This window comes from Azospirillum brasilense (genome assembly GCF_003349955.1).
Classification (GTDB): domain Bacteria; phylum Pseudomonadota; class Alphaproteobacteria; order Azospirillales; family Azospirillaceae; genus Azospirillum; species Azospirillum brasilense_B.
The window spans coordinates 56,572-109,345 of the sequence record NZ_QLKQ01000007.1 but is presented as its reverse complement, the minus strand read 5'-3'; the positions used below and the strand labels follow the sequence as shown (position 1 = coordinate 109,345).

Annotated in this window: 64 protein-coding genes and 2 tRNA genes (2 of these 66 running past the window's edge); 45 read left to right on the top strand and 21 right to left on the bottom strand. The window is 68.0% G+C overall.

The window, feature by feature from the left end; translation table 11 throughout:
* The 16 genes from rpsC to DXK32_RS05170 all read left to right on the top strand — a co-directional run.
* Positions 1–103, top strand: the 3' end of a protein-coding gene (rpsC, locus tag DXK32_RS05245) for a 30S ribosomal protein S3 (RefSeq protein ID WP_114857559.1). Its footprint begins 674 nt before the window's first position; 103 of the gene's 777 nt are visible here — the last part of the coding sequence; its start codon lies beyond the left edge, outside the window; the stop codon is at positions 101–103.
* A gap of 15 nt (positions 104–118) precedes the next feature.
* On the top strand, positions 119–550 hold the full coding sequence (rplP, locus tag DXK32_RS05240) for a 50S ribosomal protein L16 (protein ID WP_014241031.1): 432 nt from the start codon (positions 119–121) through the stop codon (positions 548–550).
* A complete protein-coding gene (gene rpmC, locus DXK32_RS05235; protein WP_114857558.1) occupies positions 547–753 on the top strand; it encodes a 50S ribosomal protein L29 in 207 nt (68 codons plus the stop codon). The genes rplP and rpmC overlap by 4 nt, the downstream gene beginning before the upstream one ends.
* 12 nt (positions 754–765) lie before the next feature.
* Positions 766–1,020: a 30S ribosomal protein S17 gene (gene rpsQ, locus DXK32_RS05230; RefSeq protein ID WP_014241029.1), complete on the top strand. Its 255-nt coding sequence runs from the start codon at positions 766–768 to the stop codon at positions 1,018–1,020.
* A gap of 17 nt (positions 1,021–1,037) precedes the next feature.
* Positions 1,038–1,406 carry a 50S ribosomal protein L14 gene (rplN, locus tag DXK32_RS05225; RefSeq protein ID WP_012973215.1) on the top strand — a complete coding sequence of 123 codons (369 nt, stop codon included), beginning with the start codon at positions 1,038–1,040 and terminating at the stop codon, positions 1,404–1,406.
* Entirely contained in the window at positions 1,403–1,723 is a 321-nt protein-coding gene (gene rplX / locus DXK32_RS05220) for a 50S ribosomal protein L24 (protein ID WP_088123921.1), read from the top strand. Before rplN ends, rplX begins: the two co-directional genes overlap by 4 nt.
* 11 nt (positions 1,724–1,734) lie before the next feature.
* Positions 1,735–2,277 carry a 50S ribosomal protein L5 gene (gene rplE / locus DXK32_RS05215; protein ID WP_035675042.1) on the top strand — a complete coding sequence of 181 codons (543 nt, stop codon included), beginning with the start codon at positions 1,735–1,737 and terminating at the stop codon, positions 2,275–2,277.
* 19 nt (positions 2,278–2,296) lie between these two features.
* Positions 2,297–2,602, top strand: a complete 306-nt coding sequence (rpsN, locus tag DXK32_RS05210; RefSeq protein WP_038526805.1) for a 30S ribosomal protein S14 — start codon at positions 2,297–2,299, stop codon at positions 2,600–2,602.
* 13 nt (positions 2,603–2,615) lie between these two features.
* Entirely contained in the window at positions 2,616–3,014 is a 399-nt protein-coding gene (rpsH, locus tag DXK32_RS05205) for a 30S ribosomal protein S8 (protein ID WP_035675041.1), read from the top strand.
* 13 nt (positions 3,015–3,027) lie between these two features.
* Positions 3,028–3,561, top strand: coding sequence for a 50S ribosomal protein L6 (rplF, locus tag DXK32_RS05200; protein WP_114857557.1), 534 nt, complete (start codon positions 3,028–3,030; stop codon positions 3,559–3,561).
* 8 nt (positions 3,562–3,569) lie between these two features.
* Positions 3,570–3,932, top strand: a complete 363-nt coding sequence (rplR, locus tag DXK32_RS05195; RefSeq protein WP_014241024.1) for a 50S ribosomal protein L18 — start codon at positions 3,570–3,572, stop codon at positions 3,930–3,932.
* Positions 3,933–3,944: 12 nt separating this feature from the next.
* Positions 3,945–4,526: a 30S ribosomal protein S5 gene (gene rpsE, locus DXK32_RS05190; RefSeq protein WP_035675037.1), complete on the top strand. Its 582-nt coding sequence runs from the start codon at positions 3,945–3,947 to the stop codon at positions 4,524–4,526.
* A 2-nt stretch (positions 4,527–4,528) separates the two neighbouring features.
* The gene (gene rpmD / locus DXK32_RS05185; RefSeq protein ID WP_014241022.1) at positions 4,529–4,720 is read left to right on the top strand and encodes a 50S ribosomal protein L30; all 192 of its coding nucleotides are present in this window, start codon (positions 4,529–4,531) and stop codon (positions 4,718–4,720) included.
* A 4-nt stretch (positions 4,721–4,724) separates the two neighbouring features.
* Complete coding sequence (rplO, locus tag DXK32_RS05180) at positions 4,725–5,210, top strand: 50S ribosomal protein L15 (protein ID WP_014241021.1); 486 nt, start codon at positions 4,725–4,727, stop codon at positions 5,208–5,210.
* A gap of 118 nt (positions 5,211–5,328) precedes the next feature.
* A complete protein-coding gene (secY, locus tag DXK32_RS05175) occupies positions 5,329–6,669 on the top strand; it encodes a preprotein translocase subunit SecY (RefSeq protein WP_109070627.1) in 1,341 nt (446 codons plus the stop codon).
* Positions 6,669–7,316 carry an adenylate kinase gene (locus DXK32_RS05170; RefSeq protein ID WP_114857556.1) on the top strand — a complete coding sequence of 216 codons (648 nt, stop codon included), beginning with the start codon at positions 6,669–6,671 and terminating at the stop codon, positions 7,314–7,316. The genes secY and DXK32_RS05170 overlap by 1 nt, the downstream gene beginning before the upstream one ends.
* Before the next feature lie 143 nt (positions 7,317–7,459).
* Here DXK32_RS05170 and DXK32_RS05165 read toward each other — a convergent pair whose 3' ends face one another.
* Positions 7,460–8,218, bottom strand: coding sequence for a FadR/GntR family transcriptional regulator (locus DXK32_RS05165; RefSeq protein ID WP_247876988.1), 759 nt, complete (start codon positions 8,216–8,218; stop codon positions 7,460–7,462).
* A gap of 109 nt (positions 8,219–8,327) precedes the next feature.
* Entirely contained in the window at positions 8,328–9,242 is a 915-nt protein-coding gene (locus DXK32_RS05160) for a DMT family transporter (RefSeq protein ID WP_114857554.1), read from the bottom strand.
* Between the two features lie 185 nt (positions 9,243–9,427).
* Between DXK32_RS05160 and DXK32_RS05155 the strand changes: the two genes are divergently transcribed.
* The 5 genes from DXK32_RS05155 (at position 9,428) to DXK32_RS05135 (ending at position 15,721) form a co-directional block, all read left to right on the top strand.
* Positions 9,428–10,300 (top strand): N-formylglutamate amidohydrolase, encoded by an 873-nt coding sequence (locus DXK32_RS05155; RefSeq protein WP_114857553.1) that lies wholly within the window; start codon positions 9,428–9,430, stop codon positions 10,298–10,300.
* A gap of 6 nt (positions 10,301–10,306) precedes the next feature.
* The gene (locus DXK32_RS05150; RefSeq protein WP_114857552.1) at positions 10,307–11,437 is read left to right on the top strand and encodes a carboxylate-amine ligase; all 1,131 of its coding nucleotides are present in this window, start codon (positions 10,307–10,309) and stop codon (positions 11,435–11,437) included.
* 174 nt (positions 11,438–11,611) lie between these two features.
* Positions 11,612–12,922, top strand: coding sequence for an O-acetylhomoserine aminocarboxypropyltransferase (locus DXK32_RS05145; protein ID WP_114857551.1), 1,311 nt, complete (start codon positions 11,612–11,614; stop codon positions 12,920–12,922).
* A gap of 10 nt (positions 12,923–12,932) precedes the next feature.
* Positions 12,933–13,730 (top strand): alpha/beta fold hydrolase, encoded by a 798-nt coding sequence (locus DXK32_RS05140; protein ID WP_114857550.1) that lies wholly within the window; start codon positions 12,933–12,935, stop codon positions 13,728–13,730.
* Between the two features lie 98 nt (positions 13,731–13,828).
* Positions 13,829–15,721, top strand: a complete 1,893-nt coding sequence (locus DXK32_RS05135) for a sensor histidine kinase (RefSeq protein ID WP_247876987.1) — start codon at positions 13,829–13,831, stop codon at positions 15,719–15,721.
* An 83-nt stretch (positions 15,722–15,804) separates the two neighbouring features.
* Here DXK32_RS05135 and DXK32_RS05130 read toward each other — a convergent pair whose 3' ends face one another.
* A complete protein-coding gene (locus tag DXK32_RS05130) occupies positions 15,805–16,266 on the bottom strand; it encodes an Hsp20 family protein (protein ID WP_114857548.1) in 462 nt (153 codons plus the stop codon).
* Positions 16,267–16,545: 279 nt separating this feature from the next.
* On the opposite strand from DXK32_RS05130, the gene DXK32_RS05125 reads away from it, so the two are divergent.
* On the top strand, positions 16,546–16,953 hold the full coding sequence (locus tag DXK32_RS05125) for a DUF1465 family protein (protein ID WP_109070617.1): 408 nt from the start codon (positions 16,546–16,548) through the stop codon (positions 16,951–16,953).
* Positions 16,954–17,066: 113 nt separating this feature from the next.
* Here DXK32_RS05125 and rpmE read toward each other — a convergent pair whose 3' ends face one another.
* Positions 17,067–17,291 (bottom strand): 50S ribosomal protein L31, encoded by a 225-nt coding sequence (gene rpmE / locus DXK32_RS05120; RefSeq protein ID WP_014241009.1) that lies wholly within the window; start codon positions 17,289–17,291, stop codon positions 17,067–17,069.
* A gap of 295 nt (positions 17,292–17,586) precedes the next feature.
* On the opposite strand from rpmE, the gene DXK32_RS05115 reads away from it, so the two are divergent.
* Both DXK32_RS05115 and DXK32_RS05110 read left to right on the top strand, forming a co-directional pair.
* Positions 17,587–19,377 carry an ABC transporter transmembrane domain-containing protein gene (locus DXK32_RS05115; RefSeq protein ID WP_114857547.1) on the top strand — a complete coding sequence of 597 codons (1,791 nt, stop codon included), beginning with the start codon at positions 17,587–17,589 and terminating at the stop codon, positions 19,375–19,377.
* Positions 19,378–19,441: 64 nt separating this feature from the next.
* The gene (locus DXK32_RS05110; RefSeq protein ID WP_114857546.1) at positions 19,442–20,236 is read left to right on the top strand and encodes a DUF2243 domain-containing protein; all 795 of its coding nucleotides are present in this window, start codon (positions 19,442–19,444) and stop codon (positions 20,234–20,236) included.
* A gap of 15 nt (positions 20,237–20,251) precedes the next feature.
* Here the strand turns inward: DXK32_RS05110 and DXK32_RS05105 are convergent, their stop codons facing one another.
* Positions 20,252–21,778, bottom strand: a complete 1,527-nt coding sequence (locus DXK32_RS05105) for a class I SAM-dependent methyltransferase (RefSeq protein WP_114857545.1) — start codon at positions 21,776–21,778, stop codon at positions 20,252–20,254.
* Positions 21,779–22,073: 295 nt separating this feature from the next.
* On the opposite strand from DXK32_RS05105, the gene DXK32_RS05100 reads away from it, so the two are divergent.
* Together DXK32_RS05100 and DXK32_RS05095 are read left to right on the top strand one after the other, a co-directional pair.
* Positions 22,074–22,149 (top strand) — tRNA-Lys (locus DXK32_RS05100).
* Positions 22,150–22,224: 75 nt separating this feature from the next.
* Positions 22,225–22,300: transfer RNA gene (locus DXK32_RS05095), tRNA-Lys, on the top strand.
* A 102-nt stretch (positions 22,301–22,402) separates the two neighbouring features.
* Here DXK32_RS05095 and DXK32_RS05090 read toward each other — a convergent pair.
* The 7 genes from DXK32_RS05090 to DXK32_RS05060 form a co-directional block, all read right to left on the bottom strand.
* On the bottom strand, positions 22,403–22,858 hold the full coding sequence (locus tag DXK32_RS05090) for a MaoC family dehydratase (protein WP_114857544.1): 456 nt from the start codon (positions 22,856–22,858) through the stop codon (positions 22,403–22,405).
* Positions 22,859–23,093: 235 nt separating this feature from the next.
* On the bottom strand, positions 23,094–23,417 hold the full coding sequence (locus DXK32_RS05085; protein ID WP_051657784.1) for a DUF1153 domain-containing protein: 324 nt from the start codon (positions 23,415–23,417) through the stop codon (positions 23,094–23,096).
* A gap of 214 nt (positions 23,418–23,631) precedes the next feature.
* Positions 23,632–24,360: a flagellar hook assembly protein FlgD gene (locus DXK32_RS05080; protein ID WP_114857543.1), complete on the bottom strand. Its 729-nt coding sequence runs from the start codon at positions 24,358–24,360 to the stop codon at positions 23,632–23,634.
* A 40-nt stretch (positions 24,361–24,400) separates the two neighbouring features.
* On the bottom strand, positions 24,401–26,431 hold the full coding sequence (locus DXK32_RS05075; RefSeq protein WP_114857542.1) for a flagellar hook-length control protein FliK: 2,031 nt from the start codon (positions 26,429–26,431) through the stop codon (positions 24,401–24,403).
* A gap of 227 nt (positions 26,432–26,658) precedes the next feature.
* The gene (locus tag DXK32_RS05070) at positions 26,659–27,174 is read right to left on the bottom strand and encodes a flagellar basal-body protein (RefSeq protein WP_114857541.1); all 516 of its coding nucleotides are present in this window, start codon (positions 27,172–27,174) and stop codon (positions 26,659–26,661) included.
* Entirely contained in the window at positions 27,167–27,592 is a 426-nt protein-coding gene (locus DXK32_RS05065; protein ID WP_114857540.1) for a rod-binding protein, read from the bottom strand. Before DXK32_RS05065 ends, DXK32_RS05070 begins: the two co-directional genes overlap by 8 nt.
* A complete protein-coding gene (locus tag DXK32_RS05060; protein ID WP_247876986.1) occupies positions 27,592–28,755 on the bottom strand; it encodes a flagellar basal body P-ring protein FlgI in 1,164 nt (387 codons plus the stop codon). The genes DXK32_RS05065 and DXK32_RS05060 overlap by 1 nt, the downstream gene beginning before the upstream one ends.
* A 252-nt stretch (positions 28,756–29,007) precedes the next feature.
* Between DXK32_RS05060 and DXK32_RS05055 the strand changes: the two genes are divergently transcribed.
* The 4 genes from DXK32_RS05055 (at position 29,008) to DXK32_RS32010 (ending at position 32,531) form a co-directional block, all read left to right on the top strand.
* Complete coding sequence (locus DXK32_RS05055) at positions 29,008–29,424, top strand: flagellar assembly protein FliX (protein WP_014240995.1); 417 nt, start codon at positions 29,008–29,010, stop codon at positions 29,422–29,424.
* Between the two features lie 189 nt (positions 29,425–29,613).
* Entirely contained in the window at positions 29,614–30,033 is a 420-nt protein-coding gene (dksA, locus tag DXK32_RS05050; protein WP_035675009.1) for an RNA polymerase-binding protein DksA, read from the top strand.
* 535 nt (positions 30,034–30,568) lie between these two features.
* Positions 30,569–31,078: a hypothetical protein gene (locus tag DXK32_RS32550; RefSeq protein ID WP_205215649.1), complete on the top strand. Its 510-nt coding sequence runs from the start codon at positions 30,569–30,571 to the stop codon at positions 31,076–31,078.
* A gap of 337 nt (positions 31,079–31,415) precedes the next feature.
* Complete coding sequence (locus tag DXK32_RS32010) at positions 31,416–32,531, top strand: calcium-binding protein (RefSeq protein ID WP_247876985.1); 1,116 nt, start codon at positions 31,416–31,418, stop codon at positions 32,529–32,531.
* Positions 32,532–32,973: 442 nt separating this feature from the next.
* Here DXK32_RS32010 and flgH read toward each other — a convergent pair whose 3' ends face one another.
* From flgH to flgF, 4 genes are read right to left on the bottom strand one after another with little or no spacing between them, the layout of a single operon-like run.
* Entirely contained in the window at positions 32,974–33,759 is a 786-nt protein-coding gene (gene flgH, locus DXK32_RS05035) for a flagellar basal body L-ring protein FlgH (RefSeq protein WP_247876984.1), read from the bottom strand.
* Between the two features lie 12 nt (positions 33,760–33,771).
* The gene (gene flgA, locus DXK32_RS05030; RefSeq protein WP_114857539.1) at positions 33,772–34,551 is read right to left on the bottom strand and encodes a flagellar basal body P-ring formation chaperone FlgA; all 780 of its coding nucleotides are present in this window, start codon (positions 34,549–34,551) and stop codon (positions 33,772–33,774) included.
* Between the two features lie 44 nt (positions 34,552–34,595).
* Complete coding sequence (flgG, locus tag DXK32_RS05025) at positions 34,596–35,381, bottom strand: flagellar basal-body rod protein FlgG (RefSeq protein WP_035675001.1); 786 nt, start codon at positions 35,379–35,381, stop codon at positions 34,596–34,598.
* A gap of 26 nt (positions 35,382–35,407) precedes the next feature.
* The gene (gene flgF / locus DXK32_RS05020) at positions 35,408–36,130 is read right to left on the bottom strand and encodes a flagellar basal-body rod protein FlgF (protein ID WP_114857538.1); all 723 of its coding nucleotides are present in this window, start codon (positions 36,128–36,130) and stop codon (positions 35,408–35,410) included.
* A gap of 486 nt (positions 36,131–36,616) precedes the next feature.
* On the opposite strand from flgF, the gene DXK32_RS05015 reads away from it, so the two are divergent.
* From DXK32_RS05015 to DXK32_RS04970, 10 genes are all read left to right on the top strand, one after another.
* Positions 36,617–37,138, top strand: coding sequence for a flagellar basal body-associated FliL family protein (locus tag DXK32_RS05015; protein ID WP_014240986.1), 522 nt, complete (start codon positions 36,617–36,619; stop codon positions 37,136–37,138).
* Positions 37,139–37,156: 18 nt separating this feature from the next.
* Entirely contained in the window at positions 37,157–38,239 is a 1,083-nt protein-coding gene (gene fliM, locus DXK32_RS05010; RefSeq protein ID WP_014240985.1) for a flagellar motor switch protein FliM, read from the top strand.
* The gene (locus DXK32_RS05005; RefSeq protein ID WP_114857537.1) at positions 38,236–38,928 is read left to right on the top strand and encodes a DUF6468 domain-containing protein; all 693 of its coding nucleotides are present in this window, start codon (positions 38,236–38,238) and stop codon (positions 38,926–38,928) included. The genes fliM and DXK32_RS05005 overlap by 4 nt, the downstream gene beginning before the upstream one ends.
* Positions 38,925–39,872: a MotE family protein gene (locus DXK32_RS05000; protein ID WP_114857536.1), complete on the top strand. Its 948-nt coding sequence runs from the start codon at positions 38,925–38,927 to the stop codon at positions 39,870–39,872. The genes DXK32_RS05005 and DXK32_RS05000 overlap by 4 nt, the downstream gene beginning before the upstream one ends.
* A gap of 202 nt (positions 39,873–40,074) precedes the next feature.
* Positions 40,075–40,413 (top strand): general stress protein, encoded by a 339-nt coding sequence (locus tag DXK32_RS33660; RefSeq protein WP_114857572.1) that lies wholly within the window; start codon positions 40,075–40,077, stop codon positions 40,411–40,413.
* 452 nt (positions 40,414–40,865) lie between these two features.
* Complete coding sequence (locus DXK32_RS04990; protein ID WP_114857535.1) at positions 40,866–41,579, top strand: protein phosphatase CheZ; 714 nt, start codon at positions 40,866–40,868, stop codon at positions 41,577–41,579.
* Positions 41,580–41,583: 4 nt separating this feature from the next.
* Positions 41,584–42,270 (top strand): hypothetical protein, encoded by a 687-nt coding sequence (locus DXK32_RS04985; protein ID WP_247876983.1) that lies wholly within the window; start codon positions 41,584–41,586, stop codon positions 42,268–42,270.
* Positions 42,267–43,004 carry a flagellar motor protein MotB gene (locus DXK32_RS04980; RefSeq protein WP_114857534.1) on the top strand — a complete coding sequence of 246 codons (738 nt, stop codon included), beginning with the start codon at positions 42,267–42,269 and terminating at the stop codon, positions 43,002–43,004. Before DXK32_RS04985 ends, DXK32_RS04980 begins: the two co-directional genes overlap by 4 nt.
* A gap of 35 nt (positions 43,005–43,039) precedes the next feature.
* On the top strand, positions 43,040–46,447 hold the full coding sequence (locus DXK32_RS04975; RefSeq protein ID WP_247876982.1) for a tetratricopeptide repeat protein: 3,408 nt from the start codon (positions 43,040–43,042) through the stop codon (positions 46,445–46,447).
* Positions 46,448–46,527: 80 nt separating this feature from the next.
* Positions 46,528–46,734, top strand: a complete 207-nt coding sequence (locus tag DXK32_RS04970; RefSeq protein ID WP_114857532.1) for a hypothetical protein — start codon at positions 46,528–46,530, stop codon at positions 46,732–46,734.
* An 84-nt stretch (positions 46,735–46,818) separates the two neighbouring features.
* Here the strand turns inward: DXK32_RS04970 and DXK32_RS04965 are convergent, their stop codons facing one another.
* From DXK32_RS04965 to DXK32_RS04945, 5 genes are all read right to left on the bottom strand, one after another.
* On the bottom strand, positions 46,819–48,717 hold the full coding sequence (locus DXK32_RS04965) for a potassium transporter Kup (RefSeq protein ID WP_114857531.1): 1,899 nt from the start codon (positions 48,715–48,717) through the stop codon (positions 46,819–46,821).
* Between the two features lie 203 nt (positions 48,718–48,920).
* Positions 48,921–49,694, bottom strand: a complete 774-nt coding sequence (gene fliP, locus DXK32_RS04960) for a flagellar type III secretion system pore protein FliP (RefSeq protein ID WP_247876981.1) — start codon at positions 49,692–49,694, stop codon at positions 48,921–48,923.
* Positions 49,691–50,026 (bottom strand): FliO/MopB family protein, encoded by a 336-nt coding sequence (locus DXK32_RS04955; protein WP_114857530.1) that lies wholly within the window; start codon positions 50,024–50,026, stop codon positions 49,691–49,693. Before DXK32_RS04955 ends, fliP begins: the two co-directional genes overlap by 4 nt.
* 8 nt (positions 50,027–50,034) lie before the next feature.
* A complete protein-coding gene (locus tag DXK32_RS04950; protein WP_114857529.1) occupies positions 50,035–50,412 on the bottom strand; it encodes a hypothetical protein in 378 nt (125 codons plus the stop codon).
* Positions 50,409–50,735 carry an EscU/YscU/HrcU family type III secretion system export apparatus switch protein gene (locus tag DXK32_RS04945; RefSeq protein ID WP_114857528.1) on the bottom strand — a complete coding sequence of 109 codons (327 nt, stop codon included), beginning with the start codon at positions 50,733–50,735 and terminating at the stop codon, positions 50,409–50,411. The genes DXK32_RS04950 and DXK32_RS04945 overlap by 4 nt, the downstream gene beginning before the upstream one ends.
* A gap of 225 nt (positions 50,736–50,960) precedes the next feature.
* Here DXK32_RS04945 and flgB point away from each other — a divergent pair, with 225 nt between their 5' ends.
* The 5 genes in view from flgB to fliR are tightly spaced (at most 46 nt apart) and all read left to right on the top strand, a layout consistent with a single transcriptional unit that may run on beyond the window.
* Positions 50,961–51,365, top strand: a complete 405-nt coding sequence (gene flgB, locus DXK32_RS04940) for a flagellar basal body rod protein FlgB (protein ID WP_114857527.1) — start codon at positions 50,961–50,963, stop codon at positions 51,363–51,365.
* 33 nt (positions 51,366–51,398) lie between these two features.
* Entirely contained in the window at positions 51,399–51,809 is a 411-nt protein-coding gene (flgC, locus tag DXK32_RS04935; protein ID WP_109070595.1) for a flagellar basal body rod protein FlgC, read from the top strand.
* A 37-nt stretch (positions 51,810–51,846) separates the two neighbouring features.
* The gene (gene fliE / locus DXK32_RS04930; RefSeq protein ID WP_014240969.1) at positions 51,847–52,146 is read left to right on the top strand and encodes a flagellar hook-basal body complex protein FliE; all 300 of its coding nucleotides are present in this window, start codon (positions 51,847–51,849) and stop codon (positions 52,144–52,146) included.
* A gap of 46 nt (positions 52,147–52,192) precedes the next feature.
* A complete protein-coding gene (locus DXK32_RS04925) occupies positions 52,193–52,513 on the top strand; it encodes a flagellar biosynthetic protein FliQ (RefSeq protein WP_114857526.1) in 321 nt (106 codons plus the stop codon).
* Positions 52,510–52,774, top strand: the 5' end (the start) of a protein-coding gene (fliR, locus tag DXK32_RS04920) for a flagellar biosynthetic protein FliR (protein ID WP_114857525.1). 506 nt of this gene lie beyond the right edge of the window; only the first 265 of its 771 coding nucleotides appear in the window; its start codon is at positions 52,510–52,512; its stop codon lies beyond the right edge, outside the window. Before DXK32_RS04925 ends, fliR begins: the two co-directional genes overlap by 4 nt.

Here is a 52,774-nt window from a genome sequence, read left to right as displayed (position 1 = left end):
CGATGGCGAGCCGCGGCGCGAGCGTCGCGAGCGTGGTGACCGTGAGGAGCGTGGGGGCCGTGGTCGCGGCGACCGTGACCGCTCCGAGCGGGCTGACCGCTAGTAAGGGGCACGAGCGATGCTTTCTCCGAAGCGTACCAAGTACCGCAAGGCCCACAAGGGCCGCATCCACGGCAACGCGAAGGGCGGCACCCAGCTGAACTTCGGCTCCTTCGGCCTCAAGGCCCTGGAGCCGGAGCGCATCACGGCCCGCCAGATCGAGGCGGCCCGCCGCGCGATCACCCGCGCCATGAAGCGTCAGGGCCGCGTGTGGATCCGCGTGTTCCCGGACCTGCCGGTCTCCACCAAGCCCGCCGAAGTCCGCATGGGTTCCGGTAAGGGCACGCCCGAGTACTGGGCGGCCCGCGTTCATCCCGGCCGCATCCTGTTTGAGCTGGACGGCGTGCCCGCGGATGTGGCAAAGCAGGCGTTCGCCCTGGCGGCCGCCAAGCTGCCGATCAAGACCAAGCTGGTGACCCGCCTCGGCGGCGGTGAGGAGGTGGCGGCATGAAGCCCGTCGACGTTCGTGCGAAGAGCAGCGAGGAGCTGAACGATCAGCTCCTCCAGCTCAAAAAGGAACAGTTCAACCTGCGTTTCCAGCGGGCCTCCGGCCAGCTGGAGAACACCGCGCGGGTGCGAGTGGTGCGTCGCGACATCGCGCGCATCAAGACGATCCTCGGCGAGCGTTCGCGCTCGGCCGAAGCCGGCAAGTAAGGAGGGCTACCTATGCCTCGCCGCGTTCTGCAGGGCACGGTGGTCAGCGACAAGGGCGACAAGACGGTTATCGTCCTGGTCGAGCGCCGCGTCATGCACCCCGTGTACAAGAAGTTCATTCGTCAGTCGAAGAAGTACGCCGCCCACGACGAGGGCAACCAGTTCAAGGTCGGCGATACCGTTTCGATCATCGAATGCCGCCCGATCTCCAAGCGCAAGCGCTGGACGGTCGTGCTTGAGTCCGCCGCCGTTAGCGGCGCCGCGTAAACGGAAGGGTACAAACCATGATCCAGATGCAAACCAACCTGGAAGTCGCCGACAATAGCGGGGCGCGCCGGGTGCAGTGCATCAAGGTGCTTGGCGGGTCCAAGCGGAAGGTGGCCACCGTCGGCGACGTCATCGTCGTCTCCGTCAAGGAGGCCATTCCGAAGGGTCGCGTCAAGAAGGGCGACGTGCATCGCGCCGTCATCGTCCGCACCGCGAAGGAACTGCGCCGGGAGGACGGGTCCGCGATCCGTTTCGACCGCAATGCCGCCGTGCTGATCAACAAGCAGGGCGAGCCGATCGGCACGCGTATCTTCGGGCCGGTCACTCGTGAGCTTCGCGGCAAGAAGTTCATGAAGATCATCTCGCTGGCGCCGGAGGTGCTGTGATGGCCGCGAAGATCAAGACCAAGGACAAGGTCGTCATCCTTGCCGGCAAGGACAAGGGGAAGACCGGTGAGGTCCTCAAGGTCATCCCGGCGGAAAACCGTGTCGTCGTGCAGGGCGTGAACGTGGTGAAGAAGCACCAGCGTCCGAGCGCCACCTCGCAGGGCGGCATCGTTGAGTTCGAGGCGCCCATCAACGTCTCGAACGTTGCTCATGTCGACCCCAAGGACGGCAAGCCGACCCGCGTCGGTTTCAAGGTCCTTGAGGATGGCCGCAAGGTGCGTGTCGCCAAGCGGTCCGGCGAAGTCATCGACGTGTGAGGACCGGACCAATGGCTGCACGTTTGAAGGAAGTGTACGACTCCAAGATCCGCGCCGCGCTCAAGGCTGAGTTCGGCTACGCGAACGACATGGAAGTTCCGCGGATCGAGAAGATCGTCATCAACATGGGTGTCGGCGAAGCTGTCGGCGACTCCAAGAAGATCCAGAATGCGGTGAGCGAACTGACGGCGATCAGCGGCCAGAAGCCGATCGTCACGAAGTCCCGCAAGTCGATCGCGCAGTTCAAGCTGCGTGAGGGCATGGCGATCGGGTGCAAGGTCACGCTCCGTCGTGAGCGGATGTACGAGTTCCTGGATCGCCTGGTCACGATCGCGTTGCCGCGTGTCCGCGACTTCCGCGGCATTCCCGGCAACAGCTTCGACGGCCGTGGCAATTATGCCATGGGCGTGAAGGAGCAGATCATTTTCCCGGAGATCGACTACGACAAGATCGATCAGATCCGCGGCATGGACATCATTTTCGTCACCTCGGCGAAGACCGACAAGGAAGCCAAGGCTCTCCTTAAGGCCTTCGACATGCCGTTTGTGGCCTGATTGGCTGGAGCACGACCCCATGGCTAAGACCAGTGCCATCGAGAAGAACAAGCGTCGCACCAAGCTGGTGAAGCAGTTCGCCAACAAGCGTGCCCGCCTGAAGGCCATCGCCTCCGATCGCTCCCTCCCGCCGGAAGAGCAGTTCGCCGCCCGCCTCAAGCTGGCCGAACTGCCGCGCAACTCCTCGAAGGTGCGCATCCGCAACCGCTGCGAAATGACCGGCCGTCCGCGGGCGTTCTATCGCAAGTTCAAGCTGTCCCGCGTCACCCTCCGCGAACTGGCCTCGACCGGCCAGATCCCGGGGATGGTGAAGTCGAGCTGGTAAGGAGGGTCGGAGAATGTCTTTGAGCGATCCGCTCGGCGATATGCTGACCCGCATCCGCAACGGTCAGCACGCCCGTATGTCTGTTGTGCAGAGCCCGGCGTCGAAGCTGCGCAGCAACGTGCTTGAGGTTCTCAAGCGCGAGGGTTACATCCGCGGCTACTCCGAGGAGGAGCTGCGCCCCGGCATCAAGAACCTGAAGATCGAGCTGAAGTATCACGAAGGCGAGCCTGTGATTAAGCAGATCGCCCGTGTGTCGAAGCCCGGCCGCCGCGTCTATTCGAAGATCACCGATCTGCCCCGCGTCTTCAACGGCCTCGGCATCGCGATCCTCTCCACGCCGCGCGGCGTGATGTCGGACAATGAGGCCCGCGCCGCCAACGTCGGCGGTGAAGTCCTCTGCCGCGTGTTCTAAGGGGGACCCTTCGATGTCGCGCATTGGAAAGCATCCCGTGCCGGTTCCGGCTGGTGTTGACGTCTCCGTCAACGGCCAGCAGGTGTCGGCCAAGGGCAAGCTGGGTTCGCTCAGCCTGACCCTCATCGACGACATCACGGCCAAGCTGGAAGACGGCAAGGTCGTGGTGGCCCCGGCGAACGACAGCAAGCGCGCCCGCATCATGTGGGCAACCTCGCGCACCCTGATCAACAACATGGTCACGGGCGTCAACCAGGGCTTCACCATCAACCTCGAGATCAACGGCGTCGGTTACCGTGCCGCCGTGCAGGGCAAGGAGCTGGTCATGCAGCTCGGCTACTCGCACGACGTCAAGTACCCGATCCCGGAGGGCATCACCATCAAGTGTGACAAGCCCACCGCGATCTCGGTGTCGGGCTTCGACAAGCAGAAGGTCGGTCAGGTGGCTGCGGAGATCCGCGGTTGGAAGAAGCCGGAGCCCTACAAGGGCAAGGGCATCAAGTACGACACCGAGACGATCATCCGCAAGGAAGGCAAGAAGAAGTAAGGTCCGCCATGCTCAAGCCAAAGCAACTCCACGAGCGCCGCAAGCAGCGCGTGCGCGCGCAGATTGCCAAGAAGGCCGGCGGGCGGGCTCGCCTCTCGGTTTTCCGGTCCAATCTGCACATCTACGCCCAGATCATCGACGACGAGAACGGCCGCACGGTCGCCTCGGCCTCGTCCGTGGAAAAGGAGCTGCGCGAGCAGCTCAAGCACGGTGGGAACGTCGAAGCCGCCCAGAAGATCGGCGCGCTCATCGCCGAGCGCGCCAAGGCGGCGGGCGTCACCGAGGTCGTGTTCGACCGTGGTGGCTACATTTACCACGGCCGGGTCAAGGCCCTGGCTGACGCCGCCCGCGAGGGCGGGCTGTCGTTCTAAGGAGGCTCCGAAATGGCACGTGAAAGAGGCGAGCGGAGCGACCGTGATCGGCAGCCGCGCGACCGCGACCGGGAAGAGAGCGAGCTGATCGAAAAGCTCGTCGGCATCAACCGCGTCGCCAAGGTTGTGAAGGGCGGCCGTCGCTTCGGCTTCGCCGCCCTGGTGGTGGTCGGTGACGGCAAGGGCCGCGTCGGCGTCGGATCGGGCAAGGCCCGTGAAGTGCCGGAAGCGATCCGCAAGGCCACCGACCAGGCGAAGCGCGGTATGATCCGCGTTCCGCTCCGCGAAGGCCGTACGCTGCACCACGACTCCAACGGTCACTTCGGTGCCGGCAAGGTCGTGCTGCGCACCGCTCCGGCCGGTACCGGCATCATCGCCGGCGGTCCGATGCGCGCGATCTTCGAGGCGCTGGGTGTGCAGGACGTGGTGACGAAGTCCATCGGCACCTCCAACCCGCACAACATGATCAAGGCGACCTTCGACGCGCTGTCGCAGGTTTCCAGCCCGCGCAGCGTCGCCGCCCGTCGCGGCCGTCGCGTGAGCGACATCCTCGGCAAGCGTGAAACCGGCGCTGCCGGTGCGCAGGAGGCTTGATCATGGCCGAGAAGAAGACCGTCATCGTCACCCAGACCGGCAGCCCGATCGGCCGCAAGCACGACCAGCGCGAGACGCTGGTCGGTCTGGGTCTCAACAAGCTGCACCGGACCCGCGAACTGGAGGACACTCCGGCCGTGCGGGGCATGATCGCCAAGGTCGCGCACCTGGTCCGCGTCGAGAACGAGGGCTGAACCCATGACGAAGCTGAACGATCTCCGGGACAACCCCGGTGCCCGTAAGGAGCGCATGCGCGTCGGCCGCGGTATCGGTTCGGGCAAGGGCAAGACCGGCGGCCGTGGCGTCAAGGGTCAGACCTCGCGCACCGGCGTGGCCATCAACGGCTTTGAAGGCGGCCAGATGCCCCTTCACCGCCGTCTTCCGAAGCGCGGTTTCCGCAACATCTTCGCGAAGGAATACTCGGTCGTGAACCTGGGCCTGGTCCAGAAGTTCATCGACGCCGGCAAGCTCGACGCCAGCCAGACCATCGACGCGGTGGCTCTGGAAGCGGCGGGCGTCACCGGGAAGGTGAAGAAGGACGGCATCCGTCTGCTGGGCAAGGGCGCCCTGACGACGAAGGCCAGCTTCACCGTGGCCGGCGCCTCCAAGTCGGCTGTGGAAGCGGTCGAGAAGGCGGGTGGCAGCGTCACGCTGACCGCGTCCGCCGCCGAAGCCGCCGAGTGATCGGAAGCCCGCGCTTGCGCGCGGGCACCTTCCGGCACTAAATGAAGCGAAGTTGCGAGGGGCGGCCTGCATCCTGCAGGACCGCCCCGTTCGTGCATTAGGGACAGGGATACGACCCATGGCATCAGCGGCCGAGCAGCTTGCCGCGAACATTAATTTCGGGGCCTTCTCCAAGGCGACCGAGCTGAAGAAGCGGATCTGGTTCACCCTTGGTGCCTTGATCATCTACCGCCTGGGCACCTACATCCCGATTCCGGGCGTCAACCCGCAGATCCTGGCCGATATTTTCCGGCAGCAGGGCGGGGGCATCCTGGGCATGTTCGACATGCTGGCCGGCGGCGCGCTGCACCGCATGACGATCTTCGCGCTCAATATCATGCCGTACATTTCGGCCTCCATCATCGTGCAGCTCCTGACCGCGGTGTCGCCGCAGATGGAAGCGCTGAAGAAGGAGGGCGAGTCGGGCCGCAAGAAGCTGAACCAGTACACCCGCTACGGCACCGTCCTTCTGGCGACCGTGCAGGCCTGGGGCTTGGCGGTGGGACTCGAGGCGATGACCGGCGCGTCCGGAGCCGCGGTTCCGGAACCTGGGCTGTTCTTCAAGATCGCCACGGTCATCACGCTGGTCGGCGGAACGATGTTCCTGATGTGGCTGGGCGAGCAGATCACCGCCCGCGGCATCGGCAACGGCATCTCCCTCATCATCTTCGCCGGCATCGTCGCCGAGCTGCCGCGCGCTCTGGTCAGCACGCTGGAGCTGGGCCGCACCGGCGCGCTGTCCACGCTGTTCATCGTCTTCCTGCTGCTGATGGCGGTGGGCGTCGTGTTCTTCATCGTGTTCATGGAGCGCGCGCAGCGCCGTCTGCTGATCCAGTACCCGAAGCGGCAGATGGGCAACCGCGTGTTCGGCGGTGAAGCGTCGCACCTGCCGCTGAAGCTGAACACCGCGGGCGTCATCCCGCCGATCTTCGCGTCGTCGCTGCTTCTGCTGCCGCTGACCGCGGTCGGCTTCGCCGGCGGCGAGGGTCCGGAGTGGCTGCAGACCGTCACGCGCTATCTGGCGCACGGCACGCCGCTCTACATGATCCTGTATTCGGCTCTGATCATCTTCTTCTGCTTCTTCTACACGGCCATCGTCTTCAACCCCGCGGACACGGCCGAGAACCTGCGTAAGTATGGCGGCTTCATTCCCGGCATCCGTCCGGGCAAGAACACCGCGGACTACATTGACTATGTGTTGACCCGCCTGACGGTGATCGGTTCGGCCTACCTTGTGGCGGTTTGTCTCCTCCCCGAAATCCTGATTTCCCAGCATTCGGTTCCGTTCTATTTTGGCGGCACCAGCCTGCTGATCGTGGTCACGGTGACGATGGACACGGTCGCGCAGATTCATTCCCATCTGCTGGCCCACCAGTATGAGGGGCTGATTAAAAAAGCGAAGCTTCGGGGGAGAAAGTAATGAATCTCATTCTGCTCGGACCGCCGGGCGCCGGGAAGGGGACCCAGGCGCGGCGTCTCGAAGACACACGCGGACTCGTCCAGCTTTCCACGGGCGACATGCTCCGCGCGATGGTCGCCGAGGGCGGTCCGCTGGGGCAGCAGGCGAAGGACATCATGTCCGCCGGCAAATTGATGCCGGACGCGCTGATGGTCGAAATCATCGCGGAGCGCATTTCCAAGCCGGATGTCGCCAACGGCTTCATCCTCGACGGCTTCCCGCGCACGGTCGCCCAGGCCGAGGCGCTGGACAGCATGCTGTCGGAGAAGGGGCTCAAGCTCGATCACGTGATCGAGATGAAAGTCGTCGACGACATCCTGGTGGAGCGCATCACCGGTCGTTACACCTGCGCCAAATGCGGCAAGGGCTATCACGACGTCTTCGAGAAGCCGAAGGTCGTGGGCGTCTGCGACGTCTGCGGCAGCACGGAGTTCAAGCGCCGGGCCGACGACAACGCCGACACGGTGAAGACCCGCCTCGCCCAGTATCACGAGCAGACCGCGCCGATCCTTCCCTACTATCAGAACCGCGGTGTTCTGAAGACGGTGGACGGCATGGCCGAGATCGACGACGTGACCAAGCAGATCGAGGGCATCCTGGCCGCCTGACCGGGAAACGCACGGTTCGCTGAACAGAAAGCCGCGGGGGTCTTTGGACTCCCGCGGCTTTTTCATGCGTCGATGGCTTCATGCGTCGATGGCGGAGCGGGGAGGGCGGTCCTCCCCGGCAGTCCTCCGCGGTTGTCGCGGCTCTATGAATTGGCGTCGGTGTCGGGGCGGGACAGGTCCTCCGCCTTCCGGCTCAGGTCGTTGTAGCGGTCGAGCACCCAGCCGAGGTGATCGGTGGCGGCGACGGCGGCGGCATCGGCGTCGCGGCGCCGGATGGCGTCGTAGATGGCGCGGTGATGGTCGATCATCAGCGCCTCGCGGCCCAGCGCGAAGGGCTCGGTGTGATGGTACTCCATCATCTGGCCGAGGATGTCGCGGATGGTCGCCAGCAGATGCAGGTAGACCGGACTTCCCGCCGCCTGGGCGACGGCGAGGTGGAAGTCCATGTCGTCGGCCGCCTGCTTGCCGTCACGGCCCGTCTCGCCCATCGCCGCGAGGACCCGGCCGATATGGTCGATCTGCTCCTGGGTCGCGCGTTCGGTCGCCCGCCGCGCCGCCCAGCTCTCCAGGGCTTGCCGGATCTCCACGAGATCGCAGAGGTTGGCGTGCTTCACCCGGACCATCTCGGTCAGGGCGCCATCCATGGCCCCGGCGGAGGACACCACCCGCGTGCCGCCGCCTTGCACAGCGGTCAGGAAGCCTTGGGTCTTCAGCTTCTGCAGGGCCGCGCGCACCGACACCCGGCTGACATGGAGCTGCTCGGCCAGCTGGCGTTCGCCGGGCAGGCGTTCACCCGGAACGAGTTCGCCGCGGGCGATCCGCTCGAGAAGCCGCTCCGCCACCCATTCGGAAATGCGCTGGGAGGAGGCCGGTACGTGGTGGGGTTCTTCAGTGTCGGACACGGTGGCATGCCCTTTCATCAGCAATCGGTCATAGGTCGTACCCGAGTCGGGCAAATCACGTCAACTCGCATCCGGACGGCGGCGTATGGTGCGCGCCGCCCGTGGCGCTTTATCGGCTTCCGCGGCGCGCCACCAGGATTCCGGCCAGCACGATGGTGCCGCCGACCGCCTGGAACGCGCCGAGCGGTTCGGCGAGCAGCGCCCAGGCCAGCACCGCCGCAGCGGCCGGCTGGAGCAGCAGGCTGACGGAGGAGAAGGCGGCCGGCAGGTGGGCCAGCGCATAGGCGATCAGGCTCTGGCCGCCGGCGTGGCTGACCAGGGCGAGTCCCAGCAGCACACTCCAGCCGCCGAGCGAGCCGGCGATCAGGCTCTCCCCCGACATCAGGGCGATGGGCAGGAGGGCGAGGCCAGTGATCACGCCGCTCCAGGTCATGATGGTGGCGGTGGAGAACTCCGACCGCAGACGGCCGACCATCAGGAAATAGCCGCTGTAGAACACGGCGGTCAGCAAGCCCAGCGCGTCGCCGAACAGATGATCGGGGCTCAACTGCAGGCTCTGCCCCATCAGCACGATGGCGCCGCACAGGGCCAGACCCAGGCCGGTGAGGAAGGTGCGGCTGAACCGCTCCTTGAACACCAGCCAGGACACCAGCGTCACGAAGATCGGCGCGAAGTTGGCGAGCAGCGTGGAGTTGGCGACGGAGGTGTAGCGGATCGACCAGTGCCAGATGGCGAGGTCGCCCGCGAAGAACAGCCCTGCGGCGGTCAGCCGGGCGTAGTCGTTGAGCGACGAGGGCCGGCGGGACCGTGAGCCGCCCTTCGGCTCCATGGCCATCCAGACCCACAGGGCCGGGATGGCGAAGGCCAGGCGCCAGAAGGCGGTGGCGCTCGGGCCCAGCTCGGACAGGCGCACGAAGATCGGGGCGAAGGCGATCCCCAGGGCCCCGGTCAGAAGGGCAATCAGGGCGATCCGTTGCGCGGCGTCGGCGCGCGCGGCGGGGGCGAGGGTGCTGGCGTCCGGCATGGCGTCCGTTATAACGGACGCAACCTGCGCGCGCCACGTCCCCCCACCGCATGGCTCATCTGCGGAAGGCCCGGATTGTGGGACATTGCCTGTGTCCCGGGATCGTCCGCCGGTCACGGCCGTTGCCATCGGACCAGCCGGCGGGAACTTCCGCCGCGACCGAGACCCTGCAATACTGTGCCATCATGACGCAGCGATCCCCCAGCAAGCCCGCCGAACATCCCCGACCGGTGACCCTGCCGTCGCCGCCCCGCGCCGCGCCGGCCGCGCCGCTGCTGGGTCCCGACGATCCGCCGCCGGTGACCGTGTTGCGCCCGGAGTCGGACAGTCCGGTCCTGCTGCTGTGCGACCACGCCTCGCGCGCCATTCCGAAGGCTCTGGGGACGCTGGGGCTGGACGAGACGAATCTGTGCCGGCACATCGCCTACGACATCGGCGCGGCCGAGGTGACGCGGCGGCTGTCGGAGCGGTTCGGCGCGACGGCGGTGCTGTCCGGCTATTCCCGGCTGGTGATCGACCCGAACCGCGCGCTGAACGATCCCACGGCGATCCCGGTGGTCAGCGACGATGTTGTGATCCCCGGAAACCGTGCCCTGGACCGGGCCGAGGAGGAGCGCCGAATCGACGCCATCTTCCGGCCCTATCATGAGGCCGTCGCCGCCGAGGTCGCCCGGCGGCGCGAGCGTGGTCAGGTGCCGGTGCTGCTGTCGATCCACAGCTTCACGCCCGCCATGCGCGGCGTCGCCCGGCCCTGGCATGTCGGCATCCTGTGGGACCACGACCCGCGCATTCCGATTCCGATGATCGCGCGGCTGCGCGCCGACGGGCGCTGGTGTGTCGGCGACAACGAGCCCTATTCGGGCCGGACCACCCTGGGCGGCACGGTGGAAAGCCACGCCACCCCCGCCGGGCTGCCCAACGTCCTGGTCGAGGTGCGCCAGGACCTGATCGCCATGCCGGACGGGGCCGCGCTGTGGGCGACGGTGCTGGGCGACGCGCTGGAGCCGATCCTGGCCGACCCCGACCTCTACCAGATCAAACTGTTCCCGCGGGAGTGAGCGTACATGGAGCCGGCCTTCACGCTGGGGCTTGAGGAAGAGTATCTGCTGGTGGACCGCAGCTCGCGGGACATCGCGCGCAACCCGCCGGATGAGATGCTGGCGGCCTGCCAGGAGCAGGCGCCGGGCCAAATCCACCCGGAATTCCTGCGCTGCCAGATCGAGGTCGGCACGCCGGTGTGCTCCACGCTGGCGGAGGCGCGGGCGGAGCTGGCACGGCTTCGCGCGACGGTGGCCGGGGTGGCGCGCGCCCACAATCTGGCGCCCATCGCCGCCTCCACCCATCCCTTTGCCGCGTGGGAGCCGCAGAAGCACACCAACCGCGACCGCTACAACATGCTGGCCCGCGACCTCGGCGCGCCGGCGCGGCGTCTGATGATCTGCGGCATGCACGTCCATGTCGGGATCGAGGACGACGACCTGCGCATCGACCTGATGAACCAGGTCCGCTATTTCCTGCCGCATCTGCTGGCGCTCTCCACCTCCTCGCCCTTCTGGCGGGGGCAGGACATGCAGCGCAAATCCTACCGGCTGGCGGTGTGGAACGAGCTGCCGCGCACCGGCATGCCCGACAGCTTCCAGAGCTTCGGCGAGTACCAGCAGCAGGTGAACGTGCTGGTCAACGCCGGGATCATCGAGGACGCGAGCAAGCTGTGGTGGGACATCCGCCCGTCCCAGCGCTTCCCGACGCTGGAGATGCGGATCACCGACGTCTGCACCCGCCTCGATGACGCGGTGACGGTGGCGGCGCTGTTCCGCTGCCTGCTGCGGATGCTGTGGCGGCTGCGGCTGAGGAACGTGACGTGGCGGCCCTACAAGAATCTGTTGATCGGCGAGAACCGCTGGCGCGCCCAGCGCTACGGCCTCGATGAGGGGCTGGTCGATTTCGGGCGCGGCACCATCGTTCCCTACGCCGACCTGATGGAGGAGCTGATCGAGCTGACCCGTGAGGACGCGGAACGATTTGATTGCGTGGCCGAGGTCGCCAACGCCCGCGACATCATCCGGCGCGGCACCAGCGCCCACCGTCAGGTGGCCATCTACCGCGAGGCGCTGGAGCAGGGCGCCACCGGCTGGGAGGCTTTGGCCCAGGTGGTCGATTGGCTGACCGAGGAGACGATGGTCGGGGTGGAATGAATTGCTTCGAAATTGGGGGCAACTTTCGGAAAGCCACTACTTGACCTTTGCGTCATCCAGCCATACCCTCCCCGCAAATCAGCTCACCGAGTTGAGCAGGGCAGGCAAAAAAAACGAAGCAGCAGAGGGCCGCTCGCACCACGGGCGGCCCTTACCTTTTTCAGGGGGAAGGGAATGGCCGACGCCAAGTTCCTCAAGTTCGACACGCTGAGCCTGCACGCCGGCCAGCGGCCCGACCCGGCCACCGGGGCGCGGGCGGTGCCGATCTACCAGTCCACGTCCTACGTCTTCGACGACACCGACCACGCCGCCTCGCTGTTCAACCTGGAACGGCCGGGGCACATCTATTCCCGCATCTCCAACCCCACGGTGGCGGTGCTGGAGGAGCGGCTGGCGGCCCTGGACGGCGGCGTCGGCGCGGTCTGCACGGCCAGCGGACAGGCGGCGCTGACGCTCGCCATCATGACGCTGATGGACGCCGGCGGTCACATCGTCGCTTCCTCCTCGATCTATGGCGGCAGCCGCAACCTGCTGACCTACACGCTGCCGCGATTCGGCATCACCACGACCTTCGTGAATCCGCGCGACCTCGACGGCTTCCGCGCGGCCATCCGGCCGGAGACGCGGCTGCTGTTCGGCGAGGTGCTGGGCAATCCGGGGCTGGAGGTGCTCGACATCCCCGGCCTGTCGACCATCGCCCACGACGCCGGTCTGCCGCTGATGGTCGATGCCACCTTCGTCACGCCCTATCTGTGCAAGCCGCTGAGTTTCGGCGCCGATCTGGTCATGCATTCCTGCACCAAGTGGCTGGCCGGGCACGGCGTCGCCATCGGCGGCGTGGTGATCGACGGCGGCGCCTTCGACTGGGAGACGTCCGGCAAGTTCCCGACCCTGACCGAGCCCTACGCCGGCTATCACGGCATCGACTTCGCGGAGGAGTACGGGCCGGCGGCCTTCGTCATGCGCGCCCGCGCCGAGGGGCTGCGCGACTTCGGCGCCTGCATGAGCCCGATGAACGCCTTCCAGATCCTCCAGGGCGTGGAAACCCTGCCGCTGCGCATGAAGGGGCACATCCACAACACCCGCAAGGTGCTGGGCTTCCTCGAATCGGAGGCTTACGCGGAGAACGGCAGCGTCGCCTGGGTCACCCACCCGGAGCTTCCCGACCATCCCGACCACCGGCTGCGCGCCCAGCTCCTGCCGCACGGCGCCGGCTCCATCGTCTCCTTCGGCATCAAGGGCGGGCGGGAGGCCGGGCGGCGCTTCATCGAGAAGCTGGCGCTGTTCTCCCACCTCGCCAACGTCGGCGACGCCAAGTCGCTGGTCATCCACCCCGCCAGCACCACCCACGCCCAGCTCGACGCCGAGGCCCTTGCCGCCGCCGGGGTGGGGGAGGACATGATCCGCCTGTCCATCGGGCTGGAGGATTGTGACGACCTGATCGACGATCTGCGCCAGGCGCTGCGCGCCGCCACCAAGGCGTGAGGAGGCTGCCATGGACCTGACCGTCAACGGCCAGAGCGTTTACGCCCACACCGGCGGGCGGCCCTTCGATCCGGCGCTTCCGGCGATCGTGCTGATCCACGGCGCCGGCATGGACCACACGGTGTGGAGCCTGCAAAGCCGTTACCTCGCCCATCACGGGCGGTCGGTCCTGGCGGTCGATCTGCCGGGGCATGGCCGCTCCGCCGGGGCGCCGCTGTCGTCCATCGAGGCGTTGGCGGACTGGATCGTGGCGCTGCTGGACGCGGCGGGCGTGGCGAAGGCCGCGCTCGCCGGTCATTCCATGGGCGCCCTGGTTGCCCTGGAAACCGCGGCGCGGCACGGCGAGCGCGTCGAATCGCTGGCTCTGCTGGGGGTGGCGGAGACGATGCCGGTCCATCCCGACCTGCTGGCCGCCGCGGCGCTGAACGACCCGTCCGCCATCGAGCTGGTCATCGGCTGGGGGCATGGCCCGCGCGGGCATGTCGGCGGCGCGGCGGCGCCCGGACTGTCCCTGGTTCCCGGCGGGCGGCGGCTGATGCAGCGGGCGCGGCCCGGTGTGCTGGGCGTCGATCTGGGCGCCTGCAACGCTTATGTCCGCGGCGGCGAGGCGGCGGCGGCGGTGTCCTGTCCGGCGCTGTTCCTGCTGGGCGGAGTCGACCGTATGACCCCGGCAAAATCTGGCAAGGCGCTTGCCGCCAAAGTCAGCGGTTCTGAAGTTATTCAGCTGTCTGGCATAGGCCATATGGTTATGACGGAAGCACCAAACGCAACCACAGATGCTTTCTCCGCGCGGTTTTCTGCGCGCTGAAGCGGCTATTTCTTTGCCGATTACAATGGCGTCATGAATCGTTAACAGGTTCGCGTCTTACTGTTCTGCATTGGAGCGGCGATGCGGAACGGTGAGCGGTGCGGAGTCTTGAGCGGTACGTCCATGCCCTGATGGCGAATGCCGGCGACGTCGTCGCCGTGCTGTCGCCGGATGGCCGGTTCGCCGATGTGGGAGCCGCGTCGTTGCGCGTGCTTGGCCTTGCGCCGGAGGCGCTGGTGGGGACGGTCGCTCTGGACCGCGTCCATCCGGAGGATCGGGATGAGGTGGCCCGTCGCCTGGCTTTGCGCGGCCGCGGCGACTCAGCCGGCGTCATCGGTCCGTTCCCCTGCCGGCTGCGCCATGCGGCGGGTGAATGGCGGCACATGGAGGTGACGGCGCAGAACCGGCTCGACGATGACGATGTCCGGGGGATCGTCCTCAACGCCCGCGACGTGACCGACCGTGTGGAGGCGGAGGAGCGGCTGCAGGCGAGCGAAACACGGTACCAAACGCTGGCCCGCTCCGCCCCGGTCGGCCTGTTCCAGACGGATCGTGCCGGCGGCATCGTCTCCGCCAACTCGCGTTTCGCCGCCATCGCCGGGCTGCCGCCCGATGCCTTGCGGGGCCATGCTTGGCGCGCGGCGCTCCATCCGGAGGACCGCAGGCGATTGGAGGCGGATTGGGCGGAGGCCGTGGAGTCGGCGCAGCCGGTTCTGCTGAACGTGCGATTCCGCGGGGCCGGCGACGCGGTCACCTTCGCCTTGTGCCAGGGCTCGCCACTGACCGATGCCGATGGGCGGGTGCAGGGCTGGGTCGGCACGTTGACCGACATGACCGAGTATGTGCGGACCGTCGACGCGCTCCTGATGGCGGAAGCCCGGACCAACGCCATCGTGGACGCCGCGGCCGACGCCATCGTCACCATGGACGGCGAGGGCATCGTCCACAGCTTCAACCCGGCGGCGGAGGCGATGTTCGGCATTCCCGCCGCCGACATGCTGTGGAGCCGGATCGACCGGCTGATCCCGGACATCGGCGCGCTGCTGCAGGATGGTGGGCTTGCCGTCTACCAGCCGGGCGGAGAGGCCCACGGCGCCGGGGCCGTGCGGGAGGCCGTGGCGGTGCGGGGTGGCGATGGCGACCGCTTTCCCATCGAACTGTCGGTGAGCGCGGTCGAGACGGGCGGGCGCCGCGTCTTCACCGGCATCATCCGCGACATCACCGCGCGCAAGCGGAGCGAAAACGACCTGATCGCCGCGAAGGAGGCCGCCGAATCGGCGGATCGCGCCAAGTCGACCTTCCTCCAGGTCATGAGCCACGAATTGCGGACCCCGCTGAACGCGGTCATCGGTTTCGCCCAGGTGATCGAAATGCGGCTGCTCGGGGCGACGGAGGTGGACCGCTACATCGACTATGCCGGTTCGATCCGCCAGTCGGGCGAGCATCTGCTGGCGATCATCGACGACATCCTGGACATCACGACCATCGAGGCCGGCGGACTGCGGTTGAACGAAACCCCCGTCGATCCGTCCGCCCTGGTGGGGGAGGCGCTGAATCTCGTCGCCATCCAGTCGGGCAAGCGCGGCGTGCCGATCCACCTCGATCTGGAGGCGGGGCTGCCGATGCTGACCGGCGACGCGCTGCGCCTGCGGCAGGTGCTGGTGAATCTGCTGTCGAACGCCGTGAAATTCTCCAATCCGGGTGAACCCGCCCTCATCCGTGCCCGTCGCGGGGGCGATGGCGGGCTGGAATTGTCGGTGACGGACACCGGGATCGGCATCGCGGCGGAGGATCTGCCGAAGGCGATGACGCCCTTCGTCCAGGTCGACCAGTCGATGGCGCGGCGCTACGAGGGGATGGGGCTCGGCCTGTCCATCTCGAAACGGCTGGTCGAGGCGCATGGCGGCACGCTGCGCATCGACAGCGCGCCGGGGCAGGGGACCACGGTGACCGTGGTCCTGCCGCCAGGCCGGGTCATGGCCGACGGATGACGGAGATGGCGAGACCTTCCTGCGGGCGCAAAAACGGCGCCCCGGTTTCCCGGAGCGCCGTGCCGACGTATGGAGGTTTCCGGTTACGCGGCCTGCTGGGTCAGAGCCGGCTTCGCCATGCCGTTGGTGCCGATCTGGATGGTCCGCGGCTTCATCGTCTCCGGCACCTCGCGCACCAGATCGATGTGGAGCAGCCCGTTCAGCAGATTGGCGTTGCCCACCTTGATGAAGTCGGCAAGCTGAAAGCGGCGCTCGAAAGCGCGGCCGGCAATACCCCGGTAGAGGAATTGGCCGGTCTCCTGTTCCTTCTTAGCTTTCCCTGTGACCACCAGAGAGTTCTGCTGAGCGGTGATCTCCAGGTCCTCCGGGCCAAAGCCGGCGACAGCCATGGTGATCCGGTAAGCGTCGTCGCCCGTCTTCTCGATGTTGTAGGGCGGGTAGGACGCGGCGGCCTCGTCGCCGGTCATCGCGTTCTCCAGGAGACGCGAGAGGCGGTCGAATCCGACGGTCGAACGGAACAGGGGCGAAAGGTCGTAGGAGCGCATGACATATCCTCCACATGAGCGATACAGCGATCGGAGACCACGATCATCGTCGGTCTCCCGGCTTGCGGTGTCGGCGAACCCCAACTGGGCGTCCGCCGACACCGCGACAGATAGTCGAGCCATTTGCCCGTTCAAGAGGGCGCTTTTTGAAAATCGCCGGGCCGCGCCGTCACCGTCCGCAGGGCGGATGTCGGGGGTCCATAACCACTCATCGATTGTTAATCAGTTGCGGCGAGGCTCGGAATCGGGCCATTCGGCCGCGGGAGGGGTACGGCCGTGATGGAAACACCGACCTTCTTCAACGGGACTTACGACGAGACGATGGCGCTGCTGATCGAGGCGCGCAATTACATCGCCTATCATGACGCCGTCAGCCATCGGGCGCTGCCGCCCCAGGTCCGGCTTCAGATCTCGTACGAATCCATGCGGGTGACCAGCCGCCTGACCCAGGTGATGGCCTGGCTGCTGGCGCAGAAGGCCGTTCATGCCGGGGAGATGACCCGCGAGCAGGCGGCGAGCGACGACTTCGCCCTGTCGGGCGGGGACATCTGCACCGATCCCTCCGGCCCCGACAACGAGCAACTGCCCGAAGGTCTGCGCAGCCTTCTGGAGCGCAGCCACCGGCTCTACATGCGCGTCGCCCGGTTGGATGAGCGTGCCCGCGACGCGGTGGCGCTGGCCGGCTGACGGCCGGCTTCCCGGCAAACCGCGAACAGAATCCGTCCGCAAACGGAAGCCGCAAACGCGAAAAGGGCGCCCGGCGAACCGGACGCCCCTTTTCGTTTTGCGGGCGAAGAAGATTACTTCTTCAGGCCGAAGCTCGCGAAGCGCTTGTTGAACTTGGCGATCTGGCCGCCCGTGTCCAGCAGCTTCTGCACGCCGGTCCAGGCCGGGTGCGACTTCGGGTCGATGTCGAGGCGCAGCGTATCGCCCGGCTTGCCCATCGTGGAGCGGGTCTTGAACGTGCTGCCGTCGGTCATCACCACGTTGATCTCGTGGTAGTCGGGATGGATATCAGTCTTCATGGCCGGGGTTCCTGCAAAGCGAGCGCGGTCTATAGCAAAGCATGCGGCATGATGCAACCGCGTTCCTGCACGGGAAAGCGGGCGGTTCTTGACGGCCGCCGCTTTCCTGCCGTGTCGTGCCGGCTTGGTTGATTCGGCCGGCCGCACCATACCTTACCTTGTTCATAGGTTCCCCCCTTGCTATATGCCGGGTTCGCCCCCGTGTGCCGTCCGCACATTGTCCTGCCGCCCGTCCTGCCGCTGGGGAGCCCCGGTGTCCCGTCATTCGTCGAAGCCCGATCCGGTGTCCGAAGGGATGCCCTCCGCCGCAACGCGCCGCCGCAACCTGTCGCCGTTGCGCCGGCTGTTTCCCTTCCTGTGGCCCTACCGTTTGCAGATACTGGGCGCCGTGCTGGCCCTGACCGTGGCCGCCGGGACCGTGCTGGGACTGGGGCAGGGGATGCGCGTCCTGGTGGACCAGGGCTTCGTCGCGGGCGATTCGGCGCTGCTCGACCGGGCGCTGCTGGTCCTGCTGGTGGTCATCGTGCTGATGGCCGCCTCGACCTTCGGGCGCTTCTATCTGGTGAGCTGGATCGGTGAGCGGGTGGTGGCCGACATCCGCCGCGCCGTCTACGGCCATGTGGTGAAGCTCTCCCCCGGTTTCTTCGAGACCACCAAGACCGGCGAGATCCTGACGCGCCTGACCACCGACACCGAGGTGCTTCAGGTCGTGGTCGGCTCCTCCGTCTCGATCGCGCTGCGCAACGCGCTGATGTTCCTCGGCGGCACGGCGATGCTGCTGGTGACCTCGCCGAAGCTGGCGGGGCTGGTGTTCCTGGGCGTGCCGGTGGTCATCCTGCCGATCATCATCCTGGGGCGGCGGGTGCGCGCCCTGTCGCGGGCCAGCCAGGACAAGATCGCCGACCTCGGCTCCTTCGTCGAGGAGACGCTGGGCGCCATCCGCACCATGCAGGCCTACACGCACGAGACCATCGACCGCAGCCTGTTCGGAGCGCGGGTGGAGGACGCCTTCGCCACCGCCCGGCGGCGGGTGACCGTGCGCGCCATCATGACGATGATCGTCATCGTGCTGGTGTTCGGTTCGGTCGGGCTGATCCTGTGGATCGGCGGGCACGACGTGCTGGCCGGCCGGCTGACGGTGGGGCAGCTCTCGGCCTTCGTCATCTATTCGGTGGTCGTCGCCGGCTCGGTCGGGGCGATCAGCGAGGTGGCCGGAGAACTCCAGCGCGCCGCCGGCGCCACGGAGAGGCTGTTCGACCTGCTGGACACCGAGCCGGAAATCCGCGCCCCGGCCAACCCGCGCGCCCTGCCGGAGCCGGCGCAGGGCGCGCTGTCGTTCCGCGACGTGCGCTTCCATTACCCGTCGCGCCCGGATTGGGCGGCGCTGAAGGACTTCTCCCTGGAGATCGAGCCGGGGGAAACGGTGGCCCTGGTCGGCCCGTCGGGCTCCGGCAAATCCACGGTGTTCCAGCTTCTGCTGCGCTTCTACGACCCGCAGGCCGGAGCGGTCAAACTGGACGGGGTGGACGTCCGCGACGCCGACCCGGTGGAGGTGCGGCGGCGGCTCGGCCTCGTGGCGCAGGATCCCGTGGTCTTCTCCGCCAACGCCTGGGAGAACATCCGCTACGGCCGTCCGGACGCCAGCGAAGCCGAGGTGCTCGCCGCCGCCGAGGCCGCCCACGCGCTGGAGTTCCTGCAGGCCTTGCCGGAAGGGCTGGACACCTTCCTGGGCGAGAAGGGCGTGCGGCTGTCCGGCGGCCAGCGCCAGCGCCTGTCCATCGCGCGGGCCATCCTGCGCGACCCGCCGGTTCTGCTGCTCGACGAGGCGACCAGCGCGCTCGACGCGGAGAGCGAGCGCATGGTGCAGGACGCGCTGGACAAGCTGATGACCCGGCGCACCACCATCATCATCGCCCACCGCTTGGCGACGGTCCTGAACGCCGACCGGATCGTGGTGATGGAACAGGGGCGCGTCGTCGCCACCGGCCGTCACGCCGAGCTGGTCCGCGAGGGTGGCCTCTACGCCCGCCTCGCGGCGCTCCAGTTCGACCGCGCGGCGGACGAGGCCGGGCTGGTCGGGGGCTGAGGAGCCCGCCGCCCTTCGGACGCCGTGGCCGGAACCCGTCCGCGTCTGCGGCGGTTGTCGGGCCATGTCCACCGACACGATTCACCTTCCTTCACCGGCGCGGGCGGCGGGGCTTTCCTGGGCGGGATACCTGCTGGGCTTCGCGCTGGGCGGCTTCTTCGACGGAATCCTGCTGCATCAGGTGCTGCAGTGGCATCACCTGCTGTCGGCTGTCGAATCGTCCGCCGTGCAGGACATCCGCGTCCAGATCCTGGCGGACGGCCTGTTCCACGCCGCGATGTACGTCGTCGCGGCGGTCGGCCTGTGGCTGCTGTGGCGGAGCCGGCGCCGCTTCGCCGAGCCGGGGGCGGACCGTCTCCTGTTCGCCAACGCGCTGATCGGCTTCGGCGTCTGGCACATCCTCGACGGCGTCCTGTCCCATTGGATTCTCGGCATCCACCGCATCCGTATGGACTCGGCGAACCCGCTGCTCTGGGACCTGCTGTGGTTCGTCGTCTTCGGCGTCGCCGTCGCCGCTGTGGGGTGGCGGCTGCGGCGTACCGGGGGAACGGGCGGCGGTGGCCGTGCTGCGCCCGTCGTCCTGACGCTGGCGGTTCTGATCGCCGGACCGGTCGCCGCTCTGCCACCGCCGGGCGTGACGACGGTGACGGTGCTGTTCAAACCCGGCACGACGGCGCCGGACGTCTTCGCCGCCGTGGCGGCGGTGGACGGGCGGACGGTCTGGCAGGACCCCTCCGGACAGCTCTGGGCCATCGACCTGGGCGAGACCGGCAGCCCGACGGCGCTGTACCGGCACGGCGCCCTGCTGGTCAGCAACACGCTGCTGCCGACCGGCTGCCTCGACTGGTTCCGGACCTGACGCGCGGCCTCGCGGTTACGCCACGCCGAGGCGGCGCAGGGTGGGCAGGCGCAGGCGGGTGAAGCGGTCGAACCGGGCGCGCAGCTCCGCAAGATTGGCCTCTTCGCCGTCAAGCCGCGCGCCGTCCCGCGACAGCGTCAGCCCGTCCGCCGACAGCGCTTCCCAGGCGGTCGCCGCGGGGTCGGTGCCGTTGCGTCGGGCCAGCAGGAACAGCGCCTCCAGCCGCGACACCGCGACGCCGGAACCGAGGACGGGAGACGCCAGCGTGTCCAGCGTGTCGTCGCGGCGGTTGCGCTCCAGGATGGCGGCGTTGAAGCGGTCGGCCTGGGCCGCGCGCGCCGCTTGGCCGGCTTCGGGCAGGGCGGGGGCCGCCAGCGCCAGGCTGGTCAGGATCATCAGCGCGCGCAGCACCGCCTCCTCGCCATGGCGGGCGAGGGCGGGGAGGGCGGCCAGCTCGGCCAGCGTGGGCGTGCCGGCGGCCAGGGCCCCGGCCAGCGGGCCGTGCAGGTCCTGCGGCAGGGGCACGCGTCCGACCGGCGCCAGCACGACTTCCGGCAGATCGTCGGGCGGCATCAGAAGGGCGAAGCGGGTGGCGCGCAGCCGCTCCCGCCGCTCCGCCGCGGTCAGCCGTTCCGCCCCCTTCACGAACAGGTCGCGGCGGAAGGCGCGGTTGGTCAGCAGGTCGCGCAAGGTCTCGCGGTAGGCCGGGTCGCGCGCCTCGGCCAGCAGGGGCAGGGCGTCCGGCGGCAGGGACAGTTCGTCCATCTGCTCCATCGGGACGGCGGGGCCGGCGAAGTCCAGCTTGGCCGCGGCCAGCTCGCGCGCCACGTCGGCGTGGTAGAAGGCGGTCCAGTCGCGGTTCAGATATTCGTGGGCGATGTAGTTGGGCGACTTGCGTTTCAGCGAATCCAGCCGCGCCGGCAGAGCGTCGGCCTGGGTGAACCAGCCGGCGTTCAGGGCGGTCAGGCGGCTGGCGAAGGCCACGGCCTCTTCGATCCGCTCCGGCAGGGGGGCGGTGCGGTCGGCGCAATGCTCGACCAGGACGCGGCGCAGCGGCATGTAGGCGAGCGTGCCGGGCAGGGCGTTGTAGCTGACGAAGACCAGCCCGCCGGGCTTCAGCCGACGCTTCAGCAGGTCCACCAGGATCGCCCGGTTCTCCGCGCTGACCCAGGACCAGACGCCGTGCAGGGTCACGATGTCCAGGTCCTTGGCCCCGTTTTGGGCGTAATCGGCGAAGCTCTCTTCCAGGAAAGTGGCGTTGCCCAGCCCGGCCTCGGCGGCGAGGCGCTGGGCGCCGGCGATGTGGCCGGGGTTGAAGTCCACCGCCTCGAACCGGGCGTCGGGGTGGCAGCCGGCCAGGACGGCGCTGCTCACCCCATGGCCGCAGCCGATCTCCGCGCAGGCGAAGGACCCGGCGAGGTCCATCGGGGACCGCCAGCCGCGCAGGGTCAGCGCGAAGGACAGCAGCGCCGGCGACAGTTCCCGGTAGAAGGCGTGGATGTAGCCGATCCCGCCCACATAGCCCTCGGTCCAGCCCTGCATGACCCCAACCCCTCCGTCATCTTCTGGGGATGGGTGATAGCGCCGGGCTTGGCCGGCTGTCAAAGAAGGCGGCCAAAGCGGGCGGTTATGAAGGGTGAATCCGCAGCCGGAACGAGCCCCGGAAAAAAATGCGGCCCTAGCCATTTTGGTATCGACAAGCCCCGGACCCTTCGTTATAAACCGCGCCACACCGGCCGGGACGACGGCTTGGCCGGACAGGAACCCTAGTCGATACGGTCAGGCACCCCCTGACGCAGAGACGAAGGCTCCGGTGCCGGTGTGAACGCGAAGTGATGGGCGCATAGCTCAGTTGGTAGAGCAGCTGACTCTTAATCAGCGGGTCCAAGGTTCGAGTCCTTGTGCGCCCACCATCACTTTCCGGACCGAAAGGGATCGTTCCCAGGACCCCTTTCACGCCGCCGGGTGTTCGATGCCCGGATGGGAATGGGCGCATAGCTCAGTTGGTAGAGCAGCTGACTCTTAATCAGCGGGTCCAAGGTTCGAGTCCTTGTGCGCCCACCATTCCCAGGACAGCGGCATGACAGAGACGCACACAAAAGGGCTGCCCTCGGGCGGCCCTTTGTGCGTTTGGGGTTGCTCGCGTTCGGGGCTCTGCTCGCGCCATCAGCCCTTATCGGCGGCGGGCCGGCGGGGGACGAGCAGGTTCGCGGTCATCTGCTGCACGGGCTCGCCGTCCTGGTTGAGGGTGGTGGTGCGCACGCGGGCGATGCCGCGGTCGGGGCGCTTGGCCGACACGCGGACCTCCAGGATCTCGCTTTCGATGCGCAGGACGTCGCCGGGGCGGGTGGGCTTGGGCCAGCGGATGTCCTCCACCCCCATCCCGACGAAGCCGCCGGCGAGCGCGCCGTCCCCCGTGACGATCATCCGCATGGTCAGCCCGGCGGTGTGCCAGCCGCTGGCCGCCAACCCGCCGAAGACGCTGTTCAGCGCCGCCTCGGGGTCGAGGTGGAAGGGCTGCGGGTCGAACTGCCGCGCGAAGGCGACGATGTCTTCCTCCGTCACGGTCACCGGGCCGCCGGTGAAGCGGTCGCCCGGGGTCAGGTCGTCAAGATAGCGCATCGTTGGGCGGACTCCCGTGGGTGGCTATACCGTCGCGTTGCGTTAACCTTTGCGGGGCGGGAACGAAAGCGATACCTGCCACGTAAAAATTGCAAAGCAGCCGGGACGCAAAATGTCGGGCCGGAAAACGCCCGTGGGCGAAACGCCGATGCACCGAACACGCCGGGACGCAAAACAACGACGCCGCAGGGCGGGCCTGCGGCGGTCTGGTCCGGTCGGGGGTGGCGGGTGTCGCTTATTCGGCGGCGGTGCTGGCCATGCGGCTGCGCACGGAGGGCGGCGGCTGGTTCCCGCGATAGTCCTGAAGCCGCGTGGCGCGCAGGCCCCGCATGCCGTGGCTGTCGATCAGCCGTTGCCAGGACAGGAACTCTTCCACGGACAGGGTGTAGCGGCGGCACGCCTCCTCGAGGCTGATCAGCCCCGAACGCACGCCGGCCACGACCTCCGCCTTGCGCCGCATGACCCAGCGCTTGGTGTCCGGAGGGGGAAGATCATTTTCTGTCATCGGCCGTCCTGCTGGACCGATGACCGACGCTCCACTGGAGCCATCGTCGCTCATTTCAAGCTCGCGAGATGACATGCGCGGACGCTCCACCATCAGCAGTGTATTCCACGATTTGGTGGTAACCTACCCCTTCTCCGCTTAACAAAAGCCTAAACGATAGGGTTAATGTTTTAAGCATAAAAGGCATGGCGCATAGGCCCATCCGGACCCATGCCCATGCCTTTTCCCATGCGTCTGGACGACGCCTATGAGGGTGAGGGCGAGACCCTCAGTACACCTTCGAAAGCTTGGACAGCGGAACCTCGAGGCTGCCGACGGACATCACCGTTTCGCCGTCCTTGTTGGACCCGATGCCGTTGACCGTGCCGAAGGTGAAGGTGGTCGCCTTGATGATGTCGTCCTTCTTCTCGGACACCGGGGCGATGTTCAGGCGGTACTGGCCCGGCTGGACGGCGTTGCCGCCATCGTCCTTGAAGTCCCAGTTGACGACATGCTTGATGCCGGCGGTGGTCTCGCCGGTCATCGACCGGACGATGCGGTTCTTGCTGTCCAGGATGTCCACGCGCACCGACTTGGCGGACTTCTCCAGCTCATAGGCCAGCGGGGCCGCGGTCATGCCCTGGGTGTAGTCGAAGCTGTCGCCCTCGAAGGTGACCGTGCGACCCAGATAGGCGAGGTTGGTCGAGTTGGTCGAGGCGTTCTGCAGCTTCAGCAGCTTGTCCAGGCGGCTGTTGGTCCCGATGTTCTGCTCCACGTTCGCGAAATCGACCAGCTGCTTGGTCATGTCGTTCGTGTCCATGGGCTTCAGCGGGTCCTGGTTCTGCATCTGCGTGGTCAGCAGCTTCAGGAAATGCTCGAAATTGTCGCCCAGCCCCTTCACCGCTGTGTCGAGCTTCTGCTCGTCGGCGGTCTTGGTGGTCTTGGTGGTGGTGTCGGTCTTCGTCTTGGTCTGGTTGGTGTTCCAGCTGCTGCCGTAGTCGGTGTTGGTGGTGGCCATGGTCGTCGTCCTTCGCTGGAATGGCTGCAGCTGGTCTGAATCAGGCTTGGATGTCGACGCGGCCCGGGGCCAGCGTCAGGGTGTAGGCGGCCTGCGCATCCTCCACCTCTCCGCCGCCGCCGAGGCTGCGGCCCCGCCGGCCCGAGCCGCCCTGCCGTCCCGAGTCCTGGAACGACTGGCCGCCTTCACCGCGCAGGCTGAAGTTGAGGCTGTTGCTGTCCGCCTTCAGTCCGGCGTCTTGCAAGGCGCGTTCCAGATTGCGGCTGTCACGCTGCAGCAGTTCGAGGGTCTGGGCCTTCTCCACGGCGACCGACGCGGTGACCCGCCCGTCCTGGCCGATTTCCAACTTGATGTCGATGCGGCCCAACTCGGCGGGGCGCAGGTTGATGGTGAACTGGTCGTTGCCGTCCGACACGTTCTTGCTGATGTGGACGGCCACCTGATCCTGCACGCCCATCGGCAGGCCGGCGGACCCGCGGGACGGGCGAAGCTGGGCGGTGGTCAGCCCCGCATCGACACCGCTTGCCGTGTGCACCCCCTCGATCCCGGCGAAGACCGGGTGGGTGGGGGTCGCGGGGTGTGGCGTGCCGTCGGCCGGCGGCGGCGTGTCCGCGGCGGCGGTCAGGAACGCGCTTTGCCCAGCAGGCTTTGCCGGGTCGGCAACCGGTGCCTGGGGGGCCGGTGGTTGCGCCAAGCCGGCGTTGCCGCTCGGGTCCTGGTTGCCGCGGTTGCCGGCGTTGGCCCCGGCATCGCCGTCCGCCCCTGTCCGGTTCGCGCCCTTGGCCTTGGCGGCGGCGAGATCGGTCAGGGATTGCGGCAGCGGCGCGCCGTCGTCGTTCGGCAGGTCGGCGATGGGCAGAGCACCGGGGGGCGGGGCGCCGGAGGACAGCGTGTCGGCGGCCTTCGCCGGCTTGTCCTTGGTGGCGGCATCCTGGGCCTCGGCGTGGGGCGCGGGCACCTCGATCTGCGGGCCGTCGGTCGGAGCGGCCGGCGCCGGCGCGGCTCCCGCCAGCGCCGCAGGCGCTTCCGTGGCCGGCTTGGCCGTGCCCGCGGCCTTCACCGACTCGTCGGCGGCCTTGGCCTTGCCGTCCGGATGGGGAGCGCCGGCGGCCGCCAGGGCGGCGGCCAAGGCGGCCTCCGCGGCGGCGTCCGCGGCGGAAGGAGCCTTCTCGCCGTCCGGAGTCGGGCTGCCGGACGGCGTGGCCTCGACCGGGGCCGACAAGGCGACCGCGTCGTTCTCGGTCGCCTTGTCGGCCTCAGCGCCGTCCGGCGTGCCGACGGCGACCTGGGCGACGGCCAGCGAGAGGGCAGCCTCCCTGTCGGTCAGGGTGGCGGATTGGTCGGCGGTGACCAGCTCCACGGTGGTCTCGGTCACGGTGACGGTCAGGTCGAGGATCACGGCATCGCCGTTCCCATCCTCCGCGGCCTGATTGCCGGCACCGTCCTGGGCGGTGCCATCGCCCAGCGCGCTGCCGGTTTCGTCCGACGGAAGCTCCTCCGCCATGTCGGCGAGAGCGGCGGTGCCGGTGGGCTCGGGCTTGGCGGCGGCGTCTTCCTGCGCGGTCTTGGCGCTGGCGGCCTTCGCATCCTTGGCCGCGGCGTGGTTGGCCGCGGCGGCCTCGCGCCGTTCGGTGCGCGTCGTGTGGGCGGAGTCGCCGGCCTTGGCCGCATCGGACGCGCGGGCGTCTCTGCGGTCGGCGGCGCGCTGGGCCTCGTCCTTGCGGGCGGCGCGGGCCTCGGCCTGGGTGGTCGCTTCGGAGGCCTGGCGCGGCTTGGCGGGCTCCGCGCGGATTGGGTCGGGGCGGGACGGCGGGTTGCGTTCCGCCGCCTTGCGGGCGGCGGCCCGATCGGCGGCCGCCTGGTCGGCCGCGCTTGCCGTGGCGTTGCGCCGATCCTGGGCCGCGCTCTCCGCCTGAACCTGATCGCGCTTGCGGGTGGCGGCCTCGCTGATCAGCCGGTCCATCATCGAGGCGAACTTGTCGCTTCGCGGAGCCGTGTTCTGGCTGGACGAGGTCTGACCCCTGACCAGGCTTTCGAACGCGGTGGGCGCGGTGTTCGTTTGGATGGCCATGGAACGGGTTCCCCGAAGCGGACAGGTGCACCCCTTCCAGAAGCAACTAACGGGCCAGTTTCAGGCCGGCGCCGGTGCGTCGGACCGTCGTTCCGCGCCCGGCAGTTCCGTCCGCCGGCCGGCAAATTCCGCCGGGTGGCCGGCGCTTCTTGCCGGACCCGGCAACGCCGAAGGGCCGCCCGGTCGGACGGCCCTTGCTGCGGATGTCGGTGACGCCGGGAGAGGCGTCAGAGACGGGTGTTGAGGGTGGCTGAGGTCGACGGCCCATGGCTCGGCGTGACGTAGGTCGCGCGGGGCGGAACCGGGGCGGTGCCGTAGGCGGGGGTGGTGGTCTGCCGGGCGCGGTTGATGGCGCCGACCACGGTGTCCACCAGGATCTTCTGCGCCGCGCTGTTGCGGCGGAGCGCGTCGGCGTTGGCGGCGGACGCCTCGTACAGGCCGCGCGTGGCCTCGCGCAGCGCGGCCTTGGCCTCGTCGGGCAGGGCGGCCATGCCCTCGCGGTCCACGCGCAGCAGGCGCGACACCTCTTCATAGACCAGCATCATCGGCTGCTTCTCGCGCCCCAGCCGGGCCAGCTCGGCGCTGGTGCAGTGGCGCATCACCGCCTCGGTCTCGCGCGCCAGATGGGCGCTCAGCCGGTTCATCAGCTCGACCAGCGCGACCGCGCGCTCCTCCGCGTTCTTGGGCAGATTGGCGGCGGGAGCCTTGGACGGCTGCGGGAAACGGACGTCGACCTTATCCATGGGTGCCCTCCTGTGCGCGCAGAAGCTCGCGGTAAACCTGATCGGCGATGCCGAACCCGCCGCTGCGGGACATCTGCTTGCCGTATTCGTTGGTCAGCATGGAGCGGAACATCTCCTCGGCATGGCCGCCGCCGAAGGTCTGGTCCACTTCGATCCCGTCGAACATGTGGCCCAGCATCTGGGAGACGAAGACGCTCTCGAACTCGTTCGCGGACTGGCGGATCTTGGCGCGGATCGCCGGGTCCACCTTGCTCTCCGCGCTTTTGGGGCTCTCCGCGCTTTTGGGATCGACCAGATCGGTGCGCACCGCCGTCCGGAAGCTCGCCTGCGCACCGGGCTGGGCGTTGCTCTGGGCGCGCTCGGCGGCCGCGGGCAGGCGCGGAGGCGGAAGGCCGGGAAGGGAAAGCGTCGTATCCATCAGATCACCTCGATCTCCGCCTGCAGGGCTCCGGCGGCCTTGATCGACTGAAGGATGGCGATCATGTCCCGGGGACCCACGCCAAGCGCATTCAAGGATTGTACCAACTCCTGGAGCGTCACCCCGGAATTCATCACGGCGAGACGGTTGTTGGACTGGTCGTCCACCTGGATGTCGGTGCGCGGCACCACGGCGGTCTGGCCCTGGCTGAAGGGGCCGGGCTGGCTGACCTGCGGCGTCTCGGTGACGCGGATGGTCAGGTTGCCTTGGGCGATGGCGACGGTGGAGATGCGGACGTTCTCGCCCATCACGATCACGCCGGACTTCTCGTCCACCACCACGCGGGCGACCTGGTCGGGGGTGACGCGGAGTTGCTCGATCTCGGTGATCAGGCCGACGATGTCGCCGCGCCGCGCCTCCGGAACGCTCAGCAGGACCGAGGACGGGTCGGTGGCCTGCGCGCGGTTGCCGCGGAGCTGGATGTTGATGGCGGTGGCCACGCGCTGCGCCGTGGTGAAGTCCGGGTTGCGCAGCGACAGGCGCAGCACCGGCAGCTCGGCCAGCGAGAACTGGATCTCGCGCTCGACGATGGCACCCGAGGAGATGCGGCCCGAGGTGGGGACGCCGCGCGTCACGCTGGCCCCCTGGCCCTGGGCGGAGAAGCCGGACACCGCGATCGGCCCCTGGGCCACGGCATAGACCTCGCCGTCGGCGCCCAGCAGCGGGGTGACCAGCAGCGTGCCGCCGAGCAGGCTCTTCGAATCGCCCATCGCCGACACGGTGGCGTCGATGCGCGTGCCCTGGGCGGAGTAGGGCGGCAGGGTCGCCGTCACCATCACCGCCGCCACGTTCTTGGTGCGCAGGTTGGTGCCGCGGGTGTTGACGCCCATGCGCTCCAGCATGCCGACCAGGCTCTGCTCGGTGAAGGGCGAGTTGTTGAGGCTGTCGCCCGTGCCGTTCAGGCCGACCACCAGGCCGTAGCCGATCAGCATGTTGTCGCGCACGCCCTCGACGTCCACCATGTCCTTGATCCGCGCCGAGGAGGCCGAGGCCGGCCCCGACAGCGCGAGCAAGGCCGCGGCCAGGGCAGCCAGCATCGCGACCGCGCGCAGCAGGACGGCGGTGCGCGGCATGGTGGCACGGGTCAGGGCGGTGGCGGTCATGCGGGGACACTCCTCAACGGGCTGTCCCTTCCTATACAAACAGCGTGCCAGAGCCGCGGATGGCAGGCGAAGGGCAGGATTGGCAAGGGGAAGCGGCGCCGCCGGATGAAAAGGCCGGAAATTGGCACCGCGCCGGACCGCTTTATGTCACGGAAGCGGGGCAATTTTTGCCCGATTGCGGCAAACCTTGACCGGATGTTAAGGTGCTTCCATCTAGAGTATCGCGCTTTTCCGAAACCGGTTGCACGGAACATGAAAGTCGAAGGCCCCGGAAAACTTCGCGGCAGCAGCTCGGTCCGGCGCACGGGGAAGGCCGAAGGCTCGTCCGGTGCGTCCTTTTCCAAGCAGCTCGTCGGCGAGACCAACACCGCCCAGGGCGTCCATGCCGCGGCGCCGCTGGCCGGCATCGCCAGCGTGCTGGCGTTGCAGGAGGTGGACGACGCCACGGCCCGCGCGTCGCGCGGCAAGATGCGCGCCGAGGAGATGCTCGACAAGCTGGAGGAAATCCAGCACGGGCTTCTCGCCGGCACGCTTCCGGCGCAGAAGCTGATGGACCTCGTGAAGGTGGTGCAGTCGCGCCGCGTCCATGTGGACGATCCGCGTCTGGCCGACATCCTCGACCAGATCGACCTGCGCGCCCAGGTCGAGCTTGCGAAGCTCACCCCCTGAGCGCGGTTTCCGGCCATAGGACCGGCTTTTCGGCATCGGCCGTACGGCCATCGCCGAACCTTTCACAAAACTTTGCTTCTCCAAGGGCTTGTTCGCGCTTCGATAGGCGAAGCGCGGGGTTGCGGTTGCCGATGCGCCTACCTATACTCCGCGCCGCCCGGATCACCCTTTTGCGTTGGATGCTCTCGGATGTCGTCTCCGCTTCTGCCTAAGAACTACACCCCGTCGGAAGACGAGGAGTTCATGAATCCCGTGATGCGGGAATATTTCCGCCAGAAGCTGCTGCGCTGGCGCGCGGAGCTGCTGGCTGAATCCAGCGAGACCCTGAGCAGCCTTCAGGAAGGCGGCATCCAGGAACCGGACATCGCCGACCGCGCGTCGGCCGAAACCGACCGGGCGCTGGAACTCCGCACCCGCGACCGCGAGCGCAAGCTGATCTCCAAGATCGACGCGGCGCTGGAGCGGTTGCAGGATGGGTCCTACGGCTATTGCGAGGAAACGGGGGAGCCCATCTCCGTCCGCCGCCTCGACGCCCGTCCCATCGCGACGCTGAGCCTGGAAGCCCAGGAACGGCACGAGCGCATGGAGCGCACCCAGCGGGACGATTGACGCGGCGGTTGCCCGCGTCTCCGGCCGCGCCTTGGACAGGCCCCCTCCGATCCCGGCGGGGGCTTTTGTCCGTTCGGGGACGGTGTCGGGGTGAATGTCCGACGGCGTGCTGAGGGGGTTGCGGCCCGCCCCTCTGTCGGGGCTTGGTTCGCTCGGGCCGGCCGCGGGCCCGCTGCAAGGAACCGTCACGCTACCGGTTCCGGCCGGCGCCGGCCAGCCCGGGAAACGGCTTGCCCCTCTCTGCCGCCGCGCCACCAAAAGGCGAGCGTCTTCCGGTGACGCATCGCCTTGTGGTGTGGTGCTTTCGCGCGTCCGCCCGTCCGCCCGGGTCGGTTCTTCACAACCCGATGGTGCGGGTTGCCAGAACGGCCTGTTGACGGTGAAATGGATGTCCTGAAGCGGATCGAGACATTGCAGGCCCTGGTCCGGGAGGCGCAGGCACGCAGGACGCGCCTCCTGGACCGATCCCATGAGCGCCTGCGCTCCGCCGAGAAGGCGTTGGAAGGGTCTCACCGCCTGCTGAAAGGGAAGCCCCATGACCCAGGCTCATCATCCCACGAACCACCCTGAGGCGCGGACCCCCGATGCCGAGGATTGGCGTCGGCGCAGCGAGGTGCGGCGCAGCCGGGCCGAAGAGGCACGCGCCGGGGCTGAGCGGATGCGGGAGGAGGCCGAAGAGGAGCGGGCGGCGCATTTCCAGCGCCATGTCGAAGCGGAAGGGGCCCGGCTGATCGCGGAAGAGGGGCGGATCACCGGAGAAACGCGGCGCCAGGAAGCGGAGGAGGTGCGCATCCTGGACGAGGAGCTTCGCCAATCCGCCGAGATGGCCCGGTTGTCGGCGGAGGAGGCGCGCCTCTCGGAGGAGCGGGCGCGGCGGCTCCATGAAAGGACCCGGCGTTACGCCGAGGAGGCCCGGCTCCATGCCGAGCAAGCGCGCACCGACGCGGAGCGCGTCCGGGCGGTGAACGAGGAGCAGCGTCAGATCCTTGAGGAGATGCGGGAAACCGTCCGGCGTTACGAGGCGCTTCTGGCCGGGGGCGGGTGACGGGCCCGGCGCAAAGAGGACCGCCCCCTTTGGAATGATGGCCGCTGCTGCCCGGTCCCGCTCTCCAGAAGCGTATCCTTTCAATTCTTGAGGGACGCATCACGCCGCCAACATCCGCCATTGGTCATAAACTGTTTTGAATTTCCTTTTCACACCCTCTTTGGTAGAGCTTGATGGCGGGTGTAAGCGCCTCGGTATGCCCAACAACGAGTCATGGCGGTGCCGGTCCTGATTCCGACGCGGATCGCAACGTCGGGTGCGGGCCGGTGAACGCCGAGCGCTGAAGGGCAAGTCGAGCGCTGGCAAGATGGTCATTTGATAACAAGAGGATCGAGAAATGACACTGAGGTTTTCCGAGCGCATCGGTTCAAAAAGCGGCGATACCATGGCGGCCTCGAGAAATACAGTGTTTTTCGGTCTGCAAGGCAATGATGTATTTTACGGTCAATACGGGGTTGATTTCGTTTTTTTCCTTGGGGGCGCTGGAAACGATACGTATTCGCTTCAAACGTCGGGAGCGATTGTGATTGCCGATTCGGATGGTTCTTTCGATCAATTGATCGCATCGGGAATCGGCGTCAGCAGACCGACGACGTACGCGGCAACGATCGATGGACGCCATTTGGTGGTCGGTGACACGAAGTCCGGTCAGTTGGTGTATGTCCTCAATTATCTTGATCCCCGATTCAAGATCGAACAAATAACTTTGTCCGATTCGGTCCATTCATATGACAGTATTATTTCTTTGCTTCCCAAGGCTCCAGGTTTTCTTGGGAATTTTTCATGGGAAGCGTTTACGGATCGGATGAACATTGCGCGTCTGAACACTTCGGATATCAACGAGGCGTTGGGCTACTACCTGAACCGAGAATCCCTGCTCCAGACTCGAGCGACCATCGACTACAGAAATGATCCGACCAACCGTGTCGCCATCACGACCGGCGGTGCCAGTGTCGAGACTACGATGGCCGCTTATTACGGTCCGGTGGCGGGGGTGGTGAACCAGCACATTGGCACCGCTGCCGGCGAAGCGATCCGGGGCTCGAGCCAAGCCGATTTCATCAACGCGCTGGAGGGCGATGACGCGATCGACGGGCGGAATGGCGACGACGTCCTCGACGGCGGTTTGGGCTCCAACTTCCTGACCGGCGGCTGGGGCACGGACACATTCTTCGTCGACGGTCGCAGCGGCGGCGTGACCTGGTCCACCGTCACCGACCTGGAGGCGGGGGAGTGGGTGACCGCCTGGGGTTGGAAGGAGGGAGTCTCGAAACTGACTTGGCAGGAGATGGGTGGCGCCGAAGGCTACAAGGGCGCCACGGCTCACATCGACCTGGATGGCAACGGCAGCATCGATATGAGCATGACTGTTTCCGGCCAATCCTCCGGTTCGATCCTGACCACTCCGGGCCAGGTCGAGGGCAACGGATATCTCGCTTTCGGTCTCAAGTAGAAAAAGCGGCCCCCCGCTGTCATCGAGCGCAAAGCCTGACACATCAGGCTTTGCGGTTGCCCAACCCGCCGCCACGGCCATCGCGCGGCCGGCGCTCTTCCGCGATCTGGGCATCGGATCGTGATGCGTCGGAAGGGATAGCCATGCCTCCCCATGCACCTTGCCGGTGCAGCCGGCTTGCGTGTGCCCGGCGCGGCGCAAGCCCAGGCCGGCGACGACACCCGCTCAAGCGCGCCGAGCGTCCGGGGCCGTCGCCGCGGACGGGACGGTGCCAAGCTCCGGGTGGGTAGGGAAGGGGACGGCAGAAGGCGCCGGGCGGCAGAAACTGCCTGCCCAGCGGGAGCGGCGCGTGACTGGGGCGTGGCGCGACCATCGAAACACGCCCGTGCCGCGTCCGTGTCGTTCTTCGTCTGCGTTTCCGCTCCGTGTCCCCTGACCGTTCTCAGAACGGCATGATGATGTCGAAGAGCTGCTGGCCGTAGCGCGGCTGCTGCACGTCGGTGATCTGGCCGCGTCCGCCGTAGGAGATGCGGGCCTCGGCGACCTTTTCGTAGCTGATGGTGTTCTGCGCGGTGATGTCCTCGGGCCGGATCACGCCGGTGATGATCAGGTCGCGCACCTCGTAGTTCACCCGCACCTCCTGCCGTCCCTGGATGACCATGTTGCCGTTTGGCAGGGACTGGGTGACCAGGGCGGCCACCTTCAGGGTGATCTGCTCCTTGCGGTTGACGGCGCCCTTGCCGTCGTTGGAGGTCGAGCTGCCGACGTTCAGCAGACTGCCGGCGTTCGCCCCGTCGGGCAGCACGCGCTGCAGCGCCTGGCCCTCGAAGCCGAAGAGGCTCGGCATGCCGGCCTGCTCAGTGTTGTTGCGGCTGCGGGTGGTCTGGTTGTTGATCTGCGCCTGGTCGTTGATCTGGATGTCAACGGTCAGCAGGTCGCCGACCTTGGCCGCGCGCTGGTCCTTGAAGAAGGCCTTGGCGCCGGTCCGCCACAGCGAGTTCGGGTTGCGCTCCGTCGGCAGGGGGGTGGGCATCGGCAGGCTGACGGGCTGGTAGCCGGGCTGGGCCTGCGGGTCCTTGATCTTGGTGAGTTCGGGAGCGGAGCCGATGTCCGACACGCGCGACATGGCGTTGCAGGCCGGAAGGCCGGCGGCAACGGCGGCGAGCAGAGCGAAGCGGAAAGCGGTGCGAGCGGTGCTCTTGGGGGCGGGCATCTTGAAGGCGCACATGGAGCTTTCTCCTTACTTCGCGATGACGCCGGGCTTTGCCACGGCGACGATGTTGGGGCCGGCGACGGTCGCTTCGAGGATGCGGTTCGACTGGGTGTTGATGACGCGGATCACGTCGCCCCGGCCGCCGTCCTGCAGGGCCTTGCCCTGGGCCGACAGGGTCAGGTTCTCGGTGGCCAGCGTGATGGTGACCAGCGCGCCCTTGTCCACGACCCGCGGCGACTGCAGGTCGCGCAACCGCACGGGCTGGTTCACGGGAACGCCGCGCCGCGGCGTCAGGCCGATGAGCTGGGCGTCGGTGGCGGCGATGTCGCTGCCGGCGAGGTCGGCGCGCATGTCCTGCCAATCCACGTCGCCGGGGCCGATCACGTCGCCGGGCGCGATGCGCCGCGACAGCACCGGCACCTGCACCACGCCATAGGCGCGGCCCGACACCGGAAAGCGCACGACCGGGCGGGTGTCGGCCACGATCATTTCCGCGGCGAAGCGGCCCTGCGCCGGGTTGTAATAGAGGTTCTCCACCGTCAGGCTGCCGGCGCCCGCCGGGGCGCGCAGCTCCACCGCCCGGTTGTCCAGCTCCATCTGGAGGCGGCCCGTGGTGATCTGGCGGGACAGCGCGTCGGACAGCACCGCCTCGACATGGGCCGGGCTGTAGACCACCGCCTGCGCCGCCGCGGGAGCGGCACCTTCCATCGTTTCAGCCAAGGCCGTCCGGGCGAAGGCCGCCGGGCCGCCGGCGAGGGCGGCGGCGAGGAGGGCGGTGCCGAGGATGCGCAGGGCGGGGCGGGACATGGCGGAACTTCCTTGCAAAAACGAGCCTTACGGCGATGCCGACATCAGCGGAGCTGCGAGGCCTGCTGCATCATCTCGTCGGTGGTCTTGATGACCTTGGAGTTCATCTCGTAAGCGCGCTGGGCCGAGATCAGGGTGGTGATCTCCTGCACGATGTTGACGTTGGAGGTCTCCAGCGCGCCCTGCACCACGCGGCCGAAGCCGGGGGCGCCGGGGTTGCCGCCGACCGCCTCGCCCGACGCGCCGGTCTGCAGGAACAGGTTGTCGCCGACGGCTTCCAGGCCGGCCGCGTTGGCGAAGGTGGCGAGCTGGAGCTGGCCGACATTCTGCTGGGCCACTTGGCCGTCCAGCTTCACCATCACCTCGCCCGACGCGTTGATGGCGACGTCCACGGCTTCCGCCGGGATGGTGATCGCCGGTTGCACCGGATAGCCGTCGGCGGTGACGATGATGCCCTCCGGCGACAGCTTGAAATTGCCGGCGCGGGTGTAGGCCGTGTCGCCGCTGGGAAGCTGCACCTGGAAATAGCCGGAGCCGTTGATGGCGACGTCCAGCTTGTTGTCGGTGACGGTCAGGTTGCCCTGCTCCAGCACGCGGGCCACCGCGGCGACGCGCACGCCCGCACCCACCTGCACGCCGGTCGGCACGATGGTGCCGGCGTCCGACGAGGTGGAGCCGATGCGGCGGAAGTTCTGGTACAGCAGGTCCTGGAATTCGGCCCGCTGCTTCTTGAAGCCGGTCGTCGTCGCGTTGGCGATGTTGTTCGAGATGGTTTCGACGTTCAGCTGCTGGGCGATCATGCCGGTGGCGCCGATGGCGAGGCTGCGCATGGTCCTTACTCCTTAAACGCGGTCGATCAGGCCGTGCGGCCCAGCTTCTGGATGGCGCTGCGGATGCGCTCGTGCTCGTTCTCGATCAGCTTCTGGTTGGACTGGTACTGGCGCTGGATCTCGATCAGCGCCGTCATCTCCACCACCGGCTTCACGTTCGAATTCTCAAGCATTCCCTGTGCCACCTTCGTGTCGGCGGGGGCCGCCTGCGGCTCCTCGTCGCTGACGTAGAGACCGGCGCCGACCTCGGTCATCAGCTGCTCGTTGCGGAAGGTGACGATGTTCAGCCGGCCGACCTGGCCCAGCTCGGTGGAGACGGTGCCGTCGCCGGACACCATGATGTCCTTGGTGCCGTTCGGGATGGCCAGCGGCTGGCCGTTGTCGCCCAGGACCGGCAGGCCGCCGCCGTCGACGATCTGGCGCTGGTCGTTCAGGCGAAAGTTGCCGGCGCGGGTGTAGCGCGGGCCGCTGGCCGTATCGACCGTGAAGTAGCCATGGCCGGTCAGCGCCAGATCCAGCGAATTGCCGGTCTGCATCATCCCGCCGGCCGAGAGGTCGCGCACCACGGCGCGGTCCTGCACGAAGCTGATCTGCTCGTGCATGCCCGGACGCTCCAGGAACTCCGTGAACAGCATGCGCTGCTGCTTGAAGCCCGTGGTGTTCATGTTCGCGATGTTGTTCGAGATCACGTCCAGCTGGCGGCGCAGGGTGAGCTGGCGCGACAGGGACACGTAGATCGGGTTTTCCATCGGCGGCCTCTTTCCATTCGGGCCGGGGGGAGCGTCCCGACCGGCGCAAATGGCAATGCACGGCGCGTGCCAGAGCGGGAAGGAGCCGGAGTTGCGGCATGGAGGGCCGGCCTCGGCGTCGGGGAACCGCCTGCCGGGCAAGAACTGCCGGTGGGATGGCAAGGGCTGCCGCCCGGCGCCGGGCAAAAGCGTCCCGTTGCCGCGGCGCGGACGGCGCGCGGGTCAGGACGGCTCCCGCCGCCGGAGACGGCGGGCATGGGGCGCGGAAGGGATCGTGGGAAAGGGGATGGCGGGCGTGGTTCGGGCGTTCGCTCCTCGGTCGACAGGGTTCTCCGGCGACGCCCCAATCAAGAACCGTGCCGCTGTCTGTGGTTGCGCTTCTGTCACAGCCCCGGCCCATGCCTGAAAGGCTTTGTTAACTATCCGAAAGATAGGGTTGCTGGGCTGGTAAGGCCACGCTCCGCCACCGCTCGCGCTTAGGATTCCATGACCGCGCACGCTGAAGACGACGTTTCGACCGATGGCCTGCCGCGCAAGAAATTCAGCGGCAAGAAGCTGGTCCTGTTCGTCATATTGCCGCTGGTTCTGCTGATCGGCGCCGGGGCGGGCGTGTATTTCAGCGGCCTGCTCGATTCGCTGCTCGGCAAGAAGGAGGAGCACGCGGAGGTGCCGGCGGAGCCGGCGCAGCCCGATCCCCACGCCGCCCCGGTCTTCTACGACCTGCCGGACATGCTGGTGAACCTGAACAGCAGCGGCAAGCGTCCGGCCTTCCTGAAGATCAAGATCTCGATCCAGCTCGCGAAGGGCGAGGACATACCAGCGATCGAGCATGTGCTGCCGCGCATCATCGACAACTTCCAGGTCTATCTGCGCGAATTGCGGCTGGAGGATCTGAAGGGATCGGCGGGCATGTACCGCCTGCGCCAGGAGCTGCTGATGCGGATCACCGCCTCCGCCCATCCGGTGAAGGTCAAGGACGTTCTGTTCAAGGAAATGCTGGTCCAGTAGGGGCGGCGGAAACGGGCCATGAGCAACACCGAGGAACTGAGCGAAGAAGAACGCCTTGCCGCCGAATGGGCCGCCCTCGCCGAAGACGGCGGCGACATGGGCGAGATGGCGGACATGGGCGGCGGCGGTTCGACCCGCGTCCTCAACCAGGACGAGATCGACAGCCTGCTCGGCTTCGACCAGGGCGGGGCCGGGGACGGCGACAACTCCGGCATCATGGCGCTGGTCAACTCGGCGCTGGTCAACTACGAACGCCTGCCCATGCTGGAGGTGGTCTTCGACCGCCTCGTCCGCATGATGTCCACCAGCTTGCGCAACTTCACCTCCGACAACGTCGAGGTCAGCCTCGACCAGATTTCCTCGGTGCGCTTCGGCGACTATCTGAACTCGATCCCGCTGCCGGCGATGCTGTCCGTCTTCAAGGCGGAGGAGTGGGACAACTACGGCCTGATGGTCGTGGACTCGGCGCTGATCTACTCCATCGTGGACGTGCTGCTGGGCGGACGGCGCGGCACCGCGGCGATGCGCATCGAGGGCCGCCCCTACACGACCATCGAGCGCAACCTCGTGGAGCGCATGGTCCATGTGGTGCTGTCCGACCTGTCCGCCGCCTTCGACCCGCTGTCGCCCGTCACCTTCCGCTTCGATCGGCTGGAGACCAACCCGCGCTTCGCGACCATCGCGCGTCCGGCCAACGCGGCGGTGCTGGTCAAGCTGCGCATCGACATGGAGGATCGCGGCGGCCGCCTGGAGCTGATGATCCCCTACGCGACGCTGGAGCCGGTGCGCGAGCTTCTGCTCCAGATGTTCATGGGCGAGAAGTTCGGCCGCGACTCGATCTGGGAAACCCACCTCGCCTCGGAGCTGCTGGTCACCGACGTGGACATCTCCGCGGTGCTGGACGAGGTGACGATGACTCTGCACGATGTGCTGAACTGGCGCGTCGGCACGCGAATCCTTCTGAACGCCACCCCGGACGGCACCATCGAGCTGCGCTGCGGCGACGTTTCCATGTTCCAAGGCCGCATGGGCCGCAAGGGCGGGCACATCGCCGTGCGGATCGAGCGGGAGCTGCCCAAGCAGGAGGTCATGCGGCTATGAGCCCGACCCTCACGCTCGTCCTCGATCTGGTGATGGTGGGGCTGCTTGCCGCGACCATCGCCTACGCGATCATCCTCAACCGGCAGATCATCAAGCTGCGCGAGAGCCGCGGCGAGATGGCCGAGCTGGTGCGTGGCCTGAACGAGGCCATGTCGCGCGCCGAAACCGGCGTGCGCGGGCTGAAGAAGACGGCCCACGAGACCGGCGAGGATCTTCAGCGTACGGTCGCCAAGGCGCAGACCCTGCGCGACGAGCTGGAGTTCATGATCGAGGCCGCCGATGCCATGGCCAACCGGCTGGGCAACGTCGGTGGGGAGCGCCCGAAGCCGGGCCCCGCGGCGCGTCCGGCGGCGCGTCCGGGTCTGTCCGCCCGCCCGCCGGTGGCCTCCCGCCCGGTCGTCCCGCGCCCGATCGTCGAGGACGATCACGGTCACGACGACCATGATCACGACGACCACGATCTCCACGATCACGGTCCCATCGACCACGACGATCACGACGACCTGCCGCCGTTGCGCTCCGCCGTCTTCCGGAACGAGCCGCTGCGGGCCGATCCGTCGCGGGCCGAGTCCCTGGTGCGCCGCCCGGCGCCGCCGTCCGATCCCATCCTGCGCGAGGGCGAGAGCCTGTCCCGCGCCGAACGTGAACTTCTGCAAGCCATCGAGAACGCCGGCAAGGGGGTCGGATGAGCGACGCCACCACCACGAAGGGCGCGAACGCCGCGCAAGGCGGGGAGCCGAAGGTTGTGATCCGTCCCGCCGGCGCCACCCCGACCGGCGTCCGCACCAGCCAGAGCGTTGCCGGCCTGCCGGCCGCTCAAGGCGCCGCGCAGGCCGCTGTCCAGGCCGCCGCCAAAGCGAAGCCGAAGGCCAAGGTGAAGGCCAAGGCGAAGCGCAAGCCCGCCGTCCCGCGCCGTCCGCTGTCGGAGCGCATGCGCCAGACGATGAAGGCGTGGCGCTTCCGCATCCTGCCGCTGACCATCTTCGTCGCCGTCCTGATGCTGGGTGTGCGGGTCGGCGACCTGTGGCGGATCACCACGCGCGACGCCCGCCTTCCGGAGTTTCCGGCGACCTTGGCGCAGGGGCAGAGCGCCGTTCCGGCGGCGCCGATGCAGCTCGCCGCCAACGGCGCCAAGCCCTCGCCCGAGCCGGCCCAGGGCGGGTCGAGCAACGGCGCGCCGCCCAACCCGACGCCACCGGACAACGCCGCCCTCGGCCCGGTGAAGAACGAGGAGCTTCTCCAGCATTTCGCCGAGCGCCGCGCCGAGATCGAGCGCCGCACCAAGGAGCTGGAGCAGCGTGAAGCGCTGCTGACCGCCGCCGAGAAGCGCATCGACCAGAAGGTGCAGGAGATGGAGAAGGTCCGCACCGACATCCAGAAGCTGATGCGCCAGGGCGACGAGAAGCAGACCGCTCAGCTCGAAAGCCTCGTGAAGATCTACGAGACGATGAAGCCCAAGGAAGCCGCCCGCATCTTCGAGGAGCTGGACATGCCGGTCCTGCTGGGTGTGGTGGAGAAGATGAAGGAAACCAAGACGGCGCCGATCCTGGCCGCGATGGACCCGCTGAAGGCCAAGGAACTGACCTCCGCGCTCATCGAGCGGCGCGGCGTGCCCGCGGCGCCGAAGAACTGAATACGCTCTTTGATTGAGGTGATGGCGGGGTGGGTATGACCGTGCGGTTGGTCATACCCATCGCCCGTGGCGCACCTACTGAATATACGTACACATACTGTCAGGAAGGTAGAGGGCCCGTGACGGTCGGCTGCGGTTCGTGTTGGCTCCGGCGTGTTCGGGCAACGCAAGTTTGCCCAACAGCAAGAAGGAAGGAATCAAGATGAACGACCAGAACCAGGGCCGTAGCTCGGGCGGTCAGCACTCCGGCGGCAACTTCAAGAACGATCCGGAACGTGCGGCGGAAGCCGGCCACAAGGGTGGTCAGGCGTCGGGCGGCAACTTCAAGAACGATCCGGAGCGCGCCTCCGAAGCCGGCCACAAGGGCGGTCAGGCGTCGGGCGGCAACTTCAAGAACGATCCGGAGCGTGCCTCCGAAGCCGGCCACAAGGGTGGCCAAGCGTCGGGTGGCAACTTCAAGAACGATCCGGAGCGCGCGTCGGAAGCGGGCCGCAAGGGCGGCGAACACAGCCATGGCGGCGGACGGAGCAGCGGGAGCTGACCTCCGGGAGTCCGTCATCCCTGACGAATTCACCGACGGTTTCTTAGCCCAACGGAACAGTTGGTCTGCGCCACGGTGAAGAAGGGCCGCCCTCCGAGGCGGCCCTTTGTCCGTTTGTGGACTCCAATTGAAACAAATTGCCGCAGCTCTCCTTAAAGTTCGACAATGGCGAGCGCCGGTTGAAGGCATCGGGGCGCAGAACAACGCTTCCTCTTTCTTTCCGGCCACGCGATTCCGTCCCGTCTTTGCGTTGCGACGTTTCAGGCGCTTAACGGCGTGTTAACCGAGCGAATTTAGGGTTGGAAAGGCTGACGAGGCTCCGAGTCGGCGGCGGCCGTGCGAGGACGCGAGGTTGGGTCTAACCCGCTTCGGGCGTCTGCGTCCGGGCCGGCCGACGCACCCGATCGCACGCAGGCCGGACAAGACCACGGAACGCTCACATCGGAACGCACATGGCCCCGCCCGTTTCCACCTCGCTCGCCGACCAGAAGCTTCTGCGCCAGCAGCTCGACGCCGCCCATGCCGAAGCGGCCCAGCCGCTGAGCCGCGAGGAGGTGACGGACATCGTCCGCTCCATCCTCGGCACCATGGACGGCGACATCTCCGCCACCGACCTGCGCCTCTACAAGGAGGTGGTCGACCTTGCCCGCTTCATCGAGAGCGCCAAGCAGGAGTTGGCGGCGCTCCAGCCCGCGGAAATCCGCGACCAGCACATCCCCAACGCCACCGATGAGCTGGACGCCGTCGTCGGCGCCACGGAGCAGGCCACTTTCGCCATCTTCGACGCCTGCGACGTCATCACCGGCATCTCCGGCCAGATCGACCCGGACAACTCCGCGAAGCTGACCGAGCAGGTGACCAAGATCTTCGAGGCCTGCAACTTCCAGGACATCACCGGCCAGCGCATCTCCAAGGTCGTGCGCACGCTGAAGCACATCGAGTCGAAGGTGGACATGATCGTCGCGGCTTTCGGCGACGAGGTGCGGCAGAACCACACGCGCCCCGCCGCGGCCGCTGCGGCGGAGGTTCACACCGATCCGTCGCCGAACTTCGCCACCGACCGCCCGGCGGACGACCCGGAGGCCGGGTTGCTGCACGGGCCGCAGATGACCAGCGCCGCCATGGACCAGGACGAGATCGACCGCCTGCTGGCGAGCTTCGACTGATCCCATGGCTGCGCCCGGCCACAGGAAGCCGGACCTGTCGGGCAGCCGGCCGAACCCGAACAACGGAAGCATCGTGCTTCTGCTGTCGCTGTTCCTGCTGCTGCTCGTCTTCTTCATCGTGCTGAACGCCCAGTCGGTGCAGACCGCCCAGCGGGTGCGCACGGTGCTGGTGTCGCTGGAGCGCAGCTTCCCCGCCTTCTACATCGACCCCCGCCTGCGCGAGCCGGCCGACCCGCTGGCCTCGCGCGCCGGCACCGTCTTCGCCGTGCAGCGGCTGGAGGGCTTGGGCAACCTGTTCGCCACCGCCATCGCCGTGGCAAAGGTGGACAGCGTGACGCCGGGCCGCCTGTTGGAGGTCCGTCTTCCCGCCGACGAGCTGTTCCTGCCCGGCACCGCCGATCTGCGCCCGGACCGCATCGGCCTGATCGACCGGGTGGCCGACGCGCTTCTGCAGAACCGGCCCGGCGAGCGGATCGAGCTGGACGCGCTTCTGTCCATCGGCCCGGCGGGCGGCCCCAGCCAGCCCCCCGGCCCGGTGGTGCGGGCGGGCGCGCTGGCCCGGCTGCTGATAGCCGACGGGGCGCCGTCGGACGCGGTGACGGTCGGCATCGAGCGCGGGGCGCCGGGCGCCGTCCGCCTGCTGTTCAGCCTGCGCGCCACGGACGATTCACCGGGGGGAGGGCGCCGATGATCCGCCTCCCCAAACTGCCCAGGGCCGAGGACAAGAGCGGTGGCCACAACCGGACGATCTGGCTGATCAGCTTCACCGACCTGATGTCGCTGCTGCTCGCCTTCTTCGTCCTGATGTATTCGATGAGCGAGCCGGAGGCGCAGCGCTGGACCGGGCTGGTCAAGTCGCTGTCGTCGGCCCGCTCCACCGCGGTCACCCCCTCCGCGACGCCGCCCGAGCCGAAGGCCGCCTTCAACGCCGCCACGGTGGAGTCATATTCGGCGATCAATCTGGATTATCTCAGCGCCCTGCTTCGTACCCAGACCGCGGCCAACGAGGATCTGGCGGCGGTGGAGGTGCGGCGGGAGGACGACCGCGTGGTGATCGGCCTGCCGGCCCACGTGATGTTCGACCCGACCGGCGGCAGCTTCACCGACCAGGGGCGACGGGTGCTGTATCTGCTGGGCGCGGCGGTGGGCCGGATCGGCAACCGGATCGAGGTGGTCGGCCACGCCGAGCGCGAGGACCAGTCCGCCGGGCTGGCCTGGGAACGCGCCCTGACGCGCGCGGTCGCCGTTGCGGCGCTGCTGCGCGAAACGGGCTACAAGCGCGACCTTGTGGCGCGCAGCCTGATGAGCGAGGCGCCCGGCATCGATCCGGTGCCCGGCGGGGCGCGGGTCGATGTGGTGGTGCGCGAGGAAACGGCGGGTCCGCCGGTGTCCGGGGCGGCCACCGATGCGGAGCCGGAGGAGTGAAACGGATGGGGCGGGGCGGAGCATACCGGCGCTGGTTGAGCGGCTTCGTGGCCGCCACGGCCCTGCTCGCCGCCCAGACCGCCGCTCCCCCGGCCGCCTGGGCCGTCGACGTTCCGGTGCGCGCCGCCACCCACAAGACCTTCGGGCGCATGGTCTTCGACTGGCCGCGCCAGACCGGCTACAGCGCGTCGGTGGAGGGCAACACGCTGGTCGTCCGCTTCGACGAGCCGATCAACGCCGCGCTGGATCGCACCGTGGCGGCCTTGCCCGGCTATCTGTCCGGCGTGAGGATCGGCGGCGACGGCAAGACGGTGACCTTCGACCTGAAGCGGCCGGTGACGCTGAAGAGCTTCCGCAACGGCAACGCCGTGGCGCTCGACCTGACCCCTGCCGCGGAAGCGCCGGCCCAGAGCCAGACGCCGGCCCAGGCCGCCACTCCAACTCCCGCGGCCAAGGCCGAGACACCGGCCGCACCCGCTCCGGCGCGCTCCGCCGGGCGGGTGACGGTCAGCGCGGCCGACACGCCGGAACAGAGCCGCCTGTCCTTCACTTGGCCGGAGGGCGCCAACTACACGCTGCGCCGCGACGGCGCCTCGGCCACGCTGCTGTTCGACCGCAATGGCACCGCCGATCTCACGCCGGTGGCCAAGGCGACGCTGCGCAACATCCAGAACGTGGAGCAGTTCCGGCAGGCCAACGGCGCGCTGGCCTTCACCTTCGCCGTGCCGCAGGACGCCGAGATCAAGGACAGCAAGTCGGGCCGGTCCGTGGTGATCGACGTGCAGAATCCGGGCACGCGCGCCGGTCTGCCGACGAGCGACGCGGCAAGTGCCGCCCCGCCCGGCGCCACCACGACCACCGTGCGCCCGCCGTCGGCCGAAGTCGCGGCTCCACCGGTGGCACCCCCGGCCGCCGCGCCGACGGCCAAGCCGGTGGCGGCGCCTTCCCCGGCGAAGGAGGTCGCGGCGGCGACCACGCCCGCCAAGCCTGAAGCCGTGAAACCGGAGGTGGCCAAACCCGATCCGGCGAAGGCCGAGCCGCAGGGGCCGACGCTGGTGTTCGACGCGGGCGGTCCGGCGTCCATCGCCGTCTACCCGCGCGCCGGCCATCTCTACATCGTGTTCGACAAGCCCCTGCCCATCGGCGCCGGCAAGGCCATCGGGGCCGGAGCCGGAACCGTCGGCGCGATCGAGCCGGTTCCGGCCACCGGCGGCAGCGCCTTCCGCACCAAGATCGGGCCGCTGGTCTGGCCGAAGATCGAACGGCAGGGGACGAGCTGGAAGATCACGCCGACCAGCCGTTTGACCGGCACGCCGCCCTTCGAGCTGAGGATCGACCCGGAGCCGGATTTTCTGCTGGGCGCCCGTCTGCTGGTGCGCGCCGCGGACGCGGCGACCGTGGTGACGCTGTCCGACCCCGACGTCGGCGACCGTCTCCAGGTCGTCCCGCTGCCGGTTCCCGGCAACGCCATCCCCGAATCGCACCGTTACGCCGATCTGGAACTGTTGCCCAGCTACCAGGGCGTGGTCGTGCGGCCCATCGCCGACGCGGTCACCGTGCGTCCGGTCAAGGAGGGGGTGGAAGTGACGGCAGCGGGGGGGCTGCATCTGTCGCCCGTGGCCGACGCTGGAAGCCGCCCGGCCACCGCGCAGACGGCGTCGCTTCCGCCGACGCCGTCCCCCGGCGGCGCCTCCAACACGCTGACGCCGCCCACCGACCCGAAGCCGGTGCCCTCCGGACGCCGCCTGTTCGACCTGCCGGCCTGGAAGAAGGGCGACCTCGACCATTACACCGAGGCGCGACAGAATCTTCAGCTCAACATCGTCAACGCGCCGGAGTCCGAACGCCCCCGCGCCCAGCTCGACCTCGCCCGCTTCTATCTGGCGAACGGTTTCGGGCAGGAGGCCATCGGCATGATGGACGTGCTGCAGGAGGCCCAGCCCGACCTGGAAGGCTGGCCGGAGTTCCGCGCCCTGCGCGGGGCCGCGCGTTTCCTGGCCGGAAACACCGACGCCGCGGCGGAGGATTTCGCCCATCCGAACCTCGCCAACAACGGCGAGGCCGCGCTGTGGCGCGCCGCCATCGCGGCGGATCGCAACGACTGGCCGGCGGCCCAGGCCGGTTTCAAGGCGGCGGCGCCGATCCTGAACTCCTATCCCGACCCGATCCTGACCAAGCTGGCGACCCGCGCCGCCGAGGCCGCGCTGAAGACCGGCGATGCGCCCTTTGCCAAGCGGCTGCTCGACCGCATCGCCGAGCGCGGCGGCCCGGACGCCGAGGAGCGGCCCGACGTCCAGTATCTCCGCGGCCTCTACTACGCCCAGACCAACGAGCCGGAGCGGGCGCTGGAGCAGCTGACCGCCTCCTACAACAGCCTCGACCGCTACTACCGGGCCAAGGCCGGGCTGGCTCTGGTCAACCTGCAACTGGCGGAAGGCCGCATGTCGCCCCCCGCCGCCGCGGAGCGGCTGGCCGGGCTGACCTTCACGTGGCGCGGCGACGAGCTGGAGATGCAGATCCGCCAGCGCATGGGCGAGGTGCTGATCGCCGCCGGCCAGTACGCCGACGGCTTCAACGCCATGAAGGAGACCGCCGCCCTGGTCGCCGACACGCCGCGGGCGGAGGAGATCACCCGCGAGATGTCGCGCATCTTCGCCGACCTCTACAAGGACGGGGCGCAGAAGCTGCCGACCATCGAGGCGCTCCAGCTTTACGACCAGTTCCGCGAACTGACCCCGGTGGGAGAGGCGGGCGACGAGGTGATCCGGCAGCTTGCCGAGCGGCTGATCTCCGTGGACCTGCTGAACCGCGCCGCCGACCTGCTGCAGCATCAGGTGGAATACCGCCTGTCCGGCGAGGACAAGGCGCGGGTCGGCACCCGGCTCGCCTCCGTCCGGCTGCTCGACAACAAGCCGGAGGACGCGCTGCGCGCGCTGGAGCTGTCCAACGTGCCGAACCTGCCGGCGGATCTGGTGGGCGAGCGCCGGCTGATGCAGGCCAAGGCGCTGGCTGAACTGGGCCGCGGCGACGAGGCGCTGCTGCTGCTCGCCGAGGACGACAGCAAGCCGGCCAATTCGCTGCGGGTGGACATCGCGTGGCGCGCCCAGAAGTGGGAGGCCGCGGCCTTCGCCCTGAACAAGCTGATCGGCGCTCCGCCACCGCCGACCCAGCCGATCAACCCGGCGACCTCGCAGCTCGTCCTGAACCGCGCGGTGGCGCTGGCCCTGGCCGGGGACGGGACGAACCTGAATCTGCTGCGCAAGGAATTCGGTTCGGCGATGACCAACGGTCCCGACGCCGACGCCTTCCGCGTGCTGACCCGGCCGGAGCAGGCGCTGGGCCTGATCGACGTCAACACCGTCCGCTCCCGCGTCGCCGAGGTGGACGTGTTCCAGAAGTTCCTGAAGAACTACCGCGGCAAGCAGAGCGCGGCGATCAACTAGATCCTTCTCCGGATTCGACCGGGGCGGGAAGTTATGTTAGGGTTTTGCATCGGAATGCATGCGTCCCAGGGGATTCGGTGATGGACCGTGAATCGGAAATCCTGTCGAAGCTGGACCAGATCATCGCCACCCAACGGATTGATGGCGAGCGTCAGCGCGCCATGGAGGGCGACCTCCGCGAGTTGAAGGGGCAGATGTCCATCATGCTGACGTGGCTGCAATCCATGGATCAGCGTTTTTCGGCGTTGATGGCGCCAGTCAATCCACCACGCAAGCCCGCGGCCTAATGCTGCTCTCCCACGAAAAAGCCCCTCTCCATCGGAAAGGTGCTTTTTCATCGGCGTGGCGGCAAACCCTCAGAGCTGAACCTTTCAGAGCTGAACCTGGGTGCCCAGCTCGACCACGCGGTTCGGCGGGATCTTGAAGAAGTCGGTGGCGCTGACCGCGGTGCGCGACATCACGACGAACAGCTTCTCCCGCCATTGGGCCATCTGCGGGTTGATGCGCGGGATCAGCGTCTCGCGGCCGAGGAAGAAGGAGGTCGTCATCACGTCGAACTCCAGCCCGAACGCCTTGCACAGCCGCAGCGCCTTGGGGATGTTCGGCTCCTGCGAGAAGCCGTAGCGCACCGTCAGGCGGTAGAAGCCGTCGGCCAGACCTTCCAGGACGACGCGCTCCTTGGCCGGAACGCGGGGCACGTCCTCGACCATCACGGTCAGGAAGACGATGCGCTCGTGCATCACCTGATTGTGCTTCAGGTTGTGCAGCAGGGCGATGGGCACCGTGTCGGCGCTGGAGGTCAGGAAGATCGCCGTGCCCTTCACCCGCTGAATGTCCGAGGACTTGGCGTGCCGCTTGATGAAGCTGTCCAGCGGCAGGGAATCCTCGGCCAGCCGGCGGTTCAGGACGGCGCGGCCGCGGCGCCACGTCGACATCAGCCCCAGCGTCACCGCGGCGATGACCAGCGGCACCCAGCCGCCGTGCGGGATCTTCACCGCGTTGGCCAGGAACAGCGCCAGATCGACGCTGAGGAAAAGCGCGCCCAGCGCCAGGCAGGCCGGCAGGCTCCAGTGCCAGCGGCGGTGCGCCACGACCAGCGCCAGGATGGTGGTGATGACCATGTCGCCGGTCACCGCGATGCCGTAGGCCGTCGCCAGCCGGCTGGAGGATTCGAACCACAGGACCAATCCGATGACCGCGACCAGCAGGCCCCAGTTGGCGCGTGGGATGTAGATCTGCCCGCCTTCCTCCTGCGAGGTGTGGCGGATGTCCAGCCGCGGGCACAGGCCGAGTTGCACCGCCTGCCGGGTCAGCGAGAAGACGCCGGAGATCACCGCCTGGCTGGCGATCACCGCCGCGCAGGTCGACAGTAGGATCATCGGGTAGAGGCCCCACTCCGGCACCAGCAGGTAGAAGGGGCTGCGCACCGCCGCGGGGTCGCTCAGCAGCAGGGCGCACTGGCCGAGATAGTTCAGCAGCAGCGCGGGCAGCACCACGGCCAGCCACGCCACCTTGATGGGGCGGCGGCCGAAATGGCCCATGTCGGCGTAGAGCGCCTCGCCCCCGGTGACGGCCAGAACGACGGCGCCCAGCACCAGGAAGCCGATCCAGCCGTTGGAAGCGAAGAAATGCACGGCGTGGCGCGGGTCGAGCGCGGCCAGAACCTGCGGTTCCTTGACCAGCTCGATCAGGCCGAGCAGGCCCAGCGTGGCGAACCACGCGACCATGATCGGGCCGAACAGCCGGCCCACCTTCTCGGTGCCGCGGCTCTGGATCGCGAACAGGGCGATCAGGATGCCCACGGTCACCGGCACGACGACCCGCTCCAGCGCCGGCTGCGCCACCTCCAGCCCCTCCACCGCGGAGAGGACGGAGATGGCCGGGGTGATCATGCCGTCGCCGTAGAACAGGGCGGCGCCGAACAGGCCCATCGCCATCAGGCCGGACAGCCGCCCGGTGGAGTCGGGCCGGCTGTTGGTGGCCAGCGCCAGCAGGGCCAGGATGCCGCCCTCGCCCTTGTTGTCGGCGCGCATGACGAACAGCACGTATTTCACCGTGACCACGAGCACCAGCGCCCAGAAGACCATGGACATGATGCCCAGGATGTTCTGCGGCGTCAGGGCGAGCCCATGCTCCGGCGAAAAGCATTCGCGCAGGGTGTAGAGCGGGCTGGTGCCGATGTCGCCGTAAACGACGCCAAGCGCACCGAGGGTGAGCGCGGCCAGCCTGCCCTTGTCGGGTGCCGCGGCTTTCAGGGTGGTGTCTGACATGTGGGACGTGGAGGAGGTCCGTTGGGAGTCCGAGCGGGGGACGAGAAAGCCACAAGCTGCGGGTACGGCGGCGGTCGGTGCGCTCGCGCGGGCCGATCCTCTTACGCTCTTCCCGGATCCGATACTAGCGCAAGCCGATGCGCCCGTCCGCAGGCCGTTTCACCTGCGACGATCTGGGCCATCGGCAATCCGAATTCCCGCTCCTACAGCGTGCCGAAGCTGCGGGCCAGCGACCCCGCGATCAGGTACCAGCCATCGACCAGCACGAAGAAGATGATCTTGAACGGAATCGCCACCATGGTCGGCGGCAGCATCATCATGCCCATCGACATCAGGATCGACGACACCACCATGTCGATGATCAGGAAGGGCAGGAACAGCAGGAAGCCGATCTCGAAGGCCCGCTTGATCTCCGAGATCATGAAGGCGGGGACCAGGACGTGCAGCGGGGTCTGCTCGGCCTCCGTCACGTTCTCGATGCGCGCCATGTCCATAAACAGGCGCAGGTCCTTTTCGCTGGTGTGCTTCAGCATGAACTCGCGCAACGGAGCGACCGTGCGGCGGAACGCCTCCGTCTCGTCGATGTCCTGGTTGATCAGTGGCTGGATGCCCTGGTTGTAGGAGCGCTCGAACACTGGAGCCATGACGAAGAAGGTCAGGAAGACCGCCAGCGACATCAGCACCGTGTTCGGCGGCACCTGCTGGATGCCCAACGCCGAGCGCAGGAAGGACAGGACGATGATGATGCGCGTGAAGGCCGTCATCATGATCAGGATGGACGGTGCCAGCGACAGCACCGTGATCAGCGCGACCATCTGGACGATGCGGCCGGTGGTCGATCCCCCGGCGTCGCCCAGGTCGAAGGTCATGCTCTGCGCCAGCGCCGGCCCGGCGGCCAGCGCTCCGGCGATGCCGAACGCCAGGGCCAGCAGGCCGGCGAGCGCCAGCCGCTTGGTCATGCCCGTGCCGGTTTTCATGACCGGTCCCCGGCGGACGGCGAGGTTGCGGACGGCGGCGCGGCGGCCTCGGCCAGAGCGTCCCGGAAGCCGCCGCGCGGCGTCTGGTCCACCACCTGATCGCCGAAGGCGCTCAGCAGAAGCAGATGCTCGCGGTCGTCGCGGCGGACCAGCACCAGCCGGCGCTTGCCGTCGAGCGGCAGCACCTCGACGACGCCCAGCCGGCGCTGGCGCCCCGACGTGGCGGTCATGCCGCCGAAGCCGATGCGGCGCATCACCCAGGCCACCAGCACGATCAGCGCGATGACGAAGGCGAGGGCGAGAACGAATTGGATGTACTGGTCGAGGCCCATGGATCAGGTCAGCTCTGTCGGGACGGCGTGGCCGGCGGGTCGGGCGGAAGGTCGCCGGGCGCGGCGGAGGTGCCGCGGCCATAGGCGGCGCTGGCGCGCTGGCGCGCGGTGTGGAGGTCGTGGCGCCCCTCGGCGGCGGCGGCCAGTGTCTCCCTCTGGCGGGTCATCGCGGACGCGACGGCGTCCAGAGTCGGCAGCAGGCGTTCCAGGGCGGCGGCCAGCTCGGCGTCGCCGCGGGCCGTCTGCGCCTCGGCGCACAGGGCGGCGACACGGGTGTCGAGCCCGGTGAGGTCCGCCGTCAGCCCGGCCTCCATCTGGTCGCGGGTGTCTTCAAGCGCGGCGGCCAGCGCCTGGATGTCGCGGAGGAGGGTGGTGGTGCCGGTCACGGCGCTTCTCCGTGATCGGTTTGCGCGGACGGCGGCAGCGTGCCGTTGGCGCGGTAGACGTAGGCGAGGATCTCGGCCACGGCGGCGATGGCCTCGATGGGAATTTCCGAGTCGATGTCCACCGCCGACAGAATCTGCACGAGATCGGCGTCCTCGCGCACCTTCACGCCGTTGGCGAAGGCCAGCTCCAGGATCTGTTCGGCCACATGGCCCTTGCCGGTGGCGACCACGCGGGGCAGGGACTGGTCGCCCAGCTCATACTTCAGCGCGACCGCGACGGGGCGGTTGGGAAGAGGGCGGTGGTTGGGAGTCGGCTCGGACAAGGGGCTCCTGCCGGATGGCCTGTGTCGATGGGCGTATCCTGGCGGAACATGCTTAACGAAGCATGAAGCTCAAGCGCGGCGGGAACGGGCGGAGCAATGCCATGGGCGGGATTCATCTTTGATTAACTGAAACGGCGGAAGATCGGAAGGCTGTGATGCATCCCGCCCGCCTTGCCGCGCGCCTTCGCGCGGCCGGGTGGCAGGCCCTCAGACCGGAACCCGGCGATGAATCTCGATAATCTCGGCCTCTTCAAGCTGATGTCGCGCAAGATGGGCTGGCTGACCGAACGCCAGAACGTGATCGCGGCGAACATCGCGAACGCCGACACGCCGGATTACAAGGGCCGGGACCTGAAGCCCTTCACCTTCCGCGACGCCCTGTCCGACAGCCGGCGCCTCCAGCCCGCCGCGACCAACGCCTCGCACCTCCAGGGGACGCGCGGCACGGGCGGGCTGAACCAGGAGCAGCGCCAGCGCAACCCCTACGAGACGGCGCCGGACGGCAACAACGTGGTCCTGGAAGAGCAGATGCTGAAGCAGGGCCAGACCGGCATGGACTACCAGACGATCACGAACCTCTACAAGAAGCAGGTCAACCTGATCCGCTCCTCCATCCGCAGCGGCAGCTAAGGGGCGGCGGGGTTCGGGCGAAGGAGGCGGAACATGGATCTCTACACGTCGATGGCGGTGTCCGCGTCCGGCATGAAGGCGCAGGGCACGCGCCTGAAGACCATCGCGGAAAATCTGGCCAACGCCAACACCACGGCGGAAACGCCGGGCGATCTGCCCTACCGGCGCAAGGTCGTGATGTTCCAGAACGCCCTGGACCGCCAGATGGGGGTCGATCTCGTCCGCGTCGCCAAGATCGACGTGGACAAGAAGGATTTCGAGCGGCGCTACGATCCCTCGCACCCCTCCGCGGACGCCGACGGCTATGTGCTGCTGCCCAACGTCAATTCGGTGGTCGAGGCGATGGACATGCGCGAGGCGCAGCGCTCCTACGAGGCCAATCTGTCGGCGGTGGACAGTGCCCGCCAGATGCTGATGCGCACCATCGACATCCTCCGCGCCTGACGCGGCGACGCATTTTTGAAGGAAGGACGAACGTCCCATGGTCAACCCGATCAACGCCGCCGCGGCCTACGCGAACACGGCCGCCTCCACGACCGGGCCGGGCATGGCGCCGCGCAACGGCGTCAGCTTCGGCGACGTTCTGGAGCAGACCGCCAAGGAGGTCATCGGCGACCTCAAGCAGGGCGAGACCATGACCGCCAAGGCCGCCGTCGGACAGGCCGACCTGACCGACGTGGTCCAGGCCGTCACCAACGCCGAGGTGACGCTGCAGACCGTCACCGCCGTGCGCGACAAGGTGCTGTCGGCCTATCAGGAAATCCTGCGCATGCCGATCTGACGGCGGCTTGCGGCCACGTGATAAGAAGCGCCCCGGGCGAAGCATCATGAGCGAAACCGACGTCATCGAGATCTGCCGCACCTCCATCGTCACGCTGGTGTTCGTGGTGGCTCCGGTGCTGGTCGCCATGATGGTGCTCGGCACGATCATCTCGGTGTTCCAGGCGGTCACCCAGATCAGCGAGCAGACGCTCGCCATGGTGCCGAAGGTGCTTCTGGTCTTCGGCCTGTCGATCCTGCTGATGCCCTTCATGCTGGGCGAGTTGCGCTCCTTCTTCGAGCATGAGGTCGCCGACCGCATCGTCGCCATCGGCACCGGCGTGAACAGTGTCCCCAACGCCGGAAATCTGCCCGGCGGCGGCGGATGAACCTGCTTCAGCAGTTTCTGGGCGACCAGATCTTCCTCTGGTTGCTGGTGTTCGCGCGCGTCGGGACCGCCTTCAGCATCATGCCGACCATCGGCGACGCTTTCGTCTCCGCCCGCACGCGCCTTCTTTTTTCCGTCGCGGTCAGCGTTCTGGTGGCGCCGGTGCTGGGCGACCGCATGCCGCCGATGCCCGACAACATCTTCCGCCTGTTCGTCCTGATCGCCGGGGAGGTGACCGTCGGCATCTTCATGGGCACCGTCG

Excerpts from the sequence above, each read along its gene's own strand:
- rplP (WP_014241031.1), top strand. The coding sequence starts at position 119 with ATGCTTTCTCCGAAGCGTACCAAGTACCGCAAGGCCCACAAGGGCCGC.
- rpmC (WP_114857558.1), top strand. The coding sequence starts at position 547 with ATGAAGCCCGTCGACGTTCGTGCGAAGAGCAGCGAGGAGCTGAACGAT.
- rpsQ (WP_014241029.1), top strand. The coding sequence starts at position 766 with ATGCCTCGCCGCGTTCTGCAGGGCACGGTGGTCAGCGACAAGGGCGAC.
- rplN (WP_012973215.1), top strand. The coding sequence starts at position 1,038 with ATGATCCAGATGCAAACCAACCTGGAAGTCGCCGACAATAGCGGGGCG.
- rplE (WP_035675042.1), top strand. The coding sequence starts at position 1,735 with ATGGCTGCACGTTTGAAGGAAGTGTACGACTCCAAGATCCGCGCCGCG.
- rpsN (WP_038526805.1), top strand. The coding sequence starts at position 2,297 with ATGGCTAAGACCAGTGCCATCGAGAAGAACAAGCGTCGCACCAAGCTG.
- rpsH (WP_035675041.1), top strand. The coding sequence starts at position 2,616 with ATGTCTTTGAGCGATCCGCTCGGCGATATGCTGACCCGCATCCGCAAC.
- rplF (WP_114857557.1), top strand. The coding sequence starts at position 3,028 with ATGTCGCGCATTGGAAAGCATCCCGTGCCGGTTCCGGCTGGTGTTGAC.
- rplR (WP_014241024.1), top strand. The coding sequence starts at position 3,570 with ATGCTCAAGCCAAAGCAACTCCACGAGCGCCGCAAGCAGCGCGTGCGC.
- rpsE (WP_035675037.1), top strand. The coding sequence starts at position 3,945 with ATGGCACGTGAAAGAGGCGAGCGGAGCGACCGTGATCGGCAGCCGCGC.
- rpmD (WP_014241022.1), top strand. The coding sequence starts at position 4,529 with ATGGCCGAGAAGAAGACCGTCATCGTCACCCAGACCGGCAGCCCGATC.
- rplO (WP_014241021.1), top strand. The coding sequence starts at position 4,725 with ATGACGAAGCTGAACGATCTCCGGGACAACCCCGGTGCCCGTAAGGAG.
- secY (WP_109070627.1), top strand. The coding sequence starts at position 5,329 with ATGGCATCAGCGGCCGAGCAGCTTGCCGCGAACATTAATTTCGGGGCC.
- DXK32_RS05170 (WP_114857556.1), top strand. The coding sequence starts at position 6,669 with ATGAATCTCATTCTGCTCGGACCGCCGGGCGCCGGGAAGGGGACCCAG.
- DXK32_RS05160 (WP_114857554.1), bottom strand. The coding sequence starts at position 9,242 with ATGCCGGACGCCAGCACCCTCGCCCCCGCCGCGCGCGCCGACGCCGCG.
- DXK32_RS05155 (WP_114857553.1), top strand. The coding sequence starts at position 9,428 with ATGACGCAGCGATCCCCCAGCAAGCCCGCCGAACATCCCCGACCGGTG.
- DXK32_RS05150 (WP_114857552.1), top strand. The coding sequence starts at position 10,307 with ATGGAGCCGGCCTTCACGCTGGGGCTTGAGGAAGAGTATCTGCTGGTG.
- DXK32_RS05145 (WP_114857551.1), top strand. The coding sequence starts at position 11,612 with ATGGCCGACGCCAAGTTCCTCAAGTTCGACACGCTGAGCCTGCACGCC.
- DXK32_RS05140 (WP_114857550.1), top strand. The coding sequence starts at position 12,933 with ATGGACCTGACCGTCAACGGCCAGAGCGTTTACGCCCACACCGGCGGG.
- DXK32_RS05130 (WP_114857548.1), bottom strand. The coding sequence starts at position 16,266 with ATGCGCTCCTACGACCTTTCGCCCCTGTTCCGTTCGACCGTCGGATTC.
- DXK32_RS05125 (WP_109070617.1), top strand. The coding sequence starts at position 16,546 with ATGGAAACACCGACCTTCTTCAACGGGACTTACGACGAGACGATGGCG.
- rpmE (WP_014241009.1), bottom strand. The coding sequence starts at position 17,291 with ATGAAGACTGATATCCATCCCGACTACCACGAGATCAACGTGGTGATG.
- DXK32_RS05115 (WP_114857547.1), top strand. The coding sequence starts at position 17,587 with ATGCCCTCCGCCGCAACGCGCCGCCGCAACCTGTCGCCGTTGCGCCGG.
- DXK32_RS05110 (WP_114857546.1), top strand. The coding sequence starts at position 19,442 with ATGTCCACCGACACGATTCACCTTCCTTCACCGGCGCGGGCGGCGGGG.
- DXK32_RS05105 (WP_114857545.1), bottom strand. The coding sequence starts at position 21,778 with ATGCAGGGCTGGACCGAGGGCTATGTGGGCGGGATCGGCTACATCCAC.
- DXK32_RS05090 (WP_114857544.1), bottom strand. The coding sequence starts at position 22,858 with ATGCGCTATCTTGACGACCTGACCCCGGGCGACCGCTTCACCGGCGGC.
- DXK32_RS05085 (WP_051657784.1), bottom strand. The coding sequence starts at position 23,417 with ATGAGCGACGATGGCTCCAGTGGAGCGTCGGTCATCGGTCCAGCAGGA.
- DXK32_RS05080 (WP_114857543.1), bottom strand. The coding sequence starts at position 24,360 with ATGGCCACCACCAACACCGACTACGGCAGCAGCTGGAACACCAACCAG.
- DXK32_RS05075 (WP_114857542.1), bottom strand. The coding sequence starts at position 26,431 with ATGGCCATCCAAACGAACACCGCGCCCACCGCGTTCGAAAGCCTGGTC.
- DXK32_RS05070 (WP_114857541.1), bottom strand. The coding sequence starts at position 27,174 with ATGGATAAGGTCGACGTCCGTTTCCCGCAGCCGTCCAAGGCTCCCGCC.
- DXK32_RS05065 (WP_114857540.1), bottom strand. The coding sequence starts at position 27,592 with ATGGATACGACGCTTTCCCTTCCCGGCCTTCCGCCTCCGCGCCTGCCC.
- DXK32_RS05060 (WP_247876986.1), bottom strand. The coding sequence starts at position 28,755 with ATGACCGCCACCGCCCTGACCCGTGCCACCATGCCGCGCACCGCCGTC.
- DXK32_RS05055 (WP_014240995.1), top strand. The coding sequence starts at position 29,008 with ATGAAAGTCGAAGGCCCCGGAAAACTTCGCGGCAGCAGCTCGGTCCGG.
- dksA (WP_035675009.1), top strand. The coding sequence starts at position 29,614 with ATGTCGTCTCCGCTTCTGCCTAAGAACTACACCCCGTCGGAAGACGAG.
- DXK32_RS32550 (WP_205215649.1), top strand. The coding sequence starts at position 30,569 with ATGACCCAGGCTCATCATCCCACGAACCACCCTGAGGCGCGGACCCCC.
- DXK32_RS32010 (WP_247876985.1), top strand. The coding sequence starts at position 31,416 with ATGACACTGAGGTTTTCCGAGCGCATCGGTTCAAAAAGCGGCGATACC.
- flgH (WP_247876984.1), bottom strand. The coding sequence starts at position 33,759 with ATGTGCGCCTTCAAGATGCCCGCCCCCAAGAGCACCGCTCGCACCGCT.
- flgA (WP_114857539.1), bottom strand. The coding sequence starts at position 34,551 with ATGTCCCGCCCCGCCCTGCGCATCCTCGGCACCGCCCTCCTCGCCGCC.
- flgG (WP_035675001.1), bottom strand. The coding sequence starts at position 35,381 with ATGCGCAGCCTCGCCATCGGCGCCACCGGCATGATCGCCCAGCAGCTG.
- flgF (WP_114857538.1), bottom strand. The coding sequence starts at position 36,130 with ATGGAAAACCCGATCTACGTGTCCCTGTCGCGCCAGCTCACCCTGCGC.
- DXK32_RS05015 (WP_014240986.1), top strand. The coding sequence starts at position 36,617 with ATGACCGCGCACGCTGAAGACGACGTTTCGACCGATGGCCTGCCGCGC.
- fliM (WP_014240985.1), top strand. The coding sequence starts at position 37,157 with ATGAGCAACACCGAGGAACTGAGCGAAGAAGAACGCCTTGCCGCCGAA.
- DXK32_RS05005 (WP_114857537.1), top strand. The coding sequence starts at position 38,236 with ATGAGCCCGACCCTCACGCTCGTCCTCGATCTGGTGATGGTGGGGCTG.
- DXK32_RS05000 (WP_114857536.1), top strand. The coding sequence starts at position 38,925 with ATGAGCGACGCCACCACCACGAAGGGCGCGAACGCCGCGCAAGGCGGG.
- DXK32_RS33660 (WP_114857572.1), top strand. The coding sequence starts at position 40,075 with ATGAACGACCAGAACCAGGGCCGTAGCTCGGGCGGTCAGCACTCCGGC.
- DXK32_RS04990 (WP_114857535.1), top strand. The coding sequence starts at position 40,866 with ATGGCCCCGCCCGTTTCCACCTCGCTCGCCGACCAGAAGCTTCTGCGC.
- DXK32_RS04985 (WP_247876983.1), top strand. The coding sequence starts at position 41,584 with ATGGCTGCGCCCGGCCACAGGAAGCCGGACCTGTCGGGCAGCCGGCCG.
- DXK32_RS04980 (WP_114857534.1), top strand. The coding sequence starts at position 42,267 with ATGATCCGCCTCCCCAAACTGCCCAGGGCCGAGGACAAGAGCGGTGGC.
- DXK32_RS04970 (WP_114857532.1), top strand. The coding sequence starts at position 46,528 with ATGGACCGTGAATCGGAAATCCTGTCGAAGCTGGACCAGATCATCGCC.
- DXK32_RS04965 (WP_114857531.1), bottom strand. The coding sequence starts at position 48,717 with ATGTCAGACACCACCCTGAAAGCCGCGGCACCCGACAAGGGCAGGCTG.
- fliP (WP_247876981.1), bottom strand. The coding sequence starts at position 49,694 with ATGAAAACCGGCACGGGCATGACCAAGCGGCTGGCGCTCGCCGGCCTG.
- DXK32_RS04955 (WP_114857530.1), bottom strand. The coding sequence starts at position 50,026 with ATGGGCCTCGACCAGTACATCCAATTCGTTCTCGCCCTCGCCTTCGTC.
- flgB (WP_114857527.1), top strand. The coding sequence starts at position 50,961 with ATGAATCTCGATAATCTCGGCCTCTTCAAGCTGATGTCGCGCAAGATG.
- flgC (WP_109070595.1), top strand. The coding sequence starts at position 51,399 with ATGGATCTCTACACGTCGATGGCGGTGTCCGCGTCCGGCATGAAGGCG.
- fliE (WP_014240969.1), top strand. The coding sequence starts at position 51,847 with ATGGTCAACCCGATCAACGCCGCCGCGGCCTACGCGAACACGGCCGCC.
- DXK32_RS04925 (WP_114857526.1), top strand. The coding sequence starts at position 52,193 with ATGAGCGAAACCGACGTCATCGAGATCTGCCGCACCTCCATCGTCACG.